General features: G+C 43.4%; 46 protein-coding genes and 1 pseudogene (1 of these 47 running past the window's edge). 20 read left to right on the forward strand and 27 right to left on the reverse strand.

All coding sequences use genetic code 11. From position 1 onward, the window contains the following. Window positions 1–383 (reverse strand): annotated as a pseudogene (locus GVN16_RS03935) (AMP nucleosidase); the annotation flags it as partial. Between the two features lie 66 nt (window positions 384–449). Here GVN16_RS03935 and GVN16_RS03940 point away from each other — a divergent pair. After that, complete coding sequence (locus tag GVN16_RS03940; RefSeq protein ID WP_166562550.1) at window positions 450–887, forward strand: type I restriction enzyme HsdR N-terminal domain-containing protein; 438 nt, start codon at window positions 450–452, stop codon at window positions 885–887. On the opposite strand, the gene GVN16_RS03945 is transcribed toward GVN16_RS03940, so the two are convergent. From GVN16_RS03945 to GVN16_RS03965, 5 genes are all read right to left on the reverse strand, one after another. Beyond that, window positions 884–1,636, reverse strand: a complete 753-nt coding sequence (locus tag GVN16_RS03945) for a LytTR family DNA-binding domain-containing protein (protein ID WP_166562551.1) — start codon at window positions 1,634–1,636, stop codon at window positions 884–886. The two genes, GVN16_RS03940 and GVN16_RS03945, sit on opposite strands and share 4 nt — an antisense overlap. A 4-nt stretch (window positions 1,637–1,640) precedes the next feature. Continuing rightward, entirely contained in the window at window positions 1,641–6,878 is a 5,238-nt protein-coding gene (locus GVN16_RS03950; RefSeq protein WP_166562552.1) for a PAS domain S-box protein, read from the reverse strand. 93 nt (window positions 6,879–6,971) lie between these two features. Next, window positions 6,972–8,147, reverse strand: a complete 1,176-nt coding sequence (locus tag GVN16_RS03955) for a sensor histidine kinase (RefSeq protein ID WP_166562553.1) — start codon at window positions 8,145–8,147, stop codon at window positions 6,972–6,974. Beyond that, window positions 8,144–9,907 carry a phospho-sugar mutase gene (locus GVN16_RS03960; protein ID WP_166562554.1) on the reverse strand — a complete coding sequence of 588 codons (1,764 nt, stop codon included), beginning with the start codon at window positions 9,905–9,907 and terminating at the stop codon, window positions 8,144–8,146. Before GVN16_RS03960 ends, GVN16_RS03955 begins: the two co-directional genes overlap by 4 nt. Before the next feature lie 56 nt (window positions 9,908–9,963). Further along, window positions 9,964–10,824, reverse strand: a complete 861-nt coding sequence (locus GVN16_RS03965) for a bestrophin family protein (RefSeq protein WP_166562555.1) — start codon at window positions 10,822–10,824, stop codon at window positions 9,964–9,966. A 316-nt stretch (window positions 10,825–11,140) separates the two neighbouring features. On the opposite strand from GVN16_RS03965, the gene GVN16_RS03970 reads away from it, so the two are divergent. Genes GVN16_RS03970 through GVN16_RS03980 form a run of 3 tightly spaced genes read left to right on the forward strand, consistent with a single transcriptional unit; the run spans window position 11,141 to window position 13,908 of the window. Next, window positions 11,141–12,343 (forward strand): hypothetical protein, encoded by a 1,203-nt coding sequence (locus GVN16_RS03970; protein ID WP_166562556.1) that lies wholly within the window; start codon window positions 11,141–11,143, stop codon window positions 12,341–12,343. Between the two features lie 9 nt (window positions 12,344–12,352). Next, entirely contained in the window at window positions 12,353–12,700 is a 348-nt protein-coding gene (locus GVN16_RS03975) for a MerC domain-containing protein (RefSeq protein ID WP_166562557.1), read from the forward strand. Then, on the forward strand, window positions 12,700–13,908 hold the full coding sequence (locus GVN16_RS03980; RefSeq protein WP_166562558.1) for a GTP-binding protein: 1,209 nt from the start codon (window positions 12,700–12,702) through the stop codon (window positions 13,906–13,908). The genes GVN16_RS03975 and GVN16_RS03980 overlap by 1 nt, the downstream gene beginning before the upstream one ends. 8 nt (window positions 13,909–13,916) lie before the next feature. Here the strand turns inward: GVN16_RS03980 and GVN16_RS03985 are convergent, their stop codons facing one another. The 3 genes from GVN16_RS03985 to GVN16_RS03995 are packed head-to-tail and all read right to left on the reverse strand — an operon-like array spanning window position 13,917 to window position 17,903. Beyond that, entirely contained in the window at window positions 13,917–16,358 is a 2,442-nt protein-coding gene (locus GVN16_RS03985) for a TonB-dependent receptor plug domain-containing protein (RefSeq protein ID WP_166562559.1), read from the reverse strand. 60 nt (window positions 16,359–16,418) lie between these two features. Beyond that, window positions 16,419–17,000 (reverse strand): DUF4126 domain-containing protein, encoded by a 582-nt coding sequence (locus GVN16_RS03990; RefSeq protein ID WP_166562560.1) that lies wholly within the window; start codon window positions 16,998–17,000, stop codon window positions 16,419–16,421. An 18-nt stretch (window positions 17,001–17,018) separates the two neighbouring features. Next, complete coding sequence (locus GVN16_RS03995) at window positions 17,019–17,903, reverse strand: YicC/YloC family endoribonuclease (RefSeq protein WP_166562561.1); 885 nt, start codon at window positions 17,901–17,903, stop codon at window positions 17,019–17,021. A 119-nt stretch (window positions 17,904–18,022) separates the two neighbouring features. Between GVN16_RS03995 and argS the strand changes: the two genes are divergently transcribed. The 3 genes from argS to GVN16_RS04010 all read left to right on the forward strand — a co-directional run bounded on the left by argS (window position 18,023) and on the right by GVN16_RS04010 (window position 22,521). Next, window positions 18,023–19,798: an arginine--tRNA ligase gene (argS, locus tag GVN16_RS04000; protein ID WP_166562562.1), complete on the forward strand. Its 1,776-nt coding sequence runs from the start codon at window positions 18,023–18,025 to the stop codon at window positions 19,796–19,798. Window positions 19,799–20,098: 300 nt separating this feature from the next. Beyond that, on the forward strand, window positions 20,099–20,872 hold the full coding sequence (locus GVN16_RS04005; RefSeq protein ID WP_166562563.1) for a hypothetical protein: 774 nt from the start codon (window positions 20,099–20,101) through the stop codon (window positions 20,870–20,872). Window positions 20,873–20,910: 38 nt separating this feature from the next. Further along, window positions 20,911–22,521: a serine hydrolase gene (locus GVN16_RS04010; protein WP_166562564.1), complete on the forward strand. Its 1,611-nt coding sequence runs from the start codon at window positions 20,911–20,913 to the stop codon at window positions 22,519–22,521. Window positions 22,522–22,555: 34 nt separating this feature from the next. Here GVN16_RS04010 and GVN16_RS04015 read toward each other — a convergent pair whose 3' ends face one another. Continuing rightward, window positions 22,556–25,000, reverse strand: coding sequence for a TonB-dependent receptor (locus GVN16_RS04015; RefSeq protein WP_166562565.1), 2,445 nt, complete (start codon window positions 24,998–25,000; stop codon window positions 22,556–22,558). 150 nt (window positions 25,001–25,150) lie between these two features. Further along, window positions 25,151–25,891, reverse strand: a complete 741-nt coding sequence (locus tag GVN16_RS04020) for an SGNH/GDSL hydrolase family protein (RefSeq protein ID WP_166562566.1) — start codon at window positions 25,889–25,891, stop codon at window positions 25,151–25,153. A 178-nt stretch (window positions 25,892–26,069) separates the two neighbouring features. Here GVN16_RS04020 and GVN16_RS04025 point away from each other — a divergent pair, with 178 nt between their 5' ends. After that, on the forward strand, window positions 26,070–26,246 hold the full coding sequence (locus GVN16_RS04025) for a hypothetical protein (RefSeq protein ID WP_166562567.1): 177 nt from the start codon (window positions 26,070–26,072) through the stop codon (window positions 26,244–26,246). Window positions 26,247–26,350: 104 nt separating this feature from the next. Here GVN16_RS04025 and GVN16_RS04030 read toward each other — a convergent pair whose 3' ends face one another. Together GVN16_RS04030 and mutS are read right to left on the reverse strand one after the other, a co-directional pair. Further along, complete coding sequence (locus GVN16_RS04030; protein WP_166562568.1) at window positions 26,351–27,253, reverse strand: histone deacetylase; 903 nt, start codon at window positions 27,251–27,253, stop codon at window positions 26,351–26,353. A 6-nt stretch (window positions 27,254–27,259) separates the two neighbouring features. Continuing rightward, entirely contained in the window at window positions 27,260–29,872 is a 2,613-nt protein-coding gene (gene mutS, locus GVN16_RS04035) for a DNA mismatch repair protein MutS (protein WP_166562569.1), read from the reverse strand. A 336-nt stretch (window positions 29,873–30,208) separates the two neighbouring features. On the opposite strand from mutS, the gene GVN16_RS04040 reads away from it, so the two are divergent. The 4 genes from GVN16_RS04040 (at window position 30,209) to mce (ending at window position 33,610) form a co-directional block, all read left to right on the forward strand. Then, window positions 30,209–31,138: a glycosyltransferase family 2 protein gene (locus GVN16_RS04040; RefSeq protein WP_166562570.1), complete on the forward strand. Its 930-nt coding sequence runs from the start codon at window positions 30,209–30,211 to the stop codon at window positions 31,136–31,138. Between the two features lie 16 nt (window positions 31,139–31,154). Next, the gene (locus GVN16_RS04045) at window positions 31,155–31,676 is read left to right on the forward strand and encodes a dTDP-4-dehydrorhamnose 3,5-epimerase family protein (protein WP_166562571.1); all 522 of its coding nucleotides are present in this window, start codon (window positions 31,155–31,157) and stop codon (window positions 31,674–31,676) included. Between the two features lie 12 nt (window positions 31,677–31,688). Then, complete coding sequence (locus GVN16_RS04050; RefSeq protein WP_166562572.1) at window positions 31,689–32,987, forward strand: lipopolysaccharide biosynthesis protein; 1,299 nt, start codon at window positions 31,689–31,691, stop codon at window positions 32,985–32,987. A gap of 212 nt (window positions 32,988–33,199) precedes the next feature. Continuing rightward, a complete protein-coding gene (mce, locus tag GVN16_RS04055; protein WP_166562573.1) occupies window positions 33,200–33,610 on the forward strand; it encodes a methylmalonyl-CoA epimerase in 411 nt (136 codons plus the stop codon). A gap of 17 nt (window positions 33,611–33,627) precedes the next feature. Here mce and GVN16_RS04060 read toward each other — a convergent pair whose 3' ends face one another. The 4 genes from GVN16_RS04060 to GVN16_RS04075 form a co-directional block, all read right to left on the reverse strand. Further along, window positions 33,628–34,917: a D-arabinono-1,4-lactone oxidase gene (locus tag GVN16_RS04060; RefSeq protein WP_166562574.1), complete on the reverse strand. Its 1,290-nt coding sequence runs from the start codon at window positions 34,915–34,917 to the stop codon at window positions 33,628–33,630. Between the two features lie 11 nt (window positions 34,918–34,928). Then, a complete protein-coding gene (locus GVN16_RS04065) occupies window positions 34,929–36,116 on the reverse strand; it encodes an alanine racemase (protein WP_166562575.1) in 1,188 nt (395 codons plus the stop codon). Window positions 36,117–36,225: 109 nt separating this feature from the next. After that, a complete protein-coding gene (murA, locus tag GVN16_RS04070) occupies window positions 36,226–37,530 on the reverse strand; it encodes a UDP-N-acetylglucosamine 1-carboxyvinyltransferase (RefSeq protein WP_166562576.1) in 1,305 nt (434 codons plus the stop codon). Window positions 37,531–37,550: 20 nt separating this feature from the next. Then, window positions 37,551–38,279, reverse strand: coding sequence for a DUF4290 domain-containing protein (locus tag GVN16_RS04075; RefSeq protein WP_166562577.1), 729 nt, complete (start codon window positions 38,277–38,279; stop codon window positions 37,551–37,553). 358 nt (window positions 38,280–38,637) lie between these two features. Here GVN16_RS04075 and GVN16_RS04080 point away from each other — a divergent pair, with 358 nt between their 5' ends. The 3 genes from GVN16_RS04080 to cysM all read left to right on the forward strand — a co-directional run bounded on the left by GVN16_RS04080 (window position 38,638) and on the right by cysM (window position 42,076). Continuing rightward, a complete protein-coding gene (locus GVN16_RS04080) occupies window positions 38,638–40,203 on the forward strand; it encodes a glycoside hydrolase family 10 protein (protein WP_166562578.1) in 1,566 nt (521 codons plus the stop codon). Between the two features lie 148 nt (window positions 40,204–40,351). Then, on the forward strand, window positions 40,352–41,164 hold the full coding sequence (gene epsC, locus GVN16_RS04085) for a serine O-acetyltransferase EpsC (protein WP_166562579.1): 813 nt from the start codon (window positions 40,352–40,354) through the stop codon (window positions 41,162–41,164). A gap of 39 nt (window positions 41,165–41,203) precedes the next feature. Beyond that, window positions 41,204–42,076: a cysteine synthase CysM gene (gene cysM / locus GVN16_RS04090; protein WP_166562580.1), complete on the forward strand. Its 873-nt coding sequence runs from the start codon at window positions 41,204–41,206 to the stop codon at window positions 42,074–42,076. 34 nt (window positions 42,077–42,110) lie between these two features. Here cysM and pyrE read toward each other — a convergent pair whose 3' ends face one another. Together pyrE and GVN16_RS04100 are read right to left on the reverse strand one after the other, a co-directional pair. Further along, a complete protein-coding gene (pyrE, locus tag GVN16_RS04095; protein ID WP_166562581.1) occupies window positions 42,111–42,740 on the reverse strand; it encodes an orotate phosphoribosyltransferase in 630 nt (209 codons plus the stop codon). Between the two features lie 39 nt (window positions 42,741–42,779). Next, window positions 42,780–44,018, reverse strand: coding sequence for a hemolysin family protein (locus tag GVN16_RS04100; protein WP_229244047.1), 1,239 nt, complete (start codon window positions 44,016–44,018; stop codon window positions 42,780–42,782). A 207-nt stretch (window positions 44,019–44,225) separates the two neighbouring features. On the opposite strand from GVN16_RS04100, the gene GVN16_RS04105 reads away from it, so the two are divergent. Further along, on the forward strand, window positions 44,226–44,906 hold the full coding sequence (locus GVN16_RS04105; protein WP_166562583.1) for an NUDIX hydrolase: 681 nt from the start codon (window positions 44,226–44,228) through the stop codon (window positions 44,904–44,906). On the opposite strand, the gene coaD is transcribed toward GVN16_RS04105, so the two are convergent. The 4 genes from coaD to hisB all read right to left on the reverse strand — a co-directional run bounded on the left by coaD (window position 44,907) and on the right by hisB (window position 47,788). Further along, window positions 44,907–45,383, reverse strand: coding sequence for a pantetheine-phosphate adenylyltransferase (gene coaD / locus GVN16_RS04110; RefSeq protein ID WP_166562584.1), 477 nt, complete (start codon window positions 45,381–45,383; stop codon window positions 44,907–44,909). It lies immediately after the preceding gene. Window positions 45,384–45,463: 80 nt separating this feature from the next. Continuing rightward, window positions 45,464–45,865 (reverse strand): biopolymer transporter ExbD, encoded by a 402-nt coding sequence (locus GVN16_RS04115; protein WP_166562585.1) that lies wholly within the window; start codon window positions 45,863–45,865, stop codon window positions 45,464–45,466. A gap of 11 nt (window positions 45,866–45,876) precedes the next feature. Continuing rightward, the gene (locus GVN16_RS04120; protein WP_205748782.1) at window positions 45,877–46,560 is read right to left on the reverse strand and encodes a MotA/TolQ/ExbB proton channel family protein; all 684 of its coding nucleotides are present in this window, start codon (window positions 46,558–46,560) and stop codon (window positions 45,877–45,879) included. Between the two features lie 106 nt (window positions 46,561–46,666). Then, a complete protein-coding gene (hisB, locus tag GVN16_RS04125) occupies window positions 46,667–47,788 on the reverse strand; it encodes a bifunctional histidinol-phosphatase/imidazoleglycerol-phosphate dehydratase HisB (protein WP_166562586.1) in 1,122 nt (373 codons plus the stop codon). A gap of 675 nt (window positions 47,789–48,463) precedes the next feature. On the opposite strand from hisB, the gene GVN16_RS04130 reads away from it, so the two are divergent. After that, window positions 48,464–50,230 carry a DEAD/DEAH box helicase gene (locus GVN16_RS04130; protein WP_166562587.1) on the forward strand — a complete coding sequence of 589 codons (1,767 nt, stop codon included), beginning with the start codon at window positions 48,464–48,466 and terminating at the stop codon, window positions 50,228–50,230. Window positions 50,231–50,369: 139 nt separating this feature from the next. Then, complete coding sequence (locus GVN16_RS04135; RefSeq protein WP_166562588.1) at window positions 50,370–50,873, forward strand: hypothetical protein; 504 nt, start codon at window positions 50,370–50,372, stop codon at window positions 50,871–50,873. 171 nt (window positions 50,874–51,044) lie between these two features. On the opposite strand, the gene GVN16_RS04140 is transcribed toward GVN16_RS04135, so the two are convergent. Continuing rightward, on the reverse strand, window positions 51,045–51,818 hold the full coding sequence (locus GVN16_RS04140; protein ID WP_166562589.1) for an endonuclease/exonuclease/phosphatase family protein: 774 nt from the start codon (window positions 51,816–51,818) through the stop codon (window positions 51,045–51,047). 248 nt (window positions 51,819–52,066) lie between these two features. On the opposite strand from GVN16_RS04140, the gene GVN16_RS04145 reads away from it, so the two are divergent. Continuing rightward, entirely contained in the window at window positions 52,067–53,149 is a 1,083-nt protein-coding gene (locus GVN16_RS04145; protein WP_166562590.1) for a Gfo/Idh/MocA family protein, read from the forward strand. Between the two features lie 44 nt (window positions 53,150–53,193). Here GVN16_RS04145 and mgrA read toward each other — a convergent pair whose 3' ends face one another. Genes mgrA through GVN16_RS04160 form a run of 3 tightly spaced genes read right to left on the reverse strand, consistent with a single transcriptional unit; the run spans window position 53,194 to window position 56,945 of the window. Next, the gene (mgrA, locus tag GVN16_RS04150) at window positions 53,194–54,183 is read right to left on the reverse strand and encodes an L-glyceraldehyde 3-phosphate reductase (RefSeq protein ID WP_166562591.1); all 990 of its coding nucleotides are present in this window, start codon (window positions 54,181–54,183) and stop codon (window positions 53,194–53,196) included. Window positions 54,184–54,211: 28 nt separating this feature from the next. Continuing rightward, window positions 54,212–55,198 (reverse strand): aldo/keto reductase, encoded by a 987-nt coding sequence (locus GVN16_RS04155; protein WP_166562592.1) that lies wholly within the window; start codon window positions 55,196–55,198, stop codon window positions 54,212–54,214. 1 nt (window position 55,199) lies between these two features. After that, a complete protein-coding gene (locus GVN16_RS04160) occupies window positions 55,200–56,945 on the reverse strand; it encodes a glycoside hydrolase family 9 protein (RefSeq protein WP_166562593.1) in 1,746 nt (581 codons plus the stop codon). 346 nt (window positions 56,946–57,291) lie between these two features. Between GVN16_RS04160 and htpG the strand changes: the two genes are divergently transcribed. Beyond that, window positions 57,292–57,671 carry the start of a molecular chaperone HtpG gene (htpG, locus tag GVN16_RS04165; RefSeq protein WP_166562594.1) on the forward strand. The gene runs 1,429 nt beyond the window's last position, so only the first 380 of its 1,809 coding nucleotides appear in the window; it begins with the start codon at window positions 57,292–57,294; its stop codon lies beyond the right edge, outside the window.

The following is a 57,671-nucleotide window of genomic DNA, read 5'->3' on the forward strand; positions in this document are numbered from 1 at the left end:
ATTTCGGGGCGGGCATAGTCATCACTCGTTCCTTCGCCCCTTATCGCGGCTATAGGCAGGATAAAATCACCCAGCTCGGTAATCTTTTTCAATCCGCCGCATTTTCCTAAAAATAAAACGGCTTTTGGCTGGATGGCCGACAACAGATCCATCACAGTAGCCGCCATCGGGCTCCCCATCCCGAAATTGATGATGGTGATGTTACCTGCAGAAGCCATCTGCATCGGTTTATTGAGTCCTTTTACCTCCACACCGAACTGATCGGCAAACATTTGAACGTAATTTGAGAAGTTGGTCAGCAGTATGTATGGGTTGAACTCATCAAGGGCCGCCCCTGTGTACCTGGGTAGCCAGTTCTTAACTATTTCTTCTTTGGTTTGCATTTGTTAATTGATTGTTTAAAATTTGAAGGTTAGAACTGTAATAAAACGAAAAAGATTCCTGAAAATATGATTTTTAATCTTGATTCATATAGTCCCAAAATTAAAGAAATCGAGGATAAGAAATATATTTTTGATGTTATCAGAAAAAAATATCTTGTGCTGACACCCGAAGAGTGGGTCCGGCAGCACTTTGTTAATTTACTGATCAACCATTACGGCTATTCCAGATCACTCATTAAAATGGAAGCGGGACTGACTTACCATCAGCTGGCCAAGAGATCGGACATCCTGGTTTACAAAAACGACGGCAGCCCTTTTCTGCTGGTAGAATGCAAATCTGAAGACGTCAAAATAGACAAATCCGTATTAGCCCAGGCATCGCGGTATAATCTCAAGATCAGGTCACCTTATTTGTGCGTTACCAATGGCTGGAAGACATTTTGCTTCGGAGTGGATTGGGAAAACGGCACCACCGTGCAACTCAATGACCTGCCGTCATTCTAAATATCATTCAGCCATTCCAGGAACTCCGACTTTCTTCTTCTCGAAACCGGGATCTCATTGTTAAGCTCTGTCAGGACCAGTCCGCCTTCTCCTTTGGTGTATTTCTTGATGCAAAGCTTGTTGACCAGGAACGAATGGTGTATCCTGAAAAAATCATATGACTCAAGCAATTCCTCAAAATCCTTGATGCTCTTGGTTACGGTTATTTTAGAGCCGTTCTTCAGAAACACATGGGTATAATCTTCATCCGCTTCGCAATATACAATGGTGTCGATCTGCACCAGCTCAAGTCCGTTCAGCACCGGCAAAGGTATTTTGCTCGACCTGTTTTTAGGCTTCCTCAGATTTTCCAGCAAAAGCTTGAAATCATTTTTGGACGACTTGTTCTCAATCCTCTTGGTAGCTTTGACAATGGCCTCTTTGAGTTCGACGATGTTAATCGGCTTTAATAAATAATCGAGAGCAGAAAACTTGATGGCTGTAATGGCATACTGATCAAATCCCGTCGTGAAGATCACCTCAAAGTTGATTTCCTCAAACCTTTCGAGCAGGTCAAAGCCCGAACCGTACGGCATTTCAATATCCAGAAAAACGATATCGGGTTTCTGCAGGTTGATCATCGGGAAAGCCTCGTCAATAGAATTGGCAAATCCTTTTATGATCAGGTCATTGTCACAATATTTTTTAATAATGGTGGTCAGAGTGTCTACACTCCGGCTTTCATCATCAACAATTACGCAGCTATACATACTTTTATGTTTGAGGGAATTTTATTTCTATTACCGTACCTACCTCTTCATCCGGATTATCCGAGCCTTTAATTCTGTCATCAATGGAGAAAATGATGTTTGTACCATTGATCTTACTGTAAGTTGTCAGCCTTTCCGCGGTGATTTTCAGACCTTGTGACTGATAGCCGTTTTTAGATCTGGACTGGATTTTATTCGCATTTTTCCGACCTACTCCATTGTCTTCTATCATGCAAATTAGGAAATCCGAACTGAAATAAAAATTAATATTTAGCTTCCCTTTTGATGATTTATATCTAAGTCCGTGATTAATAGCATTTTCCACAAACGGCTGCAGGATCATCGTCGGAATTTCCTGGTAGCGGTTCACATCCGGAGAAACAGAAATCTCAAAGTCGAATTTATTCTCAAACCTCAGTTTTTCGAGCTCCATATAAAATGTCAGCAGCCTGATTTCTTCATTCAGAGAAATGAATTTGCTTCTTGACGAATCCAGGAATAGACGGATGAGGTGGGCAAATTTCGTCAGGTAGCTGTTGGCCGTAATGATCTCATTATGGACAACGTAGCTCTGTATGGAATTGAGGGCATTGAAAATAAAGTGAGGATTCATCTGCAACTGGAGCGTCCTCAGCTCGAGCTCTACTTTTGAACGGTTAGCGGCATCTGCCTGTTCACGGGCAATCAGCAGTTCCCGCTCAGCATTTTTCTTTTGTGTAATATCCACGATGATACCCATGAGCATAAATGGCATATCGTTCTCATTTTTGACAATTTTAGATTTACACTGAACCCACCTGATCTCATTGTTTGCATCATAAATCCTCAGTATCCTGTCGGAATATCCCAGCTCACTGAAGTCTCTTCCCATGGCATCCATGATTTCCTTGTCTTCAGGATGAACTTTTGAGTTCCAGATCGTAAAATCACTGATCCAGTCCTCGGTTCTGATGCCCGAAAGATTGTAATAAGAAGGACTGATGAATAAAGGTTTGCGGTCAGGAAAACTGACAGCCCAAACCACCTCGTCCATGGCGTTAAGGATCAGCGTAAGATTTCGCTGGCTTTCTTTCAGTTCCTCTTCAGACTTTTTCCTGGTGGTAATATCGCGGGTTACGATGATCACTTTTTTGACACTGCCTTTTTCATCATAAAAATAAGTGACTGTATCTTCCCGCCAGTGATAGGAACCGTCCTTGTTCATGGCCCTGAACTGGAAATTGGTACTGGTCTGCCTGCTTTTGATGGCAATGGAATGTATCTTTTCCAGGTGTTCAATATCATCCGGATGGATGTAATCAAAAAATATCTGCTGGTCCCCCGAATTCTCTTCTTTGAAATTATAAGCCAGCAGCTTGTTAAAGGAAGGAGAGGTATATGTCACCTCCTCATTTTCAATAACAATGATCCCGTCCGATGTGTTTTCAGCAATGAATCTGAATTTTTCTTCGCTCTCACGAAGGAGCTGTTCGGATTGCTTCCGGTCGGTGATGTCCAGGCTGAGTCCCACCAGCCCGATCACTTTGCCTTCCTCATCTTTCAGCGGCAATTTGGAAACCAGGTACCAGGACTCACTCCCGTCGGGGTTCTGGTGTTTATATTCCACTCCGTTGATCTCATTGTTGGTATTGATGACGTACATATCCTGGTCATAATACATCCTTGCGGCATCGCCGGGATAAATATCGAAATCACTCTTACCAATCAGATCTTCTTCGCTTTTAACACCGCAGAACTCTACTTCGGACTTATTGGCCAGCACTTTCCTGGTGGCTATGTCTTTCACGTAAATATTCATCGGAATATTATCTATGATAGCCCTGAGCAGCCTTCTCTCTTCAGCCAGCTTCTCTTCGGCATATTTCCTCTGGGTGATGTCCGTCAATACCTTGATATGCTGTTCCACTTCTCCGTGCTCATCCAGGATAACGGTATTGGAAACCTCCACCCACTTTTTGGCTCCCATATAGGTAAACACCTCAATTTCGCTGGTGAAATCCCGGTCATACATGTCATCAAGAGAAGCTCCTGATTCTGCCGGATTAAAATTGAATAAATCTCTCGGCCTGAACTTATTCAGCTGCTCCAGGGTCACTTCAAAAAGATTCAGGTAACCGTCATTGGCATAGAGAGCAAACCCGTTTCTGTCTGTGACCAGAACACCATTTCGGGTCTGGCGGGCTACTACAGAAAGCTGTTTGATTTCGTTTTCGATCAGTTTCTTCTCCGTAATATCAGAACATATCCCGGATATTCTCACCAGCTCTCCTGCTTCATTCCTGATCGCATACGCTTTTTCATTGATCCACCTTATATTTTCTTCTGTATCGAGAATCCGGTATTCTATGTCGTAGGAATTGTTCTTCAGCAGGCCTTTGAACGACCTCTTTGCCAGATCCCGGTCCTCTTCAATGATATAGTCATAAATATAGGAGTTCCTCGAATAGAAATATTCTTCTTCAATTCCCAGAACTTTCTTACACGAAGGGCTGATAAAAATAGATTGCCTTTTGTTGACATCAAACAGCCAGAACACATCCTCAAGTGCATCATTGATCTGCCGGAAATTACTTTCACTTTCCTTGATGATCCGCTCATTGTTGATCCTTTCAATGGCATTGGCTATGTTAGAGGCCAGCGACTGCAGGAGGTTGACTTCGTCATCAGACCAGTTTCTCTCTTCATGACAGTCATCAAAACCAATGAATCCGAAAAAAATATCTTTGATAAATACAGGGAGCAGGAGCATCGATAAAACGTCTTGCCCTTCAAGCAGGGTTTTAAGGCCCGACTCCTTCAATAACCGCGTTACACAGATGAAGGGCTGGTTAAGATCAAACGGGTCTTTCAGAAAGGTCAGGATGTCAAGCGACATATTCTGCAAAGCCGGGTCATCTATCTGAGGCTCCGTACCTTCTGAAACCCACTCTACTTTCTGACTCACCAGCTGTGTTTTACGGTCATTTTCAAAATAATACGCCCTGTCGGACTTTGTGGCAATGCCTGTAAGGCACATGGTCTCTTTCAAAGTAGAGATGACGTCGCTGCTGATAAGTAACTGCTCGGTTGTTTTCCCAATAGCTGAAAGCACCTCACTTTTATAAACCAGCTGATTCTGAACGTTGATCAGCTTTTGCTCTGCCAGTTTCCTGTCGGTTATATCTGTTATGATGCCGTCAAGAAACAATAACTCCCCGTCTTCACTGAAATAACCCCTGCCCCGCTCATTTACCCAGACAATATGCTCGTCGACGCTGATCAGCCTGTACTCATGTTCATATTCTTCGTCCCTTTCAAGGTGATGATTGATGGTCTGGTTTAACACCTGCTGATCTTCAGGGTGTATAATGCTGGCAAAACTTCTTTTCGAATTATAAATAAAGTCTCCGGAATTATAACCGGTCATCCTTTCAATCGCATCACTGATGAAAATCATCGACCAATTTTCATCATTCTTGCAACGGAAAGCCACGCTGGAAATATTGGAAATCAGTGTTCTGAACTGGAACTCACTGTCCCATATTTTCTGATTGAGGGTTACTTCGTGGTCAATGTCCTGGATTGTCCCGAAAACCCTTTTGCACACCCCGTTTTCAAACTCCGCCTGCCCTATGCTTCTCACCCATTTAAGATTGCCCCTGGCTGTAAGTATTTGTGCCATTACTTCTTCTTTCCGGCCGTTGCTGATGCAATCCTGCATCTGGCGTTCTATCTTTTCTCTCGACTCCTGGTCCTTGTAAAAACTCACTGCCGAAATAAAATCGGGCTCGAAATCTTCAGGCACTTCGTGGATTTCTTTGGTAATGTCCGACCAGAATATCTTCTGACTTTCAATGATGTACTCCCAGCCTCCGATTCTGGCTACATGACTGGTTTCTTCCAGGAGTTCCTTCGTTTTCTTTAATTCTATTTCTGAGAGTTTCCTTTCGGTAATATTCCTGGCCACACAAATAAAGTCCTTTGGTTCTCCATCGTCGTCGAGGAAAACCGAAATGACCATATTATACCATTGCTTGTGACCTTTGATAGACAGCGAATACTCAAATGAGATGTTTTTCGAGGTATCCTTACTCTTTTCGATGGCATCCATCATGGCAGCCAGTGTGTCTTCCGGGAAACCGACCTCATCGATTTTCCTGCCGATAAAAAAAGAAGGTTTTACGTAAAGGTCTTCAGAGCTGTCGTTGTAATATTCTGTAAAAACCAGGTCTTTGTTCAGCACCAGAACCAGGTCACCTGATTTGGTCAGCAGGGCCTCCAGCCTGTAGTTGCTCTTATGAAGCTCCGCTTCCGTTTTCCTGCTTTGGGTTACATCCCTGCCTATTTTAATCAGGAAATTCTCATCATACGGATCTTCCTGCCATTCTATCAGTATCTGATTACCGTTTTTTGTTCTGACCCTATGAATCGCCGCGTCATTTACAGAAAGACCGACCTTATCCGTCTTGTGTTCCTCGACCGAAATGTCAGATATGATATTCGCCCATTTCTTACCCACAAACTCGTCTTTGTTATAGCCCAGAATCTCATCCAGGTTATCACTGACAAACACCACCTTGTCATTTTCGATGCCTAAGACAATCAGTTTGCCTCTGTTGACCACATTATAAGCCATAAAGAAGCTTTCCCTGTGGTTAATGTCAATAAAATACTTGGCATAATTGATTACAAAAGCAATAAGCCAAACCATAAAATAGATGGCAAAGACCCTGATCTCGAGATAATCGAAAACCTGGAGATAAATCAGGGTGGCAAGTACAAAGATCAGGTAGCCAAAAAAGTGCTTCACATTATAAAAAATGTAATACGCAAAAATCAGGGGAATGAGGAATTCACAGAAAGTAACGAGTTCTGTGGAATTATGACTGATATTGTAGAAAACAAGGATATTGAAAGCTGAATAAAAGACAATGAACAGGCGATGCAGATTGGATTTAACCAGCTTAAAGTACTCAGAAGAAAAAGCTATCAATAAGGCTATTGACCCTCCAATTAAATTGGACACCAATTCACTTTTTTCCCTCACTTTAAAAAGCTCCAGAACCAGCTCACTCACAGGCATAAAAACACCTAAAACCCAAAAAAACAATTTGTATTTTTCGTTATTTTGTCCCTGCTCTTTGTCGTAACTGATATGAGCCGCACGATTATTCGCATAATATCTCCTGATAAGTATAAAGATCGCTATTAAGGTCATTAACAACAATACAAAAACTACCCCGGACTGAACTGTAAGTTTCATTTTAGATTTCAGGCATTTCCATTTTAGGGTTCAAAACGTTATTAAAGATCCTGACAATTAAATGATAAATTTATAATCAAAATTCCCCAATAACTAATTCTTAGGAAATTTAACCTCTACTACCGTGCCAACTTCTTCGTTGGTGTCATGGGGTTCTGCATTTTTATCCGATATCGAGAAAACGATATTGGTTTCATTGATTTTGTTGTAGGTAATCAGACGCTCAGCGGTTATTTTCAAGCCCTGAGAATTGTACCCTTTGCGGGATTTGGATTGTATCTGGTCGGCATTTCTTCTGCCTACGCCGTTGTCTTCAATTTTACAGATGAGGTACTGCCCTTCATAATAAAACCTGATATGAAGAAAGCCTTTTTCTCTTTTGTAACGAAGTCCGTGGTTAATGGAATTTTCAACGAAGGGTTGAAGGATCATGGTCGGAATCTCAATGTATTTATTTACTTCAGGGTCTATGATCAGTTCAAAATCGAATTTATTGTCAAACCGCAGCTTCTCCATTTCACTGTAAAGTGTCAGCATCCTGGCTTCTTCAGAAAGGGAGATGAATTTACTCCGTGACGAATCCAGAAACAGCCGGATCAGGTGGGCAAATTTAGACAGGTAGTTATTGGCTGTCAGGGCATCGTGTGTCATCACATAGCTCTGTATGGAGTTGAGAGCGTTGAACACAAAGTGAGGGTTCATCTGCAACTGCAGGGTCCTGAGTTCTAATTCTACAATCTGGCGGTGATGACGCTGCTCTTCATCCGCCCAGAACTTAAGAAACCGCTCCCTGCCATAGAAAAGACCGAACAATGAAATGAAACAGGCTCCCCAGAACCACCAGGTCCGCCACCATGGTCTTTCTATCCTGTAATTAAATCTTATGGTGTTTGAATCCCTTCCGGAAGTAGTAACGTACTTAATTTCAAATACATACTTGCCGGGTTTGAGATCGGTATACTTTTTATAAGGGGTCTTTTCTTCCAGCCACGGGTCGTAGATCAGCCCGTTAATTGATTCGGAAATAGCCCTGAATTTGTATGATTTTATAGAATCGTAAGGAGAGGTAACCGCACATTCAATGGCCAGGATGTTTTCATAATACTGCACCTCATAAGATGGCTCGGGTGCACGGTCTTTACCGGAAGATTCTATTTTTTTGAGATAAATTTTGGGAAGTGAGGAAGGTGGTTCTGCACACACACCTTCTTCACATACGGCGAGTACCGCAATCAAAAGACAAATAAACTGAGTCCCAAAAATTTTCAATTTAGTTTTAATTCTTTTGCAATATCTGCAACTTTATCTTTTAACTGCTCAAGGGTAGCATCAAAATCTTCCTTGTTTTTCAATTTTGATTTTACGCCGATATAAAACTTGATTTTAGGCTCTGTTCCTGAAGGTCTGCAGGTAAATTTCGTTCCGTCGGCAGTAAAAAACTGTAAAACATTGGAAGATTCAATTCCCAGTTTCCCTGAAGGTATCGAAACGGTCTCTTTTGTTTTAAAGTCTGTCCTGGTCAGTTGGCCATAGTCATCCATTCTGATTACTTTGGAACCGGCCAGTGTTGCCGGTGGATTAGCCCTGAAATCGGCCATCATCTGCTGAATTTCCTCAGCCCCGGTTTTTCCTTTTCTTGTTACCGACACCAGGCCTTCGTAGTAGAAGCCGTATTGCTTGTACATGTCAGCCAGAAAATCAAACAGGCTGATACCGTTCTGTTTGGCGTAGGCAGTCAGCTCGGCAATCATCGCACAGCTGGCAATGGCATCTTTGTCTCTCACTTTATCACCGATCAGGTAGCCGTAGCTTTCCTCTCCGCCACCGATAAAGGTCTCCTGGCCTTCCAGCTCACGGATCACCTGGGCAATGTACTTAAACCCTGTCAGTGTATTATAACATTTCACGCCTGATTTCTCTGCCATAGCATCGATAAGGTCAGTCGTTACGATAGTCTTGCAAACAAATTCTTTTCCCGTCAGTTTCTTGGCTTTTTTCCATGATTTCAGCAGGTAATAGATGATCAGACTGGCGGCCTGGTTACCGTTCAGCAACTGCCATTCTCCTTTTGGGTTCTTTACCGCCATACCCACACGGTCAGCGTCAGGGTCGGTGGCAATAACAAGATCAGCATCTATTTCCTTGGCTTTGTTCATCGCCAGCGTCATGGCTTCTTTTTCTTCAGGATTTGGATATACCACCGTCGAGAAGTTTCCGTCAGGGTTAGCCTGTTCCTTTACAATGGTCACATTCGTAAACCCTAACTGGGCCAAAGCCGGAGGCACCATCGTAATACCCGTACCGTGAATAGGTGAGAATACGATTTTAAGATCAGACTGTTTTTTCAGCATTCTCGGGCTTACAGCAATACTTTTGACGGCTTTCAGGTATTTCTTGTCGAGTACCTCACCGATCATTTTGATCCTTTTCTTAACGCCTTTGAACTTGATGTTTTTGACGTTGGTAATCGCGTTGACTTCCTCCACGATGTTTTTATCGTGCGGAGCTACCACCTGCGATCCATCATTCCAGTATACTTTATAACCATTGTATTCTCTCGGATTGTGAGAAGCAGTGATTACGATACCTGAGTGACAACCCAGCTCTCTGACTGTGAACGACAACTGAGGTGTAGGTCTGAGTTCCTTATATAGATAAACGGCAATGCCATTGGCCGAAAGAATGTCTGCTGCAGTCTGGGCAAACTCAGGGGAGAAGTTCCTGGAGTCATAGGCTATTGCTACTTTGATCGGCTCGTCTGTGACCACTTTGTTAAGATAATTGGCCAGTCCCTGGGTGGCTGCTCCTACGGTGTATTTGTTCATACGGTTCGAGCCGACACCTATTTCGCCCCGCATACCCCCTGTTCCGAATTCAAGATTCCGGTAAAATGAATCTGTAAGTTGCGTACTGTTTCCCTCGTCTATTAATTTTCTGACAGCGTCTTTTGTTTCTTCGTCGTAGCGACCGTTAAGCCAGGTTTTAATATTTTTTTCTACAGTTTTTTCAAGATTTAGATTTTTCAACATTGGTTGATAGAGGTTTAGATTTGAACTGAACAAATTAAATAAAGTTATCAGAGGAATCAAAGTATTTCATTTAAATTATCTTTTATCGTTTGGGCGATGGTATCAATCGGTAAATCGTTGGCATCACGGCCAAACGGATCCTCAATTTCCTCCGCAATCAGCTCTATACTGCCGAATACATAAAAGATAAGCGACACGATCGGCATCGCCCAGTAACCGAATTCCCTGACGAAACCGATGGGCATCGTAAATACATATATGAAAATAACCTTGTTGATAAAAAGCCCGTAAGAATAAGGAATCGGTGTTTTTTTTATCCTTTCACAAGCCCCTACAATATCGGTAAATGACCTGAGTTCTTCGTTGATAAAGAGCATCTGTTCATGGCTGATTTCCTTCTTTTCGATGAGCTGCTGCACTTCCCCGTAAATGGCCTTCATGATCCTGTTCGGCACATGGATGACTTCTTTGAGTTCCTTGTGTGAATAGCTTTCGGTGGCCGTTATCTCTTCCCAGATCACCCCTGCCCTCAAATGTTCTTTAATCGCAAACACGTAGTTGATCAGGTGAATCCTGAATCTTTTCTTTACTTCTTCGCTTTTGATGATCACGCTGAGTTTTAAGGCAAGGTTCCTGGAATTATTAACCATGGCTCCCCATTGTTTGCGGCCCTCCCACCAGCGGTCATATGCCGTATTGGTCCTGAAAACCAGCAAAAGTGATAAGACAAAACCTACGAGGGAATGAATGGCGGTGGTGTTTTTGAAAGAGGCGTTGAAATAATCGTTTTCCAGGTAGGCTACAATACCGGTAAACGCCGCTACTCCTAAAATTCCCGGAAGCATCATCCGGAATGTGTCACTTTTGTGGAAGGCAAATATGAGTTTTTTCCAGTCTTTGGGGTTGTAAATGACCATCTCTTTATTTTAAAAATTAACGGATTCAAACTTACACAATTGGTTTTATTCTGCAATGAAATTCGTGTGATGTATTTGGGGTATTTGTAAGGAAAAAGGAGGTTGGAAAAAGGAAAACGCAAATATAAGGGTGCCTTTTGACTTCGAGTTAAACTCAATAGAATCTAAAAATAATGAAGGAGAGGGTCTCCTTCAAACTCCGTCCTCCTTTTTCCACACTCCTTTCTCCAGACTAAATTTTTTATTTGCAACATTGTTGCATTAAATTCATTTCTTATTATATTTGCAACATTGTTGCATTAATTAAATTCCAGAAATGAAAAAAACAATCCTTCTTTTTATCAGCACCTTTACCTTATTAGTTACCTCTTGTGACAACGAAAAGCATGAAGAAGTAGCACCCGATGATCCTTTGGAATACAAATACATCCGCGTGATGGTCAGTGATGAAATCACCAACGCCGTATCGGTCATCAATACCCGGACAGGGGAAACACAGTCTTTCGAGGCCCGTTTTCCGAAATCGGCTACTTACCAGACGGCTTCCGGAAGGTTCGGTGTATTGGTCAATACTGCCAATAACTATGTCCAGCTGTTTGACTCAGGCTTTGAAGGACACGGCGACCATGTGGATGTTAAAGGCACACCCAAGTGGGCGGCCATTATCGGGGATGGGAACAAGCCTACCCATTTTAAAAGCAAAGGCAATGAAATCATTCTTTTCAATGACGGAGACGGCACGCTGGACATCGGCAATGAATCAGATTTTCATGTGACAGGCAAAAAGCTTAGCAGGATCAATGCGGGCATCGCGGCCCACCATGGTGCCATGGCCAAGTTTGACAACGGCACTTATGCCATTACCGAAAAAGACGGTTCAGTGGCCGGGACCTTACCTGAACGTGTCAAAATAATTGACGCCAACGGAAAAACAGTGTTTGCCTCCACACTTCAGACCAAAGGCATTCATGGCAATGCGACGAATGGAAAAGTGGCCGTTTTCGGTTCTTCAAGCGGTATTCTGGTCATCGAACAAGGAGGCAACCAGAAACTGATCCCTCATCCGAACGACTTCGGCACCGCCTGGTTTTCTTCTATTCTTGAAGCAAGGGGAGCGGGTAAATTCATAGGTTATACCGCTGCTGCCGGTGCTTACCTCATTGATGCACTGGCCAATACGGTAACCCCAATACTGGCTAATACCGACATTATGCAGTGCAAAATTGACTACGCAGGAAACAACCTCGTCGTGCTTTTACACAGCGGTGAGGTCAGCATTTACGATTTAGCGACGAATAAACTAAAGAAAAGTGCCGTGATTTTACCGGCTACGCTGAAAACAGAAACCCAGAAACCTCAGCTGGAAGCTACAGCCAAATACCTGTATGTGACCCAGCCCAAAAGCGGGGAAATACTGCAGATCCCGGTTTCAGACCTCAGTTCCTCTAAAAAAATCAAAGTTTCAGCCACGCCTTACCGGCTATCAATCCTGGGTATAGAATCCAGTGAAGACCATTAATGAATGATTATGGAAACCAACACATCCAAATTTGACTGGGCAGGCATTTTAAGTGCATCACTTTGTGTGGTGCACTGCCTGCTCACTCCGGTTCTTATTCTTCTTCTGTCTAATAAAGAATGGTGGCACCAGGTATCTTACCTGTTTTTAGCCATCAGTTTTTATGCGGCTTTCAAGGCCACTCAAAATTGTACGGTCAATAAAATCGTGGTGCTGATATGGCTCAGTTTTCTTATCCTGGCCGTAAGCATTCTTTTTGAAGACACTTTCACGTGGCTGCATGAACTCAGCTACCTGGCCAGCTTCGGCCTGGTGGCAGGTCATATTCTTAATATCCGTTATTGTAAACATTGCTGATGAAAAAATTGCCTGTAACCGTATTGTCCGGATTTTTAGGAGCCGGAAAAACAACTTTGCTCAACCATCTCCTGCACAATAAAGCGGGTCTGAAAGTAGCCGTCATTGTCAACGACATGAGCGAGGTCAACATTGATGCCCGGCTGGTGGAAAAAGAGAACACACTATCAAGAACAGAAGAAAGACTGGTGGAGATGTCAAACGGATGTATCTGCTGCACACTCAGGGAAGACCTCATGATTGAAGTGGAGAAGCTGGCCCGTGAAAATCGTTTTGATTATCTGCTGATTGAATCCACGGGTATTTCCGAACCGGTGCCGGTGGCACAGACCTTCAGTTTTACGGACGAAGCCAATGGCATAGATTTATCAAAATGGTCCTACATAGACAGCATGGTAACGGTGGTGGATGCTTTTAATTTCAGTAAGGACTTCGGCTCTTCCGACACGATCCACTCAAGGGCATTGAATGAGGATGACAGCGATCAAAGACCGATCGTTAATCTTCTGACCGACCAGATTGAATTTGCAGACATCATCCTGATCAACAAAGCGGATCTTGTGAGTCATGAGCAGCTTCATGAACTCAGGACATTAATAAGTAAACTGAATCCACACGCTAAAATTATCCTTTCCACTTTCGGCAGGGTTGAGCCGTCTGCGATCTTAGGCACCGGGCTTTTTGATTTTGAAACGGCCCAGGCCTCCGCAGGCTGGATCCAAGAAATACAGAATCACGAAAATGGGAAAACACACCAACCGGAAACAGAGGAATATGGTATTTCATCCTTTGTGTTCAGGGATAAACGGCCTTTTCACCCTGAAAGATTCTGGGATTACATTTCGGAAGACTGGCATGCGGGCATTATCCGCTCCAAGGGGCTTTTCTGGCTAGCTTCCCGGCCTTATGAAGCCCTCAACTGGTCACAGTCAGGCGGCTCGCTCAGGGCTGAAAGTGCCGGAAAATGGTGGGTAAGTAAGCCTTTCAACGAAAGAATCAGGTATGCTTCGTTTGTTGAAAATCAGGCAGCCATCGAATCACGCTGGGATAAGCGTTTCGGTGACAGGCAAAATGAACTGGTGATCATCGGCCAGGACCTTAACTATAGACTGGTTACGGAAGAACTCCGGCAATGCCTGTGTACTGAAAAAGAGATCAGTGAAATGGAATCGGGAAAGCGTTTTAAAGACCCTTTCCCGGTTGTCTGATCACCTTTTCACTTTACCTGGTAGGTCTTTCTACCTGTCACGGGTGTTCCCGGAAAAACGAGACCTTCCAGGTATATTTCAAAAGTAGCCTCATTGTCGGTATTAAAATACTCAAACTTTCCTTTGCCTGTGGCATCGGTCCTGACCACAGGATTCCAGTAAACCGTAGACCTGAAATCCGGGCGTTCATTTCCCGGAATCTCCTGGTCATAGGGCGGCAAATAGAACTCGGCAGGCACCGAATACCCCTTCCAGCCAAATCTTTTTATCCCCGGAGTATTGTCATTTTTCCAGTCGTAGTCCGGATTGCCTCTTTTCGTTAAAACGGAAATCACACCGTTGCCCCCTCTTGATCCGTAAATGGCCGCAGACGGGCCTTTCAATACATCAATATACTCGACATCCGTTGCCGGTATCGAAAGAATAAGACTCTTGTCCACAATGGTGCCGTCCAGGATATAAGTCGGTTCCGAACTACCCGATAAAGTACCGATGCCCCGGATCACCACGCTCGGGTTAAACATATCCCCCGAAACCTGCACCCCGGCTACCCGGCCTCTCAGTATCTCCAGCACATTGCTGTATCCGGTCATGTTATCCGTGACTTTGATGCTGGCATCAGGCTGACCGTAAAGTACCCGCCTGTCTTTCAGCCGCTGGTCCACTTTTTTTGCCTTTACGACAAATTCGTCCAGGAAAATAACCTTGTTCAGTCTTAATTTTCTTTCCAGCTCCAGTATCTCCTTACTGAGTTTGAGATAAGCAGCCAGGTCATGGGCAGCAAAAGTAACCGGCCGGTAAGGGATTCTGATCAAATCAATCTGCCTGAAGTCATTATTACCGATGATGATGGCAGTGTTCCGGTTGTTTTTACCGGCAATGGCCTGAAGCAGCACCCTCACAGAGTCTTGCACATCCAGTCCGTAGAATTCGAAACGCCCGTCTAATTCAGCTTCGGTGAAGTACAACTGGGTTGAGCTGTCCGGTTTGGTTATCATCATGGTCAGGTTGACCGCTTTTTCAAAGTTTTTACCGTTGGGTTTGGTAATTTCCCCGGAAATGGTCAGCCCTCTTTCCAAAGGGTACAGATAGGGTTTTTCCTGGTAATTAAGCACCTGTTCCCAACCGTATCTTCTCCATCCCTGGGTCATGAGCAGCAGGTCAAGAAGCACAGACGCTTTGGGATCGCCGGCGACAAAATAGGCCGCAGGATTCTCCACATAGCCTTTTACCTCAGACTCAAGCATCAGGTAGGACCGGATATGCCGCTCATCATCGTGGTCTTTGATCTGGTTTTTATCCAGCACGGCTACAGAAAACTCCCCGGCCAGGGGCTCCCCTTTGGAACCCGAAACCTGGATTTCGACCGTCGTTTTACTTCTTTTCGCGTAAGTACTCTGAGTAAGATTAAAAGTCACTTCCGGCGACCGGCCCAGGTTGTTATAAATAAGTCTCTCACAAACCGGCCGCGACTGTATGTTGAGTAACGTGATTTTTATCAGGCCTGCAGGCAGTTCTTCTTTAGGGATAAGGATCGCAGAAGCAGGTTTTGTGAGCTGAACGCGGGCAGAGTAAACCACCTTTCCACGGCATTGTGCTACCAGGATCATGTCTTCAGGCTCCGTAACTGTGTTTCTGAAAACAAAGGTTTTCAGATTTTTAGGATTTGAAAAATTATCCGTCATGAGGATATATCCTTTTTCTGCAATGTCCGGAAAAGCGATGTCTTTTTCTTCAATAGCATTAAAACTCACCCTGGCCCTGTATTTCTGTCCTTTTTCGGGAGTAAAATTGAAGATTCCCATGCCCAGGTGCTGGCTTTCAAATTTAATAACGGTATCTCCCGCACTGTTAAAAACAGCCCCGGTTACATTTACGCCCTTTCCCAGTTTATCGGAGGCTTTAAAAGCAATCCTGGACTGGAGTCCGCTGACGAGCTGCCCGCCCTCCGGGAAAAAGTTAAAATCGTGCTCCGGCATTTTCTCTGTTTTCCGGACTTCTTTTTCTTCAAATTCAAAGAGATAGAAATCTTTATGGAAGAATTCGCTTTCAGGAAAATTCTTCATCCAGCTGGTATAAGCCCGGATCCTGTAAGCTCCTCCGGCCAAGGTGTCTGCCAACTTAAATTCCCCGTTTCCAAAACCTTTTGTGAGTTGAATAGTCTTTGAATCCACTACCCTGCCTTTGGCTGCATCAATGAGATCAACATATAATGGAATACTTACCGTGTCAGGATGGTTGGTCATGCCTTCGACCAGGCAGGCTTTGAACCATAATGTTTCTCCTGCGGTATAATAAGCCCGGTCGGTATGGAGATACGCCTTTTCCTGGGGGTTATCAAAATTATATTTATCGATCTTCTGCAGAAGCGTCTCAAGTACATCATCAAAAGCAGCAAAAGAAAACAGAACGGCCAGGAAAGGGAGAATTATAAATAGCTTTTTTCGCATAATAAGTTTGAATTGGATTTACAGCAAATGTAAACATTGCCTTTAAAACATCAAAAATATTTAATGATCTGCAGGCTGTTTCTGTTTTTTGCCGGTAAGTGCCCTTATTACCCTGTAAACAAGATAAAGCACCAAAACGCCCATGAAAACAGGAAGCCATATAGCCATAAACGAAATAAAAAACGAAATGATATTTTCGATCGTGCTGAAAATACCATTGCCGAAACCGGCGGTAAATTTGGTAGAAGCCAGGCGAAGCAGGCCTGTTCCGGCCTGGATGGTTCCGGCCACGCCACCTCCGGCTACGATGCCGAGTCCCCATTGTAAAACGGGGTCGTCAATTTTAATAAATGAAGTCGTAATTAAAGCTCCGGCCGCAAAAGAAACCGGCAGAGCTACCGTATCAAGCAGGTTGTCAATAAAAGGGACATAATAAGCCCCGATTTCCAGCAAACAGGCCAGGCCGAGAATCCATGTGAGTGTGTCGCTGGTCATCCAGGAAAAGTTTCCGGCGACTTCCACGACGCCAAACTTACCTGCCAGATTGGAGACCAAAGCAGGAATAAACACCCTGAAGCCGCTGCCGGCACTCAGTGCAATCCCTAAAAACAGGCCCGGAATCCACTCTGAAAGGTTTTCCATCGGAATATCACTTAGATATTACAAAATATTCATGGTTTGCTCCTTGATCTTTTCGAGTTCATCTTTCATCTGTACCACCAGACGCTGAATACCCGAATCATTGGCTTTTGAACCGATAGTATTGATCTCACGGCCGATTTCCTGGGCTATGAAGTTCAGTTTTTTTCCGTTTGAAGCAATCTCAAGCTCTTTTCTGAAGTAATCCAGGTGGTTTTTAAGTCTCACCTTTTCTTCAGAGATGTCAAACTTCTCCACGTAAAAAATCAGCTCCTGTTCAAAGCGGTTTTTATCAAAATTGTCGCTTTGCATCCAGTCGCCCATTGACTTTTCCAGCTTCTCACGAATGGCCGGGATTCTCTTCGGATCAAGCTCAATCACCTGTTCCAGCAGGTTTTCTATGATGTTCGTATATTCTTCAAATTTTTTCTTGGTCACATCACCTTCCTGTCTTCTGAACTCCTTGCATTTCAGAATAGCCTGATTGATCACCGAAAGAATCAGTTTCCATTCTTCTTCCGATTCATCCTGGCTCAGGGCGTTGGTATTATAAGAATTAGGCATCATTGTGGCCATTCTCAATACTTCTGTCGGGGTGGCAACAATGCCCAGTTCTCCGGCAGTAGCCATCAGATCTCTAAAATAAGCCTTAACCAATGGTCTGTTGACCGTCGTTCCCGCACTTTCCTCGTCTTTCGGAACCACATTAAGGTTGAGCTCCATTTTACCTCTTTCCAATTCTTTAGTCAGCAGATTACGAATATCAATTTCCCGGTTAGAAAAGCTGCGTGGCATCCTGCAATAAATATCTGAAAACTTGGAATTTAGTGTTTTTACTTCTACAGAGATCGATAACTTAGTCGTATCCAAAACTGCTGAACCAAAACCGGTCATTGATTGAAGCATAATTCTGTTTTTAAATTTGTTTTTTCGTAAAACTAAGTAAATGATTCGAATGATTAAGCCTTCTCAACTAAAATTGTGTAATTTTGCAGGAAATTACTATAAAAAAGCAAAGGTATTTGATGGATTTAGAATTGAATATAAAATCGACGATTAAAAAGGCTATTCAGGAATTATACGGACTTGAAGAAGAAATACAGCTGCAACCCACCCGGAAAGACTTTGAAGGCACTTATACCTTCGTAATTTTCCCTTTGGTAAAACAACTTAAAAAAAGTCCGGCAGACATCGGAACAGCCATCGGCGATTACCTGATCAGCAACAGTCCGGACATCAAAAAATACAATATTGTTCAGGGTTTTCTCAACCTGGTTCCGGATGATTCGGTGTGGTTCGGGATTTTCAATGCCTTGTTACAAAACCCTGATCATGGAAAGCTGACCGCCAAAAACGAATCAGTGATGGTGGAATATTCTTCGCCGAATACCAACAAACCTTTACACCTCGGTCACTTAAGAAATAACTTTCTGGGCTATTCGGTAGCCAATATTCTTGAAGCTAGTGGCTATGAAGTGATCAAATCATGCCTGATAAACGACCGCGGTATCCACATCTGCAAGTCCATGCTGGCTTATCAGAAATTCGGAAACGGTGAAACCCCGGAATCGTCAGGACTCAAAGGTGACCACCTGGCCGGAAAATATTATGTGGCTTTCGACAGGGCCTACAAAACTGAAGTGGACGTACTTGTACAACAGGGAATCCCTGAAGATGAAGCCAAGAAAACCGCTCCTATCATGAAAGAAGCCCAGGAAATGCTTCTGAAATGGGAAAGCGGCGACGACGAAGTCATCGCCCTGTGGAAGAAAATGAATGCCTGGGTTTTTGCGGGATTCAACGAAACCTACAAAACAATAGGCGTAAGTTTCGACAAAACTTATTATGAATCAAACACTTACCTGTTAGGAAAAGATATAGTGGAAGAAGGACTGTCCAGCGGTGTCTTTTATCAGAAAGATGATAAAAGCGTCTGGATTGACCTGACCCATGAGGGCCTTGACCAGAAACTGGTGCTGAGAGGCGACGGTACTTCGGTGTACATTACACAAGACCTGGGCACTACCGATCTCAAATTCAAGGACTTCTCCAACAACCGCTCCATCTGGGTGGTGGGTAATGAGCAGGATTATCACTTCCAAGTGTTGTTTGCCATCATGAAACGCCTGGGCAGGTCTTATGCTGACGGCTGTTATCACCTTTCCTACGGAATGGTCGACTTGCCGTCCGGTAAAATGAAGTCCAGGGAAGGAACGGTAGTGGATGCAGACGAACTGGTAGCCGAGATGATCGCTACGGCTGAGCAAACCACCCGTGAACGTGGCAAAATAGATGATTTTGAAGAAGAAGAGGCCCAGAAACTCTTCAAAATGCTGGCTTTAGGAGCTTTGAAGTATTTCCTGCTTAAAGTAGAACCTAAAAAGAGGATGCTCTTCAACCCGGCAGAATCCATTGATTTCCAGGGAAATACAGGACCTTTCATTCAATATACTCACGCCAGGATCAAGTCTATCCTGAGAAAAGCGGAGTCACAGGGAGCTCAACTGAAGAGTGAATTCGCCCTTCACGAACTGGCCCAGGTGGAAATCGACCTGATCTATCTTGTGAATGAGTATCATAACATTCTTGAAAAAGCAGGCAATGATTATGCTCCGTCGGTTGTGGCCAATTACTGTTATGACCTTGCCAAAACATTCAATTCATTCTACGCTGAATTAAGTGTGATGAACGAAGAAGATACTGCCAAAAAAGAACTGAGATTGTCACTGATCAGACTCGTGGCCGATACCCTGAAAAAAGGGATGGGCTTGCTGGGCATCGAGGTGCCTGAGAGGATGTAAGTTAATCCAATAAAAACATATCAAACCCACAGGTGTAACATAGCTCACCTGTGGGTTTCTTTTATTTCATCCATGCCCCACTTCTTGTTTTTCAGCAATACTAAAAAAATATCAGCCCGGACTGCCTCCTTTTACCGAAACTGCATCAATTAAGAAAATGGCCGGGTAGAAGGTAGCTATTCCTTCATCGCCGGCAAAAGAACTCTTTCTGTGATCATATTTCATTTTGTATCAACTTGTAAAACCCCTGTATTGGCAGACAAATCAGGATTTGGTGAGATTTACAGAAAAAAAACAATTATGAAAAAAACTAACATTGTCATTCTTCTGTGCCTTGGATTATTGACCTTCATGACCCAGGCCCAGTCACCGGGCATGATGAGTCCGAAAAAAAACCAAGACAAACCAGCTACCATTTTAATGGACATTTCCCACGGTCAACGTTTCTGGAATGACCCTTCAAAAATGGAAGCGTCAAATGATCAGTTGCCCAGAGTGAAAGCCATGACAGAAGAGTTGTCAAAAACCGGGAAGTCGGTCAACGCGAAATTAGCTTATACCCAGGGGCCGATTGATGATGCACAGCTAAAAAATGCCGATGTGCTGTTTATCCATATCCCCACGCTTCAATATGCACCGGGGGAAGTTAAAGCTATTCGGAATTACCTGGAAAAAGGCGGGTCTTTATTTATCGTTACGGAAGTGGATTACTGGGCCACATTGCAACAGACCAATGTCAACGACTTACTCGAACCATTTGGCATTCAATACAAAGGAACCATTCCTGATTCGCTGATCGGAGGATATACCAAAGCCGGTGTCATCACGCCCAAACCTTTAAAAATATCTTACCATGAAGGCCGGATTGTGGAAGGTGGCACACCCTTTTGTTTTGGTGTTCAATCAGAGAAATACCCTTTCGGAGTTTACAAGGAACTGAAAGGCGGAGGCAGGATCATCGCCATGGGCGAAGGGATGGTTTCACTTTACATGACCTCCTGGCAGGGCGTCAATGATTATCAATGCAGTGAATTTATGCATGATGTTTTCCGGTGGCTTTTAACCAAAAAGTAGCCGGGGCAGATCAGCAGGTAATTTTAAAACAATACCATATGTTAAAATACTGGTTTTTCTTCCTGACTTCTTTTTCGGCTTGTGCCCAGTCGTTTGACTCGGATATCGAATATTTCGTCAGAAAATTAAAATTACCTGCCGCTGCCATCGCTGTAGCCAAAGGAGACAACCTCATTTATTTTAAAGGAATCGGCTATGGAAATGAACAGACCAGAGAAAAAATTACAGCGGATCATATTTTCAGCATAGCTTCACTTACCAAAACCTTTACCGCCCTGACTTTGGAGGAGGCGGTAAAGGAGGGGAAGCTTTCCTGGAACGACACCATTGGCAAATTCCCGAACAGGTTTTTCACTCCGGGCCGGTGGACCCGTGAAACCACGCTGGCCCATATCGTCAGTCATACCTCTGAAAGTGCCCCCCTCGGCAGCAACTTTGTGTACAATGGCAGTAAATACAATATCGCTTTTAATGCTTTTGAGATATTAAACAATGCTGATAACACCAATGAAATTACCCGGAGATTTACGACGGAACTTGAAAACAGAATTCTCCGGCCGCTAAAAATGGATCACACGATTGTAAGATACGACTCTGTCCAATCCCGGAACCTGGAAAACCTGGTGGTAAATCCCCGGAATTTTACAGACTCGTCAGGAGAGTACACCACTGAAAAGATCAATATGCAAGGCATCCAATGCGGGCCTGGTTTTGGGATGATGAGTTCTGCAAGTGATTTAATCAGGTATTCATCTGCTCTGAACAGACAGTTCGAAGAAAGTTTCCGGGAGATTTCAAAGCCGTTTTATCCCTGGAGTCCTTATGGCCTGGGGTGGTTTACCACTACATTTGAAGGCCTGAAAATAAACTGGGTGTATGGGTACGGCAACAATGATTCGGCCATCCTGTTAACCATACCGGAGAAAGACCTGACATTCATATTTCTTTGTGCAACCAGTGTTTCTTCAGCTTCCATGCGGCTGGGCTATGGGAATCCTCTGAATTCGCCGCTTGTCGTTTCTTTTCTGAAGAACTATGTCCTGCATATTCCTTCCGGAGAGACCGTTGATTATCAGAAATCTGAGGCTGAAATTCTATCAAAAATCAAAGATCTGGAGAAAAAATATCACTCAGAAATTTTCAGGGAAGAGCTCTACGCCAAAGCTTCGCTGAGGATATATCTGCCGGAATCTCTTGAAAAAGACAAAGCGGCTGCAGAAAAGTTACTGGTCTTATACCTGAACAATCCCTCCACTTATTTTGACCTTAAAAATCCGGCGGTATTTGAATTAATTGAAAAATGTACAAAAGAGAGGACCTGGCGTCTCGGGGAAAAACTGACAAAAAAATACCAGAAAGCCGGTTATTTTCACCCTTCCGTTGCTGTTTCTTCCGGCAAAATATTCGAAAAACTGGATAAAAAACCTGAGGCCCTGGCTTGTTATAAAACCTTAGCCGATTCTGATTTTTACAGGGAAAACTCTGACAAATTCTTTGCGGTCATGAAGCTGGCCCGGTTTTATTATGCCTCCAACCCGGCTCTGTCCAAAACATACCTGGAAAGGCTGATCCGCGACAAGGACTTCATCAGCTCTACCGACAGTCAATACCTGGAAGCAAAAGAAATGCTTAAAAAGATCAAAAACTGATGTTTTTAGCGTAAAAAAGGAAACATCTCCGGTTTTATTTCACCCTTTCTTTTTCTTCATCTGTATCCTGTTGTTTTGCTTTCTTTACGTTGGCGTTGCCGAAACTCCTGGAATAAGTCAGTTTAACGACCCTGTAAAAAGCCGTTTCATCCCTGTAATTTGACACTGTATTGATGTTAAAAACAATGGGCGTCATACCGCTGATGTGCGTATGAATGCTGAAAGACTGAAGCAGATCCGGCAATGCCAGTTGAATCGTCCCTTTATTGTCCTTCAGTTTTTTGGCAATCCCCAGGTTCAGGATACCAAATCCTTTGATCTTATTACTTCCGTCATAGAAAGCAAAATTTCTCCAGCCTGACAATTCCACCTCAAAATTTTCCGGCAACCTGATACTCTGTGTAAAATTGACATTCTGGAACAGGTAGGTCTTTGAAGCGGGCGACAGACTATAGGATATTTTATAGTTCCTGAGTGAAGTCGTATTCCCCAGTGATATTTTCCACCAATCCGTGAGTTCGACCGGGAAATTCAGATTCAGATTGATGCTTTTCTGATAATCCATATTTTGCGGGGATATGATCAGTATGTCATTGGCGGCATTGGAAGTAAGCTGATAGCGGATGATGGAGTTGGTCTCATATTGAAATGTAAGCCCTGCATTGAAACCCTTCCGGGTAAACTCAGCTTTCAAAGCGTCTGTAATGCCGGGTTTCAGCAGGGGATTTCCGCCAAAAACAGCCGTAGGGTCATTGTAAAACAAATTCGAAATCAGATCGGCGTAAGCAGGCCGGCTGATCCGCCGGTTGTAATTGAAACTTATACTGTTATTGTCATTAAAACTGTGCGTGTAGAGAACCGAAGGGAATAATTTAGCGATGGTAAAAGGCTCTTTGTAAATATTGATGCTTCTTTCCCAGTACTCATACCTCAAACCTGCCTCCAGGTTCGATTTCCGGTTAAGCAAGAATTTAAACTGGGCATAAGCTGCCATGATCTTTTCCCCGCTGTTGATCAGGCTTTGTGAGCGAGGATCTGTTTCCCAGGCATCATCTACTTTTCTCTCAATTCTGCTGTTATTCGTATTATAAGCGTAGCTTCCTTTGGCTCCGAATTCAGCGTTGATCTTCTCATTGATCTGAGTGGTATAATCAGCTTTTAAAACACCCACCTGAATTTTCGAAACACTTTCACCCCTGTTCCCAAAGGTAAAAACGGGGTTCAGCGGAATGATCTCATTGCCTTCCCGGTCAAAATAACGCGAATTGATTAAAGTCGGACTGTCGTTAAAATAATTGATGTAGCTGACATCCACGTTGAACTGGGAACGGGGAGAAATATTATTTTTGAAATAAACAGACGATATCATATTCCTCCTGGTATTTGTTCCGTCAGAGATAGATTTCATCCCGACAAACTCAGCGTTTCTGATATCCCAGGAGCCTCCAATTCTCACCAGGTTATCGTTATTGACAAACGACAGGGCAAGCTCACTCCCCAAAACAGTTCTGGAACCCAGCCTGATCTCTCCTGCCAAAGCGGCATTATGAACATTCTGAACCCTTTCTGTGTACCCTGAAAACTCATTATAACCTTCTCCACCGATATTTGGGTTTGTTCCTGTACCACGGCCTTCGTAGCCCGACCTGCTCCCGTCATGTAAAAATGAATAGGAAGCATTTAAAAAGGACCTTTTGAAACCCCTCGAAAGACTGAGCGAGGTAACTCCCTTTTCCCGGAAACCGTAACCTGCAGTGGCTGAAAAATTAACCCTCGTACCTTCATCTTCATTCTTTTTGAATATGATATTAATGATCCCTCCTCCTCCGTCAGCATCATACCGGGCAGAAGGGGAAGTGATGAGTTCTATTTTTTCGATATTATCCGCCACCGTATTTTCAAGCAAAGCCATCACCTCCTCCACCGGCATAGCTACTTTTCTACCGTTGAATAATATGGTTACTCCTGACTGTCCCCTGAGGCTGAATTGATTGTTCCTCCGGTCTGTAATGACTCCCGGGAGTTTTTCCAGCACCTGCAAGGCATTACTGCCTTTGGTCATCAGGCTGCTCTGTACATTAATTACCTGCCCGGTTTCGGTGTTTTGTATCCAGCCCTTTTTAGCGGTTATCGTGACTGCATCCAGGTCATTCGCACTCTCCTCCAAAATAAAAGTGCCAGAATCGACGCTTCTTATCACCGCACTTAATGATACAGGTTTTGAATACAAGGTTTTGTAGCCAATACTGCTTATGCTCAGCAGATATTCCCCTTCTGTAGCAATGGATATGGAAAATACCCCACTGGTATCTGTGCTGTTGCCGGTGACAAAAGTAGAGTCCCCGGCCTTTAACACGGTAACATTAACAAAAGGCATAGACACACCCGACCTGTCGGTTACCTTGCCTGTAATTTGTCCGTAACTATTCAGGTGAATGAAGAGCAACAGAGCTGCTGTTTTATAAATAATGTTTTTCATTTGTTTTGCTTATATGCCAGCAAAACAACATCCAGGTTCTCTGAAATGAAAATGTGATTGACATCAGGAGGTTTTGCATTGATGAAATGCAATTATTCTCAAAAATGAGCAGCTCGGGGTTTATTTAACGTACGTCAGGAGCATTCCGGTTTATCTTATAAATTTTAGCTTTCTACCCACCGCCCTGATCCATTCCCTGGCCATCAGTTCATGTCCCGCAGGCATGGGATGAATGCCGTCCCAGATCCAATACTCTGCCGGAGCTTTTTTAAGAGCCTGGTCAAAGACTTGCTGAAAACCCAAGAAAACGGCATTAAACTCAGCCGCCAGTTTTCTGACCACAGCTTGTCTTTTTTGGGTTTCAGAGAGATAGGCTTCCCATTTTTCTGCTACCCCGCCCACTTTCAGGATAAAGGGTTCACATAAAACCAGCTGAACACCCGGCAGGGCATCAACTGTCCTTTTCAACAACTCACGGTAATCTTTTTCATAGTTTTCTGCACTCATGGCTTCATTACCTTTCAGATACGCCGATATATCATTAATCCCCACCAGAATACTGACCAGGTCAGGTTTCAGGTCAAGGGCTTCCTTCTGCCACCTCCCGGCCAGGTCCACCACTTTGTTTCCGCTGATGCCCCTGTTGAAAAAATGAAATCCCCTGTCAGGATGATCCGCCCATAAACGGCTTGAAATAGAAAAAGCAAAACCATGCCCCATCACATGGTTCCAGTCGTTATTGCGGGTTCTGTTGCCGTCTGTGATAGAATCTCCCTGAAACAGGATGGTGTAGCTCCCTTCCGGAGCAGATTCATCGTCTAATTTAACAAATACAGGCAATAAGCCCATCGGAAGGGTTTTGCTTAAAAATGCTCTTCTGTTTTCCTTCATGGTTACGGTTTCATTCTGTTGTCAAATAGTGAATAAAATTGCCGAAATGCAAGTTCATCAATGCAGTTTTTCCAGGCTTTTTATGAGTTAAAAGCGTATTTACCCTTCAGACTTCCATTTAACAATTTGATAATAAGCTTTAACCTGTTTTAAAATCAGGAGTTTTTAACTTTGTGATATGAAAACACAAAATAGAATCTACCGCAGCCACTGGAGCAACTACGGCCCCAAATTTGGCTTACTAGAAGAATCAGAAATCGAAAATTCTGATTGGGAGCATGTTTTAAGCCCTTATGACCTTGACTTTACAGAGGTCGAAGAGGACGATGATTTTACCTCTATTAATGAGAAGTGATCATTCAAAAGTGAAGAGGAGTACCTCCTCTGTTTAATCGAAAATATTTCCTTATTTATATATAACTACCACACCACTTACCTTCATTCCGCTCATTTTCCCGATCAGAAATACAAATCATTCGCCACCCGGTAGGTATTACAATGGGCTTCGACAATATCGGCGATTTTCGGAGAATAACCTCCTCCCATCACTGTAACAATGGGTAATCTGAAGTCCTTAGCCATCTTAAACACAAACTCATCCCTTTTCCGGCAGCCTTCCGGCGACACACTCAGTTTTCCGAGCTTATCTGTTTTCAGGATGTCCACTCCGGAAACGAAAAACAGGAAATCAGGTTGTTGCCCGGTGAGAATCCGTGGCAGATGATCATATAAGAGCGACAGATAAGCTTCATCTTCACAATGCGTCGGTAGTTCAATGTCCAGATCAGACTTTTCTTTGTGCAGCGGGTAATTGTCTTTACCATGCATGGAAAAGGTAAAAACACGGGAGTCGTTTTCAAAGATCCTGGCCGTTCCGTTGCCCTGATGAACATCCAGGTCTATCACCAGGATTTTAGCGGCCAGTTTGTTTTCAAGAAGATAATGTGAGGCCACCGCCACATCATTGAGCAGACAAAAACCCTCTCCGCTGTCAGCATAAGCATGATGCGTGCCACCGGCCACATTGAAAGCCACGCCATGTTCAAAAGCGTAATGGCAACATGTTATGGTACCCTGGGTAATGGTCAGCTCTCTTTTTACCAGTGTTTCGTTCAGGGCGAAACCGATTTTCCGTTGTGCTTTGGGGCTCAGTCTCAGATGAAGAAGATCATCCAGGTATTCGGCCGTATGAACTCCCAAAATCCACTGATGATCCACTAAACCGGGAGAAAAGAAATTGTCTTTCGTGCAGGTGCCTTCATAAATCAGTTGCTCCGGAATAAGCTCGTATTTTAACATCGGGAACCTGTGTCCTTCAGGAAGCGGATGAACATACACCGGATCAAAAGCAATTTTCAGCACAGTAATTTATTCAATCAGTCGTTTCAGTTCATTTAACTTCAGCAAGGCCTCAATAGGCGACATGGTGTTAACATCCAAAGCTTTCAGTTTGTTTTTCACTTCTTCAGCTTTAGGGTCAACAGGGTCAAAAAAGCTCAGCTGGATATTGTTTTTCGGAGCTTCCCTTATTTTTTCCTTATTGGTTTCCTTAATATGGTCTTTTTCAAGATGATGAAGGATCTCGTTAGCCCTCAGGACCACAGTTTGCGGCATACCGGCAATCTGGGCCACATGAATACCAAAACTGTGCTCACTGCCCCCTTCTTTTAGTTTTCTCAGGAAAACCACCTTACCATTCAGCTCTTTCACCGAAACATTGAAATTCCTGATCCGCTTAAAGTCTTCTGTCAGCTGGTTCAGTTCATGATAGTGGGTAGCAAAAAGTGTCCATGGCTTAAACTTAGGGTGGTTATGCAGATACTCGGCGATACTCCAGGCAATGCTGACTCCGTCATAAGTACTGGTTCCCCGGCCGATTTCGTCCATAATGACCAGACTTCTGTCGCTGAGGTTATTCAGGATTGAAGCTGTTTCGGTCATTTCCACCATAAATGTACTTTCTCCTCTCGACAGGTTATCGCTGGCTCCGACCCTGGTAAATATTTTATCGACCAGGCCGATTTCCGCCGCCGTAGCCGGCACATAGCAGCCTATCTGGGCCATGAGTACAATCAGGGCTGTCTGGCGTAGCAAAGCCGACTTACCGGCCATGTTGGGCCCGGTAATGATGATGATCTGTTGCTGCCCGTCGTCGAGGAAGAGGTCGTTAGGTACATACGTTTCACCCAGCGGCAATTGCTGCTCAATCACCGGGTGTCTGCCTTCGCTGATGTTGATGACTTTGGTTTCAGAAACAACCGGCTTGCAGTACTTGTGTTTTTTGGCCACCCTCGCAAATGATAACAGGGCATCCAGCGTGGAAATCACTCGGGCGTTCTGCTGTATCTGGGGCACAAATTCTCCGGCGGTGATCACCAGGTCATTGAAAATCCGGTATTCTATTTCAAAAATCTTGCTTTCGGCAGTAAGGATTTTCTCTTCATATATCTTCAGTTCTTCCGTAATGTATCTTTCTGCATTGACAAGCGTCTGCTTCCTGATCCACTCTACCGGCACTTTGTTCTTATGGGCATTAGATACCTCCAGGTAGTATCCGAAGACTTTATTATAGGCAATTTTCAAAGAAGGGATTCCTGTACGGTCCGCCTCCCGCTGCTGCAGGTCTATGAGATAATCTTTCCCGGAAAAAGCAATTTTATGCAATTCATCCAGGTCAGTATCTACCCCTGTGCAGATCATTCCTCCCTGGTTACTCAGGGCCGGAGCATCTTCACGAAGCTCTGCTACGATTTTCTCTGTCAGGAACTTACAATCATTCAGTTGATTGATGTATTTCTCAAAAACCCTGGCATTCAGTCCCATCTCAGCCAGCTGGGCTTTGATCGGTTCTATCTGGACCAGGGCACGTTTCAGTTGCACCAGCTCCCGTGGACTGATCCTCCTTACTGCCACTTTTGAAATAAGCCTTTCCAGGTCACCGATCGGCTTTAACAACTGCGTCAGATTCGGAATCAGGTCCTCATCACTCAGAAAAACCTCCACGGTATCCAACCGCTCCTGTATCGGGGCTTTTTCTTTCAACGGAAGCACCATCCATTTACGAAGCAGCCTCGCCCCCATTGGCGTGCTGGTAAAATCAAGAATGTCGATCAGCGGCACCCCACCTTCGTGCTGTGCAAAGACCAGTTCGAGGTTCCTGATGGTAAAACGGTCGAGCCAGACATATTTTTCTTCGTCCAGTCTGGTAATGCTTGATATGTGTCCGATCTCTTTGTGTTCGGTATCCGACAAATATTGAAGGATCACCCCGGCAGCTATTATGCCTTCACGCAGGTTTTCAACCCCAAAACCCTTCAAAGAGTTGGTTTTGAAGTGATTGATCAGCATCGGGTAGGCAAAGTCGTAGGTAAATGCCCAGTCTTCGAAAGTGAACGTATTGTATTTGTCTCCGAAAAGCTGTTCGAATTTTTGTCTGTGTCTTTTACAGAAAAGTATCTCGGCAGGGCCAAATCCCTGTATCAGTTTATCGATGTAGGCTATATTACCTTCAGTAGTCAGAAATTCTCCGGTAGAAATATCCAGAAAAGAGACCCCGATCAGGTCGTCCGAAGCAAAATGAACGGAAGCCAGGTAATTATTATGCTTGACATCCAGCACGTTATCGTTATAGGAAACGCCCGGTGTTACAAGTTCCGTTACACCTCTTTTTACAATGCCTTTGGCTTGAGAAGGATCTTCTAGCTGGTCACAAATGGCTACCCTTTGTCCGGCACGCACCAGTTTAGGCAGGTAGTTATCCAGCGAGTGATGCGGAAATCCCGCTAACTCTTCATTGGCTCCGCCATTATTTCGTTTGGTCAGTACAATTCCGAGGATTTTGGAGGCTTTGATGGCATCTTCTCCAAAGGTTTCGTAAAAGTCACCGACCCTGAACAACAACATTGCCCCCGGATATTTTATTTTGATCTGATTATATTGCTTGCTTAAAGGAGTTTCTTTCGGAGTTCCGGGTTTTGCCATGCCTGTTGCAGATAATTCTGTATGAGTATAGATTAATTAATTTTCAAAAATAGAGAAATTTGTCCTATTTTGCCTTACTCAATTTGAATATTGTTTCATTTTCATCCGTTTTAATCCGGCAATGCTAAAGAATCAGCAGGTCATCATTTTAAATCTTCCTTTAAATTCCGGATCATCAGGAAAAATCAAAATCACAGGTTCAGAAAACCGTATTCTCCAACCAGGTTCATAAATCCTGAAGAAAAGCTTAATTATGCCAAATCAATGCTGCGGACTTGATCAGGTGCCTTTTTTTTGTTATTTTCGTGACGTATTTTATATAAAAACTTTTGATTAATGACTCTTACTCCGCTTGTCTCTATCGTTATTTCAACATTTAATCGAAGTAATATTCTAAAATACACCATTGCAACCGTTCTAAAACAAACTTATCAGCATTTCGAGATCATCGTAATAGGTGATCACTGCACTGACGACACGGAAGAAGTGGTTAATTCTTTTGCAGATGACAGGATAAGTTTTTATAATCTTGAAGAAAATTTCGGTGAACAGTCTTATCCGAACAATATCGGATTTCAAAGAAGTAAAGGAGAATTGCTGGCCTGGCTAAATCACGATGATCTATGGTATCCTGAACACCTCCAGGTACTTGTGGATGAGATATCCAGGACTGATTCCGACCTGGTATATTCATGGTATTTACCGTACAATTTTCAGCAATTTAACCGGTTTTACAATCTCCCGGTGTTCAATGAGGAAAATAAACATTACCCGTTTCTGACGATACCGGCTTCAACCTGGCTTCTGAAAAGTAAATTGGTTACTGAAATCGGGCTATGGAAAAGTGCGTGGGAAATTTATAATGTCCCCTCTCAGAACTGGCTCGGCAGGGTATACAAAGCAGGTAAAAAAATAACTATTGTTAATAGGTTAACCACGATAGCGATACACTCAGGATGCCGTAAAGACTCATATTTAAACAGAGAAGAGAGTGAACATGAAGAGGTTTTTAATCAGATGTATACTGCAGAGTTCAGAGAGAGTATTTTAACAGAATTATGTACTCATATGGCTTACCGTTTTAACAGAATTTCCCTGAAACAGTATATTAAAAACATTTTCAAAATACCCCTTAATTTTCTGATCATCAAATATCAACTGAATCCGAACGCATGGTTTTCAGTATTTATTTTTAAGAAAAAAGGAGGGGCTGTTAATCATTACCGTTCAGTACGTGGGTTGCCGCATTTAAACAGAAATAACTAACTCAGAATATAGTCATATGATAAAAGATTTTAAGAGAGACCCTCAGAGCATTACTGCGGATTGGGAACCCTATAATTTTTCACCCATCAATGGTGTAGTACACAGAGAAGTGAGAAATGTAATTAAGGACAACGGCTATCTGACAGAGATGTTCAGACCTGAATGGTTTGAAAACACTGCTATCGGCCAGGTATTCAGGGTCAGCTTACAACCGGGTGCTATATCCGCCTGGCATGTTCATGAAGAGACAACAGACCGCCTTTCTATTATCCTGGGAGTTGTCAAAGTGGTTCTGTATGATGCCCGCCCAGATTCTCCTACCGCCGGGATGATAAATGAGTTCAAATTAAGTGAAAACAGACCAGGAACAATCTTTATTCCTCCGGGAGTTTGGCATGGCGTACAAAACATTCATTATCAGGGCAGTGCTATCATAAACATGGTTGACAAAGCATATAAATATGAAAATCCGGATCATTTACGTATCCCTTTCAATGACCCTCAAATACCATATACCTTTGAAAAAAGGAGCATCTAATCTCTCTGTTTATTGATCAGGCAAAGAGTATATCAGTACGGATTTTCCCTGGTAATGATCCGGGGAATTTCCTTTTTGTTCAGTCTGCTGATTATCCGGTCATTAGCACTGTCCGATATCGGTAATTATTCCTATCTGATTGGCATAGCCTCTTTTCTTGAGGTTTTGACTACTTTAGGCAGCCCCGTTTCCATCCAGACACAAAGCGGAAAAAGCAAAAACAGCAACCTGGCGGTTTCAGCCTCTGTATTGGGCATTGGCTTTTGCCTTGTCATGCTCGCAATTTTCTTTACTATCCCCCTGCGATGGATACCGGATCCGTTAAGGCAAAACACAGCTGCTTTTTTTGTACTGACTACTGTTTTAAGTAATACCGTTATAGCCGTCGCTGTGGCTTATTACCGCAGCATGCTGAACGTAAAAAATGATCACTATATATTGCTCGGCAGAGAGCTTTTGAAGTTCATTATCATTCTTTTAATCAAAATCATATTTTCACTCGACCTGAACAACATTCTGTTCATAATGAGTGCGGTAAATATCCTGACTGTTATGTTTGTTTTGTCAGATCTCGTTACAAGATCAGATAAAACCTATTTTCAGCTAAAAGAGAATATTCTGTTCCTGATCAAAAATGGCGTTCAATTAATGCTCACTTTCTTTACTTACGCTTTTCCGTTAATTTTCGTACGTTTATTTAGCTACACGCACTTTGGCAAAGAAGCAGCAGGCCTTTTAAACATCTGCATGGTTACCAACGCCGGATTCCAGCTGTATGCCGTGAGCTGGGGCATGGCCATAAAACCAGTCATAGGTAAATTAAACAACGAACAGAACTTCCCTGCCATCTCAAAATTGTGGAAAGATTACGGTAATGTTTATTTAGCCGGATGCCTTGTGTTATACATTACCTGCCTTGTTTTTTACGGCCCTGTCCTGAGCCTTTTCAAATTAGACCCAAATAATACCACGACAAAGCATTTGTACTTTATAGTTCTTTTATTTAATCTGGTCTACAGCATCGGATCTATAAATAATAGTTTTCTCCAAATGCTGAAATTAACCCGGTTTGAATTAAAAGGTCTTGCCTGGGGTCTGCTACTCTATCCTCTGGTCGTATGGTATTGTCGTGACAAAGACATCCTGACCCTTGCCTGGGCCATTGTATTACTCGAATTATTCAAACTGATTGTTCAGGAATTTGTATTTTACACAAATAATCGGTTAAAACCTCCGTATAGGCTCTTATTCCCGGCACTCATTATAATCGCGGCATCATTTTTTACATGGAAGTTTTCTATGTTATTTTAAGTTTTACATAAGAGTAAGCAACTTACAGCATGTTTAAGCACATTTTGTGGCCCTGTAATTTCACAACAAAGAATTTTACCTTATTTTGTTTTCTTATCCGCTGAATAGAATATTATATCAAATATTAAGTTTATAAACAGCGGGAACATTTTTTTATATATAAGTACCTTGAAAACCTTAAAATAAAATATTATCTCTAAATTCTCAGAGCTATGTTAAATATTGAACACATTGGTATTGCTGTAAAAGATCTGATGGCGTCTAATACGCTGTTTTCCAAACTGCTGGATTCGTTCCCTTATAAAGAGGAATATGTGGAATCGGAGGGAGTCAAAACCTTATTCTTCAAAACCGGTCAGACGAAGATCGAGCTGCTGGAATCAACCCGCTCCGACAGCCCCGTGGCCAGTTTTATCGAAAAAAGAGGCGAGGGCATACACCATATAGCTTTTGAAGTGGCTGACATCTGGGCTGAAATGGCCCGGCTGAAATCCGAAGGTTTTGTTCTACTCAGCGACGAACCCAAAAAGGGAGCAGATAATAAGCTTATTTGCTTTGTTCATCCCAAATCTGCCAACGGGGTCCTGATTGAATTATGCCAGGAGATCCAGACTCCCGAATAATTCGTTCCGAAAGGATTTCACGAGACCAGCACTTCCCGGAGATAGTCACTCAAGAAAATCCCTTCAGGATCCTGGGTTTTTCTGACTGCCTGAAAATCCTCCCATTTCGGATAAATTTTCTGAAAATCAGCAGCTTGAAGGGTATGCATTTTACCCCAATGTGGTCTACCATCATAACTTCTGCAAATGTCTTCCATCACTTTAAAGTAATGCTGATGCGGATTTCCTTTGTAAACATGGAAGGCTATATAGGCCGATTGCCGCTGATATGCCGGACTCAGCCAGATATCATCTCCTTTCACAAACCTGTTCTCGGTCGGAAAATGGACATCGAATTTCCTGTCTTTAAATACCCTGACTACTTCCTTTTTCACGTCGGCAAAAGCTTCGTAGGGTACATTGTACTCCATCTCATTAAATAACACCGTACGGGGCAAAGCATACACCTTATGGCTCCAGTTGACCTTGCTACTCGTTCCTGACAAGGCCGCGGAAAGCTTAGCCACCGAAGAACTCAGGGAAGGAATATACCGGGTAGGAAACGACACGGCATTGAATAAATGATTTTCCATCACATTATCAAACCACAAACCCAGCTTATTGTCTTTTGCCTCCTTTTCTGAAACATTGCTGTACTTGGTCTGTACGGTTTCAGTATGCGGAAACCAGTAGAACTCAAAATTCCGGGTTGTTTTATTGATCTCATCGTACCGTCCCAGTACGTCAAATAAATTTTCTTTTCCGCTCGTAAATTCGAGTTTATAAGACTCAGTCAAACGAAAAGTAAGTTCCAGAATAATCCCGAAGCTCCCCAGAGAAATCTGGGTTGCCTTGAAAATATCATGATTATCCGTTTCGCTGCAATTGACAACCTCTCCTTTTCCATTAACAAACCGTATGGCTGTGACCTGGGTGGATATATTCCCGAAGCCGATTCCTGTGCCGTGTGTGCCTGTACTGATACTCCCGGCCATCGACTGCCGGTCGATATCCCCGAGGTTTTCCTGGGCAAGTCCAAGCTGATGAGAAAGATCTCCGAATTCATAAATTTTAGTACCGGCTTTCACGGTTATTTCTCTGGCTTCTTTATTGACTGAGACAATGCCCTTATAATGATCCAGGCTGATCAGCACCTGGTCTGTCTCACATAATCTCGTAAAAGAATGCCCGCTGCCGATGATCCTTATTTTCTTTTTAAGGTCAATACAATTCCGGACAATTTTCACCAGTTCATCTTCCGAAGAAGGACTAAAAATCTGAGAGGGAGTGTACCTGACTGAGCCACTCCAGTTGCTCATCGTATGCATCTGATTATTGTTTACATAAAACTTTTACCTTCTCCGCGATAGGTTTTAAAACGATCAATGACCTTCCCTTCAGAAACGACATATAACTCATTAAACCGCTCGCATATTTCACCCGCCTTGCTGTGTCGCATGATCACAGGATCTCCCACACTTAATTTCTGCTGACCTGAATATACAAACGGAGTCTGAACTTCCCCCGCCCCTTCATTAGGAATGAGATTTACCCCTTCAGGCAGATAAGGCAAAGGCAGTTTATTAACGCCAACAGCTCCCGAGGCTACATACCCCCCACCTGCACAGGTAAAAATACCGGGCTGAGGATTCCTGGTAATATCCAGCATAAAAGCCACGGCAGGGCGGTGCTTAAACTGACGATAGGAATCAAAAAGATGGGAACTGTAAAATCCGGAGCCTACTGTCACTTCCGTCACCCAGGGCTCTTCACGGGTTGACTCCAGCGAACCTGTTCCACCACCATTGACCACTTCAATAGTAAAACCCTGCTGAGTCAGGTACTCTAAACACTCCTGACGGCGTTGCCGGACCTGCCCTACAGATATTTTTTTCAAAAACCTAATGACGCTGTTCTTCAACACTTCTCCCTGCACTTTGTCTCCCAAACCGGCAATTTGTGACTCATAACCCATGATGGCACTCAACCGGACATCTGGACAGGACTGAATATATTCTGCTATCCGTTTCAGACTTTCGAGGTTTTTCACGGAACTGCGGTATACCCCGAAATACAGAAAAGGGAACCTGCTGCTCATATCGATATCGAGGCAGATTTCGGCTGTTACATGACGTTTTGATGCTGCTTCCTGTATCAACCTTACATGGTCAACCAGATCAGCCATAAAGTAAATTTTCTTCCCTGCAGCCACATACCTGCACAGATCGTCCAGCTGACGGGTATCTACCACCGGGTAACCCAGCATAATATTATCAAAACCATGCTCCAGCAAATGAATGGTTTCGTCGCCCGTAAAAGACATCAGCCCTATAAAATGATCCTTATCCTGAAGGAGATATTTCAGCACGGCAATACTCCGCACAGACTTGGAAGCCACCCTGATCTTTTTTGAGGATGATCTTAGTAAAATATCCTTAATATTCTGATCCAGCATATCGCGGTCAAGAAATGCCAGCGGCTTGCTTTCTTTTTCAAAAATCTGCTTGTAATAAGCATATACATCCATGCAGTCAAAAAGATTGAATAGCTAAATATAGAAAATATCCTGAACGCCACAAACAAAAAAACGGGTGAAGTTTCAGCTTCACCCGTTTCATTTAAAATCTATGGAGCAGTTAAACCCTAACAATCTCCGCACCTATGGCATTAAGCCTGCCGTCGATGTTCTGGTAACCACGATCAATCTGTTCAATGTTGTCAATAATACTGGTACCGTCAGCTGATAAAGCGGCGATCAGCAACGCTACCCCCGCACGGATATCCGGCGAAGTCATGCGGATACCTCTCAGGTTATACTCACGGTTCAAACCAATCACGGTAGCCCTGTGCGGATCACAAAGAATGATCTGGGCTCCCATGTCAATCAGTTTATCAGTAAAGAACAATCTCGATTCAAACATTTTCTGATGGATCAGAACGGTTCCTTTGGCTTGTATGGCCGTCACGAGAATGATCGAGATCAAGTCAGGTGTGAAGCCGGGCCAAGGAGCATCGTAGATAGTCAGGATAGAACCGTCAATCAGTGTACTGATCTTATAATTCTCCTGGGCAGGGATGAAAATATCATCGCCCCTGAACTCCATTTCAATGCCTAATTTCCTGAATGTATCCGGTATGATACCCAATTCTCTGATCTGACAATTTTTGATCGTGATTTCCGATTTGGTCATTGCTGCCAGGCCGATAAAACTGCCGATCTCAATCATATCAGGAAGCATGGTGTGCTCACATCCGTGTAATTCCTTCACGCCTTTGATCACCAGCAGGTTTGAACCTACACCGGAGATTTTAGCCCCCATGCTGTTAAGCATTTTGCACAACTGCTGAAGATATGGCTCACAGGCCGCGTTATAAATAGTAGTTGTTCCTTCAGTAAGAACAGCGGCCATTAAAACGTTGGCGGTTCCCGTCACTGAAATCTCATCCATCCAGACATAAGTGCCTTTCATGTTTTTACCTTCGATGGTATAGAAAGCATCTTCGGGATCATACAGAAATTCGGCCCCAAGCTTCTGAAAACCCACAAAGTGAGTATCCAGCGGTCTTCTTCCGATCTTATCTCCTCCCGGACGCGGGGCTTTTCCTTTGCCGAAACGACCCAGCATCGGCCCAAGCAGCATGATGGAGCCTCTCAGCTCTGCCGCTTGTCTTTTATATCCGTCTGTTTCAAAATAGTCAAAATTGACCTGGTCTGCTTCAAAACGGTAAGAACCCTCTCCTACTTTGGTTCTTCTCACACCCATGTCCTCCAGCAGTTCCATTAACTTGTTCACATCCCTGATGTTCGGAATGTTGTTAATGGTGACAGATTCCTTAGTAAGCAATACCGCACATAATATTTGCAAGGCTTCGTTTTTAGCCCCTTGTGGAATGATCTCCCCCTGTAATTTCTTTCCTCCTGTTATTTTAAATGACGACATACTGTTCTGATGTATTTTGCTTAAGGCCTCCTGCGGTTATTATCTCTGAAACGGTTTTTATTGTTGTTGTTGCTTCCATTGCGGTTATTCCCGTTACCGTTCCTTTCCATCGGAGGTCTGCTGTTTCTTTCATTACCTCTCTCAGCCGGACGGCGTTCATTGTTCCGCTCAGGACGGGCAAAATTCTGAAACTGCTGTCTTCCGCGGTTACCGCTGCCGTCTCTCGGGCTGGCATCTTCCACCAATCCGTTGACTCTCAGATCATCAATTTCAGCCTGCAGTTTGTATCCCGAAAGCTCCAGGATCTGCTGAAGACATGAATTTGTTTCGATGGTGTCTTTGTTCCAGTTCAGGAAAAAGCTCTTCATCAGCCTTACCAGGTAGGAAACAAAAGCCTTACGCTCATCGAAGGTGTCGGCCAGCATGGCTTTCAAAACCAGCAATTCCACATTACGTCCATAAAACCTGTGTTTCAGTTTTTGCTGGTTGTAAGGAATCTGCATAGGTTTTCTACCCAAAATCTCTTTCGGAGGCGGAGGAAAGGGGCTGTCTACGATCAGGTCAAAATTGGCCATGATGTAAAGGTCGTCCCACAGTTTTTTATTATAATCCATACCATCCCTCATCTGCGGATGGATCTGACGCATAAGTTCTATTAAAATATGAGCGTGCTTTGTACGGGTCTCAATATCAGGTATACTGATAATGTGCTCGACAAGTTTTTGAACGTTACTTCCGTATTCTTTCATAAAGTACTTTCCGTTAACAGGGAAATTTTTCCGGGCGAAGAATAATTATCTAAATCAATTAAAGATTGCGAAGCTAAAATCTGCCACAATTGAATGGACCAAGGATTTTCAATTCGGATAACAAAAGTAATAAAAAATACGATTCACATAAATTTTTATATTCTTTTTTAGCAATTAAGAACGGCTTTGTTATCCGCTGCTTTCAGCTGGGTAGTAAAAACCGGGATGTGAATAAAAATAAATCCCTGCTTAAACACCTTCTTAACGCTCCGGCCCGTTTATAATTATCAATATCAACAGTATAATCTCACGGAATTATGCTTAACTTTAAATATCAATCGGCTTTTAAATCCTGTTTATGTTCTCAAAAAATACCATTTACCTTCTTTTGCTGGCCGTTCTTTTCGGGCAATGTTCTCCCAAATCATCCAAAAACAAACGCATTCAACATGCTGAAATAACCTCTCCGAAACGCGAGTTCAGGGCTGCCTGGATAGCCACCGTGGCCAACATCGACTGGCCCTCCAAAAAAGGTTTGAGTTCAGACATTCAGAAAAGGGAATTTACACAGATCATCAATACATTGAACAGAACAGGCATCAATGCCGTCCTGGTCCAGGTAAGGGCCGCCTCAGACGCCCTTTATGCCAAAAGCAACGAACCCTGGTCGGAATGGCTGACCGGGAAACAGGGCCAGCCCCCGGTCCCGTTTTACGACCCCATGGAATTCATGATTGAAGAGACCCACAGCCGCGACATGGAGTTTCATGCCTGGCTCAATCTTAACCGGGGCACACACAAGGCTTCAGACGGGGTAATCGCCAAAAATCATATTACCAAAACAAAACCGGAATGGTTTCTGACCTATGACGGCCAGCAACTCTTTAATTTCGGGCTGCCCGAAGTACGGGAATACATCCTGGATATCGTGATGAACATCGTCAGAAATTATGACGTAGACGGGATCCATTTTGATGATTACTTTTATCCCTATACCGTCACCGGTCAAACCCTCAAAGACGGTGAAGCTTATCGGAGATATGGCAAAGGCTTCAACTCCATTGAAGACTGGCGTAGGAACAACCTCGACCTGCTCATTCATGACATCGGGAAAGCCATCGAAAAAGAAAAAAGATGGGTAAAATTCGGTGTCAGCCCGTTTGCTGTATGGCGAAACAAATCTGCTGATTCCGCCGGGTCAGACACCGATGGCGGGCAGCCTTCTTATGATAATTTATATGCCGATACCCGGAAATGGGCCAGGGCGGGCTGGATTGACTATATCGCTCCTCAGAACTACTTTTCTTTTGAACACGATAAAGTCCCTTATCAGCCCGCGGCAGAATGGTGGAGTCGCAATCACGGACCTCATCATCTTTATATCGGACACAGCACCTACCGTGCAGATATTCAGAGTCCGGACAGAAACTGGGCCAACCCCAACCAGATTCCCCGACAGATACAATATAACCGGAAGAACCCGGAAATCAGCGGAAGTATTTTTTACAATACTTCGTCTCTCCTCAAAAACAACCTGGGTGTGAGAGACTCCCTCGCCAGTTATTTCAGACTTCCGGCATTACTCCCGGTCATGCCATGGAAAGACAACACGCCTCCGAATGCCCCGGAAAAGCTCAGGTTAAAGAAAATATCAGATTCGGAATCTGAAATCAGTTGGAGCCTGCCTGAAAAACCGGCCCGGGACAAGGAAGATATCCGGAGGTTTATCATCTACAGGTTTGACCACGATGAAACCGCGAACCTCAGTAATCCGGCCAGGATTCTGGCCATTGTGAAAAACAACGGAGCTCTGAAATATAACGACAAAACGATCGTCAGAAAAAAGAGATATTACTATGCCATTACGGCCCTTGACCGCCTTCAGAATGAAAGTCAAAGGTCTGATTTTATTATCCTTAAGTAATATTCTGATTCAGTTAAAGAAATAAAACCGGATATTGCAGGTTATTATCTTTAGACCGGCTGCGGATTTGAAACATAATTTGCAAAACAAAGGGAACGTGGCCCGGTTTATGATTGTTAAGGACTTAATAATTTAGGGAATATACACTATGGACAGAGCATTTTTACAACATATCTTCGTGAAACACCAGGATACGGAGGCAGTGCCGCCGACCAAGGAAATTGCGGGTTGGGCATTGAAGGTCATTCGCCTTTTATATCCTCAGCAATCCAAAGATTTCTTCCCCAGCATCGATGAAATCGAAGGGGAATTCTGGAATCTGGGAAATGAATTGAAATTTATTCTCAATTCGACAGACGGTTGTAAAGATTGTGACAATGAACAGAAAATAAAGAAGTTCCAGGCGGCTATCCCTGAATTGTACCGTGTGCTCAACACCGATGTTCAGGCCATTTTATCCGGCGACCCCGCCGCTAAAAATGAATATGAAGTCATCAGGGCTTATCCGGGATTCTATGCCATCAGTTTTTACAGGCTGGCACACCTCCTGAATGACCTTGAAATATCAATCATCCCAAGGATTCTTACGGAATATGCCCACTCCAGAACAGGCATCGACATACATCCCAGTGCAGAAATCGACGAATATTTCTTCATTGATCACGGCACAGGCCTCGTGATTGGTGAGACCTCGGTCATCGGAAAACACGTCAAGCTCTACCAGGGAGTTACGCTCGGAGCCCTGAGTGTTAAAAAGTCGCTGGCCAATACCAAACGACACCCTACTGTGGAAGACAACGTGGTGATCTATTCAGGAGCCACTATTCTGGGTGGTGATACCATCATCGGGGCCAACAGTGTTATAGGCGGTAACGTCTGGCTAACCAAAAGTGTGCCTCCGGGATCAGTGGTATACCATAAGCCTGAAATAAAAGTAGTAGAAAAAGAAAGTCTGGTGTAAACTTCAGGCCAACACCTCCTCATAAGCAAAAAACATAGCATGGCAACCATTTTAGATCTGGTGGGAAATACCCCCCTTGTAGAAATCCGTAAACTGAATCCCAACCCCAAAGTTAAAATTTTCGGCAAACTCGAAGGAAACAATCCCGGCGGGAGCGTCAAAGACCGCCCTGCCCTGAATATGATCCGCAGTGCCGTTGAAAGAGGAGACATCAAACCCGGCATGAAGCTCATAGAAGCCACCAGCGGCAATACGGGCATAGCCCTGGCGATGATTGCCAGGCTATATGACCTGGAAATAGAATTGGTCATGCCATCCAACTCCACTAAGGAAAGAACGCTTACGATGGAAGCTTACGGAGCGAAGGTTACTTTACTGGACAACATCGAGGTCTGCCGCGATTACGCAGAAGAAAAATCACAATCGGATGAATTCCTGATGCTGGATCAGTTTGCCAATCCTGACAATTACATGGCCCATTACAAGACCACCGGGCCTGAAATCTGGAGAGATACAAATCAGCAGATCACGCACTTTGTATCTTCCATGGGCACCACCGGCACCATCATGGGCACATCGAAATATCTGAAAGAAGTTAATCCGGAGATACAGATCATCGGTTGTCAGCCGACAGAAGGTTCGTCTATTCCCGGCATCAGAAGATGGCCGGAAGAATACCTGCCCAAGATTTTTGATCCTTCAAGAGTAGACAGGGTGATGGACATCTCCCAGGCAGAGTCTGTTGAAATGTCGAGACAACTCGCCAGAGTTGAAGCGATATTCTGCGGGATGAGTTCAGGAGGAGCAGCCACAGCGGCCATCAGGCTGGCCAGGGAGCTTGAGAGCGGCACGATAGTCTTTATTTGCTGCGACAGAGGCGACCGCTACCTCAGCAGCGACCTCTTCGGCTAAAAGGCTCATGCCCCAAGGCATGAGCCTACGATGATCAGATCCCCCATTTGGCAGGATTCCTTCTCCATTTCTTTAAAGATTCCACATCATTGGCAGAGATGTATTCCTGCTGCAATGCTTCATCTATCAGGTAATTATAATGACTCAGGGTTACAAGCTTAACCCCTTTTTCTTCAAAATTAACGTCGGCGACTTTAAAACCATAGGTAAAAATGGCGATCATACCTACCACTTCAATACCCTGCTCTCTCAAAGCATCAACCGCCTTTAAAGAGCTCCCCCCTGTAGAGATCAGGTCTTCCAATACCACTACTTTCTGACCTTTTTCAATCTTTCCTTCTATCTGGTTCCCCATACCATGCTCTTTCGGTTTCGGGCGGACATAGGCAAAAGGAAGATTAAGAACATCAGCCACCAGAGCACCCTGGGCGATGCCGGCAGTAGCTACCCCGGCAATCAGATCTGCTTCAGGAAACTGCTTTTTAATGGCCTTAGCCAAAGCTTTCTTAATGAATGTTCTGGCCTCAGTATCAGATAAGGTGATCCTGTTGTCACAATAAATCGGCGAATTCCAGCCGGAGCTCCATTTGAAAGGCTTGTCCGGGCTTAATTTTACAGCTTTCGTTTTCAAAAGAAACGAAGCGATCTTACGTGCAGTAGTCATACAAATTTAATATAAAAGTAGTCCGTCCCGGACCGTTGGTCAATCTTCTCCCTCAGTCTTTTTGGTGACCAGGATTTTATCAATCCGGTTTTTGTCCATATCCACAATCTCGAAAAGATACTCTCCCCATTCAAAGGTATCACCGGTGTCAGGAATTTCTTTAAGTATTTCCAGTGAAAAGCCACCCATGGTGTCAAAACCACTGTACTCTTTTCGGTTTGGCAGGTCTATTTCAAACTCATTCAGGAAGTCATCAAAAGGCAAGGCTGCATCGATCAGGAAGCTTCCGTCTTCACGTTCTGTAATTTCAAATTCAAATTCATTTGTTTCAGATATATCCCCAACCAATGCATCAAGGATGTCATTCATCGTCACGATACCCTGAACGTTCCCATATTCGTCAACGATAATTCCGAAGTGAATTCTCTCTTTCTGGAATTTCTCAAGCAATTGGTACGCATGATTATTCTCAGGAACATAAAGAGGTTCTCTCAGCAACTTATCAAGGTTTTTGATCTCTTCCTCAAATGATTTACCCAGCAAATCCTTGATATAAAGCAGTCCTACCATGTCGTTGATACCGTCTTTACAAACAGGGTAAACCGAATGCTTCTTCTGGATGATCTTCTCCATGTTTTCAGACGGATCATCATCAATGTCCAGGTAAGTCACTTCGTTGATATTGGTCATCAGTGAGGTAATTCTCCTGTCTCCCAGATGAAAGACGTTCTGAACTATTTCATGCTCGATCTCCTCAATTGTACCGCCTGTGGCTCCTTCCTGCATCAGTGTTTTGATCTCTTCTTCCGTCACAGAAGTGTCGTTTTCGACCAATCCGCTTATTTTAAAGAGGATATCGGACGATTTACTCAGTAACCAGATAAATGGTGCGGTGATCTTGGAAAGCACATTCATAGGCTTCACCACAAACATGGCAATCTCTTCAGACTTCGCCATACCTATCCTTTTCGGAACAAGTTCTCCGAAAATCAATGTGAAGTAGGTAACACAAATGGTAATCACACCGACAGACAATGAGCTGGCATAAGGTTGCAGTACCGGGATTCTTTCAAAAAACGGCATGACATATTCCTTCAGCTGATCGCCTGAGTAAATACCGGTAAGAATGCTGATGAGAGTTATTCCGATTTGGACAGTTGATAAGAATCTTGCGGGAGAATTTGCTAAATCCAGAGCAGCCTGGGCTCTTTTATTTCCATTTTTGGAAGCTATTTCTAATTTGGTCTTTCGAGAGGATATCAGGGCTATTTCAGCCATTGAAAACATCCCATTCAAAATAATTAGAAAAAGAATAATTATTATTTCCATTAAGTTTGTCGGAAACTGACTTCAGTTTCCTAATGAGTTTACGGTGCAAAGAAACGAAATTAAAAAAAAAGTTTAGTCGTTTGATATAAAAAAATTATTACTTTCTAAAATATATCATACTTATTGATTTAATTTTACGCCTCAAAATTTATTTTCATGGTAATATTCGTCAACAACAAGCCCATCCACCTCGTTCAAAGTGATAAAATAAAGGTACTGAATATAAATCAATATGACGTAATTATAGACGGCAAAAATTCGGTTTTTAAGCCTTCTGTATGGTCTGGAGAGGTTTTGGTTCAAAATACGATGACTGAGAATATCACCTCGTTCTTCAAATTCGCTAAAAAGAACAGCCTTGATCACCTTTCCTCTGTTACCTTCCTGGTGAAAGACAAAGCAACGGCCAAATCTGAGATCAAACAACTTTTTAGTGTTGTCAAAGCCGCCGGAGGGATGGTTTTTAACGCCGAAGGTAAGGTCCTGATGATGAAAAGGCTCGGTTTCTGGGACTTGCCAAAAGGAAAAGCCGAGAGCGATGAAAATTCAAGACTTACGGCGATCAGGGAAGTGGAAGAAGAATGCGGCGTAAAAGTAAAGATTGATAAAAAACTATGCACTACCTGGCATACCTACCTGCTTAAAGGTAAACCCGTCATCAAACGCACCAAGTGGTATGCAATGACCCTCCTGGATGACCGCAAAATGAAGCCTCAGGCCGAGGAAGGGATTGAAGAACTGAGATGGATGACCCCGGAAGAAATGGAAGAAGCCTTAAAAATTTCTTACGCTTCTATTATCCATGTCGTTAAGTCTTCTCATCAGGCAACAGAATAATCAATCCTGTTTCTGGATGAGTTTTTCCATATTGTAAGGAATATAACCGGAAATATCAGCCCCGTATTTGTGCAGTTCTCTTACGATGGTAGAACTGATCGGGGCAAGCTCAGGTGACGTAATTAAAAATACGGTTTCCAATTCAGGAGAAAGCTGCCTGTTTACCTGGGAAATCGTATTTTCATATTCAAAATCCGTGGTATTTCTTAGCCCCCGTAGAATGAAATTCGCTCCGAAATCATCTGCCACTTTGGCCGTCAGATCATCATAATGGACGACTTTGACCCTGGGTTCATCTTTAAACGCCCCCTTGATCACCGCATCAATGACTTCTATATCAAAGTATCTCTTTTTGGTTGTATTGGTACCTATGCCGATGATGATCTCGTCAAAAACCCTGAGGCCTCGCTCAACGATATCTGCATGTCCTTTCGTAAAAGGGTCAAAAGAGCCGGGAAAAAAAGCAGTCCTTTTCATTCTTAAAGTTATTTAGTCTTAATTTACCAGAATCTGGAACAAAGAAAATAACAATTTTCAACAAACAGTAAAGAATTCGGCTATTTGCTCAATTCAGTCGCTAAAACCATCCTGATCTTCAGTCTTGCCCCCATGGCCATTACGTCCACAAGGTCCTGGATCGTCAGCGTTTGTTCAGCTCTCAGAATGACAGTAGGCTCTTCCATCTTCGCGGTAGCTTCTGCCAGACGGGCCTCCAGCTCAGGAAAAGGAATAGGCGTTTTATCTATGAAGTACTCCTTGTCTTTGGTCACGGATAAAGTAACCGGCTGCTTGCTTACGTCATGAGCCGAGTTATCAGACTTGGGTAAAAGGAGTTTAATTACATTCGGACTGCCTAAGGTAGATACAATAAGGAAAAACAACAACAGGAAGAACATGATGTCATTTAACGATGCTGTCTGTACCTCGGCTTCAAACCGGCGTTGTCTTTTGAATTTCATCTGTGTTCAGTTTAACGTACCGGTTCGTTCAATGTATCAAGAAAATCCATCACAGTAGCCTGAAGGTTAATGCTGAATTTATCGACCATCATGTTGATGGCATGATAAGCAGAGTAAGCAATCAAACCTACTACCAGTCCGGAAAAACTTGAGATCATTTTTTCGTAAAGACCGTTTGAAATGGATTCGATGGAGAAATTACCGGTAACCGATATCTCATAAAAAATCCTGATGATACCCGAAATCGTACCTACGAATCCTAAAGTAGGAGCTACACCGGCAATAAGACCCAGGTAACCCATGTTCTTTTCCATTTTCGATATCTCGAGGTTGGACTGGATTTCCATGGCACTTTCGATGTCTTTTACGGGTCTGCCGATCCTGGTAATTCCTTTTTCAAGGATCCTTGAAATCGGACGGTTGGTACCCTTGCAAAGAGAGCTCGCCGTACGGATATCACCTCTGAGGATATTATCTTTCAATGATCTCAGGAAACCGAAATCAATGGTTGAAGCATTTTTAATAAACAGGTAACGCTCAGTCATCAGGAAGAATGTGGCAAAAAGCAAAATGAGAATGGGATAAATGACCACCCCGCCTTTGAGCAACAATTCGAAATAATTAATACTTTGTGGGCTGGCTATAAGCGTCGAATCGGTCGCAGCGGGTACCTGAAGCAATATATTATTTAACATACAGAAAAGGGTATTGTTGTTTTTATGGTAATTAACTTTTATTAACTTCTAATTATTATGCAAATTAAGGATTTTTTAAAGTGATATGCATTTAAAGTCTTTTTTTTCAGAGCACTCCCTTGGTACTCGGCAAAGAATTCAGGTCACGGATATCCCTTTTTACAGCCATCTTTATCGCTTTCGCCCAGGCCTTGAAAATCGACTCGATTTTGTGATGTTCATTATCTCCTTCACACTCGATATTCAGGTTACTCTTCGAAGTATCACTGAATGATTTGAAGAAATGCATGAACATTTCAGTAGGCATCTCTCCTATTTTTTCTCTTTTAAATGAGGCGTCCCAAACCAGCCACGGGCGACCTGAGAAGTCAATAGCTACCTGTGCCAGGGCTTCATCCATCGGCAACAAAAATCCGTACCTGCTGATGCCTTTTTTGTCTCCCAGGGCTTTCAGATAAGCCTCGCCTAGAGCCAGTGCGGTGTCTTCAATTGTATGGTGTTCATCAATGTGAAGGTCGCCTTCCACTTTAATAGTCAGATCGGCACCTGAGTGCTTGGCCAGCTGATCCAGCATGTGATCAAAAAAGCCCAGGCCTGTACTGATATCGGCGTGTCCCTTACCATCAAGGTTTACTTCTACAAAAATATTGGTCTCTTTCGTTACCCGGTTAACAGAAGCCACCCTGGCCGGAAGTTTCAAAAACTCATAAATAGCGTCCCAGTCATTGGAGATCAGAGCTGTAGCTGCCTTCTGCTCATCGGTAGCGTTTTCAGATTCACTTTCGCCGATAAATATACCTTTTGCTCCCAGGTTAAGGGCTAACTGAATGTCTGTCAGACGGTCTCCGATAACATAAGAATTGGCAAGGTCATATTCTCCGTTAAAAAACTCCGTCAGAAGCCCTGTCCGCGGCTTACGCGTCGGAGCATTTTCATGTTCAAAAGTCCTGTCGATAAACACCTGGCTGAAACGGATATTTTCACCTTCAAGGGTTTTCATCATTTTCTGCTGAGCCGGCCAGAAGGTATCTTCCGGAAAAGAATCTGTTCCGAGACCATCCTGATTAGTCACCATGACCAACTGATAATCAGTCTCTTCTGCAATTTTGCGAAGATTGGAAAGTACTTTTGGAAGGAATTCCAGTTTTTCAAGAGAATCTACCTGGAAATCCAGAGGGGGCTCAACGATAATGGTGCCGTCACGATCAATGAATAAGACTTTTTGCATGCTTTGGTTTATATTTCCCTAATTATTTTTTTGCAAAACTAAAATTTTAAAAGCGATTTCGGGAAATTAAATCCGAATAAGTTTTAGTAAACAGGGGAAAACGAAAAAAGGGAAAACGAAAATGCGGGAGTTTCCGGCAGTAAGTCTGAAAAACGGGAAGGTGAGATTTAACCGGTAAACCGGCACTGTTTCTTATCGATTTTCCAGTGGGTTCGCCCCTGTAAATCACTGCTTTACGCCCACATTCATTCAAAAAATCAGTCCTTTACCGTCTCGTTATTCTTCATTTTCATCAAACACCCGGAATCTGACGGCCGAAATCTGCCCAGAAAAAGAACCCTAGCAAAACATCATTTGGATTTTTTTTATGAAAAATGTAAAATAACAATTAATTTTAAAGATTTGGGATATTTCACACCACTATTTTCAGAATATTATTTTGTATTAGAAAATAAAGAGGTATCTTTGCAAAGTTTTTAATCGAACGCATCCGTTCGAGACTCTGCAAATGGTAAATCGTCTTAAAAGATAAGGCCCTTTTATCCCCATTTTCCCTTCAGAGCAGGCAGCGGATGAATCCGTGATGTTCACGTAAGGGCGTATCGCAATCGCCTCAATTTATTTATTATTTAAGCAATTTTGGACGAAAGCGAAGCGTCCAATCCAAGATTTTTTATGCAAACTTTAAAGTTTAATGAACTTCCTGTGTCTGAATTTATTCTTAACGCAGTAGAAGAAATGGGTTTTGATGAAACCACGCCGATTCAAGCCGCCGCTATTCCTTTGATTTTAACCGGAAGAGACGTCATCGGACAAGCTCAGACCGGTACCGGTAAAACTGCCGCTTTTGGTATTCCCGCTATTGAGCACGTAGAAGTTGAAAATCGCAGCACCCAGGTATTGATCATGTGTCCTACCCGTGAACTTGCACTTCAGGTAAAAGAGCAGATCCAGAAATTAGCCAAATTCAAAAAAGGACTTCTTGTAACAGCTATTTATGGTGGAGAGTCTTACGAAAAACAATTCCTTGCCCTTAAAAGAGGTTCGCAGATTGTTGTAGGTACTCCCGGCCGTATCATGGACCACATCGACCGTAAGACCCTGAAACTGGAAGACATTTCAATGGTAGTATTGGATGAGGCAGATGAAATGCTGAACATGGGCTTCAGAGAAGATATTGAAAAAATCCTTTCTTATGCTCCGGACGAAAGACAAACAGTGTTGTTTTCGGCAACGATGTCAAAAGAAATCCTGAACATTACCAAGAAATTCCAGAAAAACCCTGAAATCATCAAAGTGACCCGCAAGGAGATCACCAACGATAATATTGAGCAGGCTTATTTCTCTGTAAGAAGAGAAGCTAAGTTTGAAGTGATGACCCGTCTGATAGATGTACATGATCTTAAGCAGATCATTGTATTCTGTAATACCAAGTCAAAAGTGGACGAGGTCGTTGAAGAGCTTCAGGTGAAAGGTTACGCAGCAGAAGGATTGCACGGTGACTTGCGTCAGACTGCCAGAAACCAGGTCATGAGCAAATTCCGTAGCGGAAACACCACTATCCTTGTAGCCACTGACGTTGCCGCCAGAGGTATTGACGTGAGCGGTATTGATGCCGTATTCAACTTTGACCTTCCGATGGACCTTGAATATTATGTACACCGTATCGGTCGTACAGGTCGTGCAGGTAAATTGGGTAAAGCCTTCTTATTTGTATCAGGAAGAGACAGATCAAGACTGAGAGAACTGGAAAACTACACTAAAGTTGCCATCACTCAGGGTAAGATCCCTACTTTCAAAGATATGATGGAAGTACGTCAGACCAGGTTTATGGAAAAAATCAAAGCGAACATTTCTGAAGAAGGAAATGAAGTTTTCGAAGATATCGTTGACAAACTGAAAGGTGAAGGATATTACACTCACCACATTCTTTCAGCTCTTTTGAGAATGCAGATCGGTAACCAAACCGAGCCTGCAATGAGAGATGAAGATCTTTCAGACGAAAGAAGAGGTGACAGAAGACCAGCCGGAAGAGATTCAAGAGATGGCAGAAACAGCGGCGGAAGAAGCAGAGGTTTCGAAAGCCGTGGTGAGTTCCGTCCTGAAGGTCGTGGCGGCGAACGTGGTTTTGACCGTGGCGGCGACAGAGCAGGTTTTGCTCCGAGACGCAACGCCGGTGGTGCTCCGGGAGCTGGTTCAGGCGAGCCGGGTATGGTGAGATTGTTCATCAGCTTGGGTCGTAAAGACAACGTATCTCCAAATCACATCGTTGGAGCCATCGCTTCAGAAGCCAGAATCCCTGGCCGTGTGATCGGACAAATTGATATGTATGACAAATTCAGCTTTGTTGAAGTACCACAAAAAGATGTAGATAAAGTGATCCAGGGCATGAGAGGTAAAACAATCAACGCCAGAGAAGCCAGCATCGAAGTAGCGAAATAATACTGAAGATAGTATGATATGGAAAGCGTGTAACCTGGAGGTTGCACGCTTTTTTGTTTTTTTAATTACTTAAAATTTTGCAAACATTAAATTCTTCCGGCAGTATTGCTTAAATTGTAGTAAAATACACCCTTTTACTATGAAAAAATTATTCTTACTCCTGTTTATCTTATTCCATTTTGATTCAATAGCCAGTGATTCACTGACTGTAAAGAAAAATGTTCTTTCAGTAGATCTGATAGCTCCTCCCTTATTTTCAATCAATTACTACAGGACATTGAGCAACAAGAATTTTAAAAGCTCGGCCAGATTCGGGATATCCTTGCATGATGCCCTTATTTTGGGTTATTCTGCTGAATTTGGGAAACGTCAGAATCGCTTTCAGACCGAAATTATACTTGTTAATCAATACTCCTTTGGAAAATTTTACAAAGAGATGGGCCCTGGTTACAAAAGGCTGACTACTATCGGCATTCCTCTCTTTTCCTATAAAAGATTGAATAAAAGGCAAAATTTATTTATTAAGGCTACATTCCAGCCCCTTACTTTGTATTTGAGAGGTAATGATTCAGATACTCCACTTATTCAACCGATTGATTCTCCGCTTTTTCTATTCGGGGTTGGTGCAGGTTTCGAATTTTAATCATGAAAGTAGTTTTATTGTAACCGATCTTTTTGCACTCCTGTATTTCCATACGGGAGCTTCCCATCCAACAGCTTAATCATACTCAGAAGGTTTTACCATCTGCCGAATCGTTTCTACCGGAAAAAGCAAAGATGTGCTCAACGAAAAACTGGGTGGCGGATACCGACTTTAATATTTCATTACCCCGTAAACAGGTACGTGGTCAGACGCCAGCGACTGCAGGGTTTTGATTTCCTTTACTTTCCAGCGATGATTTTTGGACAAAAAGATATAATCGATCCTGTTTTTCGGAGCTTCTGACGGATAAGTATTTTCCGGATGTCCGGCTATCACCGCCATATCATAAAAATGTTTTGTAATAAACTGATATTCTTCCGAATCAGGGCGGAAATTAAAGTCTCCCGCCAGCACCATGGGTAATTTCTCTTTCTCATAGTAGGCCACAATGGCCCCGAGCTGTGCCAGGCGGTTAGCTACATGCTGATGACAAAGGTGCGTTCCGGCCAGAATCAGTTTCTTTTTACCCGATTCATCCTTTACTCCGATAAGTGCTCTCCCCTCTCCCCCGCTCGGAACAGGCAATGATAAGCGGATGATCTCAGACGGATTCTTAGTCAAAATGCCTTCTCCATAACCTCCGTCACTGAAGTCGATGGCCTTGGCAAAGTAACCGTTCCGGTTGGTTACCCCACCCAGTGCCCTGGCAATATCCACTTTCTTTCCGTTACTAAAAGTGGCCGTCCGGTTGGTCATGCTGTCCACTTCCTGGAGAAAAACCACGTCAGGATCAAGATTTTTTATCAGGGTTGAGACTTCCTCCTGGTTGCTCTGTCCCTTTTTATATGGACTTTCCCCATGATAAATATTATAAGTCAGTACAGAAAGTGATGAAGAACAGGAGCAAGCCATTATGGCGAGAGCTAAGAACACTAAATATCTCATAGTATTTCGATGTTTGTTTAATCAGGTTGACATAAGTGATGAAAAATAAAGAAACAAAGTGAGAATCCGTCTTTCGGGCTGATTTTATTTTTTCAATGGTTCATAAGTTTTGAGATTCGCACAAGTTGTGACGGTCTACCTGCTCTTCTCGTCCGGGTATTATTAAAATAATTTAAAAACCTTCTTCAGAATTCTTGACAAAAATCGTATCTTTGAGAAATAATCATAATTTTTCAGCCTGAAATTATATGTCAAATACTCATTCTCCAGTACGTGTTTTAGTAGTTGGTTGTGGCAATATGGGAGCGTCCCATGCTACGGCTTATCATACATCAGAGGGTTTTACCATCTGCGGAATTGTCTCTACCGGAAAAAGCAAAGAAGTGCTCAACGAAAAACTGGGTGGCGGATACCCGCTTTTCTCTGATTATACAGAAGCCCTGGCTGCTACAAAGCCGGATGCCGTTTGTATTTCTACCTACCCGGACACCCACGAGGAATTTGCCATCAAAGCCCTGGAAGCAGGAGCTCACGTATTTATAGAAAAACCCCTTGCCGATACCGTTGAGGGATCGATAAGAGTAGTGGAAGCAGCCAAAAAAGCCAATAAAAAAGTAGTGGTCGGATATATACTCAGACACCATCCTTCATGGGAGAAGTTCGTTGAACTGTCGCACCAGCTTGGCAAACCTTTGGTGATGAGAATGAACCTCAACCAGCAAAGTCACGGCGTGATGTGGGATGTGCACCGTAACCTCATGAAAAGCCTCAGCCCTATCGTCGATTGTGGTGTTCACTACATAGATATTATGTGTATGATGACCCGCTCCAAGCCGCTGCAGGTGACTGCGATCGGTGCCAGGATGACCGACGATATCCCTGAAGACAATTACAACTATGGTCAGCTGCAAATCCGTTTTGAAGACGGCTCAGTGGGCTGGTATGAAGCCGGATGGGGCCCGATGATGAGCGAGACCGCTTTCTTTGTGAAGGATGTGATCGGACCGAAAGGTTGTGTATCCATTGTGGCTAAAGAAGCCGGAGCTTCCGGAAAATCAGATAATGTGGATTCCCACACCAAGACCGAATCGCTGAGGTTCCACCATGCGGATATCAACGAGAAAAATGAGTTTATCAAACAAGACGAATGGATCAATCTGACCGATGAACCGGATCACCAGGAGTTGTGTAACAGAGAACAAAAATATTTCCTGAAAGCCATTACCGAAGACATCGACCTGACAGACCACCTGGCGGATGCGGTCAACAGTCTTAAAATTGCTTTTGCCTGTGATGAATCGGTGAGAACCGGACAGGTAGTTAAGGTTTGATTTTTTGTAGGCCCGTGCCTCGAAGCTCGGGCCTACAAAAAAAATTATGCTAAAATATCTTCGATATTTTTCAATTCCGAGTCATCAAAAGCCAGATTATTCAGACTCTTAAGCGAATCCTGCAGCTGCGTTACCCTGCTGGCACCAATCAAAACAGAAGTCACCCTGCTGTCTTTCAATAACCACGCTAAGGCCATCTGAGCAAGCGTCTGTCCTCTTCCAACCGCAAGGTCATTCAACTTCCTGATTTTGGCAACTACCTCATCACTTACCTGGTCTTTTTGAAGGAATCCATGGTCTTTGGCAGCTCTTGAATCGGCCGGAATGCCTTTCAGGTATTTGTCGGTCAATAAACCTTGTGCCAACGGAGAGAACGGAATACATCCCACACCATTTTCACCCAGAACATCCATCAAACCACCCTCAACCCATCTCTCAAACATAGAATATTTAGGCTGGTGAATCAGACAGGGAGTTCCCAGGCCTTTCAAAATACTGATGGCTTTGGCTGTATCTTCCGCACTGTAATTGGATACGCCTACATAAAGAGCCTTACCTTGTCTTACCATCAGGTCCAGGGCACCCATCGTTTCTTCAAGAGGAGTGTCAGGATCAGGACGGTGCGAATAGAAAATATCGAAATAATCAAGTCCCGTACGCTTGAGGCTCTGGTCAAGACTGGCAATCAGGTATTTTTTAGAACCCCATTCGCCGTAAGGCCCGGGCCACATATGATACCCTGCCTTGCTTGAGATAATCAGCTCGTCACGGTAAGGCAAAAAGTCTTTTTTCAGAATGGAGCCGAAGTTCTCTTCTGCCGAGCCCGGAGGGGGGCCATAATTATTGGCCAGGTCAAAATGCGTAATGCCCGCATCAAAGGCTACTTTTAATATATCGCGGTAATTTTCATAGACGTCTACTCCGCCGAAATTATGCCAAAGGCCTAAAGAAATAGCCGGTAATTGTATTCCGCTTTTTCCGCAGCGACGGTAAGTCATGGAAGAATACCTTTCCGGATTTGCTAAATAAGTCATTGTTTATCAGTTTAATTTAAATGTTGAATTACCACCAGTGATGTATCGTTGCCTTGAAATACTTGTCGTATATCTTCTTCACCCCATCCATTTCTGCTTCTGACAAAGGTGCCAGCTCCAGGGCATCAAAATTGGTTTTTACCTGGACTTCTCCTGACGCTCCCGGAATTACGCAGGAAACATCGGTAAACATCAGGATCCATTTAAGAGCGAGGGCCGCCAGCGGGGCATTCTCTCCAAAAAGCTCTTTTAGTTCTCCTACCGCTTGTAGTCCTGTTTCATAATCAATACCTGAAAAAGTCTCTCCTTTATCAAATTTCTCCCCATTACGGTTGAACTGGCGGTGATCTCCTGCAGTAAAAACAGAACCGGTCGAAAATTTACCGGTAAGCAAGCCGCTGGCCAAAGGCACCCGGGCAATCACCCCGACATTCTTTTTGCGGGCCTGCTCAAAAAACAAGCCGGACGGCCGCTGCCTGAACATGTTAAAAATGATCTGGACAGAGGTCACATTATCAAATTCAATGCCTTTTAATCCCTCTTCCACTTTTTCAACACTGATTCCCAGGTTCTTTATCTTCCCTTCTTCTTTAAGCCTGTCAAACAACTCAAATATCTCAGGGCGGTAATACACCTGTGTCGGCGGACAGTGGAGCTGAATCAGGTCAATCGTTTCCAGGCCCATATTCTTCAGGCTACCTTCCACAAACTTTCTCAATACATCCGGCTGATAGGCCTCACTGATATGCGGGCTCAGTTGCCGGCCGCACTTGGTAGCCACAAAAATCTCCTCCGATCTTGATTTTACAAATTTACCGACCGCTTTTTCACTTTCACCATCTCCGTAAACATCCGCCGTGTCTATAAAATTAACTCCGCCGTCTACGGCTTCGTTTAATATCCTTTCAGCCAGGTGGTGGTCGAATGGCTCTCCCCACTTTCCTCCTACCTGCCAGGTACCAAGGCTGATTTCTGATATTTTAAGTCCAGTTTTTCCTAAAAATCTGTAGTTCATATTATTTTTTATTAAGTGCCTCTATCGCAGCGGCTAAATAGGCCATAGGAGCATTCCAGTTGATCGCAATTTCATTTGAGGCATAGGAACAGTCATCGTCCGTAAAACACTCGTCCGGTACATCAGAAGTATAAGTGGTACACTTGTCCTGTTTACCGGGATTAGGCCCGCCGGAAAGCAAACCCGGAACGGGATCATTCACCCCGTCAGCAATAGAAGGTCTGTGATGGGGATGCATGACTTTTTTAGAACCAAATCCGGTCAGGAAATTATACGCGGTACCGTTCCGGCCCATCAGGTAATCCAGGTTATCAATGGCCTGATTGAGGTACAGCTCATTTTTTGTCAGCTGATAAGCCTGAATCAGGGCGACTCCCTGGTTGGCGGCTACAGAGCTGCTCCCCCAGCTGAAATCCCTGGCTATTTTACCCATGGGTGTATTAAGATAATGTTTTTCGGTATCCTTGGTCAGCCTGTCGGCCAGTTCGGTCACTTTTTTGATCACCACCGGTATATCATTTTTTGCCGGCCCTTTACTCAGCTGGTCTTTAAACCTGGACATGGAATAGTAAGCCAAAGTCTGCACATTCGGCCAGGAGGGCACATTCAGAAATACGTTGGGCGAAACTTTAATATCTTCATAATAAGTCTTGTCTCCGGTAGTAATCAATAACTCCGCCGCAGCCCAGCTCCATTCATCCAGGAAATTCTTATCACCATATCCCCCCGTCACAATTTTCGGGGCAAAGGTCTTATTCATTTCATCCTGGTTATATTCCAGGGCAGGGTTCTGTTTTGCCCATTTCCAGGCCAGCTGAGAGGCTTTCAGACAGGAATCAGAAAGGCCGGGCAAAGCAGTTTCATAAGCCTTAAAAACCCTTGAGGCCTGTGCTGTAACCGCCGCAAAATCAAGAGCTGCGGCCGTTCCTTTCTGCACCACATATCTTTTATTCAGGGTTTCGTGGGGCATGATCATCCCGTCAAAACCCGGATTTGTCAGTTTGTTGTACACTCCCCCGTCTTCCGGGTCCTGCATGGTAAGCATCCAGCGTAAATTCCATAAAACCTCGTCCAGCAAATCAGGAATTTTATTGCCGCTCTCAGGGATATTCAAATCCAGGGTTTTCGAAAAAGCAGGAAAATCTTCGTACAAGGAGAGCAATGTCCCCATCGTAATACCCGAATTGACAATGTATTTGTTGTAATCACCGGCATCCAGCCAGCCTCCCGGACTGGAGATTTTCGTCCCCTCAGGCCGTTTTTCTGTAGCAGCAGAGCCGTGAATATAGACTTTGGTATCAGGATTCCCGGCGGGTCTGGCCCACTGTCCGGCATATTTGGCTTCCAGGGGTATGCCCAGTCTTTGGAAATAAAAGCCTTTTATGGAAGCTTTAGCTACTTCTTTATGGACTTCAGTCCTGATCTCAAAACTATAGGATTTACCCAGGGCAGGCACTTCGACATAGTAGGTACCCGCCTTTTTGACAGCGGAGAAATCAGCAATTTTGGTGTACTTATCTGAAAACGGCGACTTTCTCTTTTCGCTCAGCTTACCTCTGAAAACCGTCTTGTTGTCTTTTTTTGATTTCACCGCAAAATTCATGGCGTCCGAATTTACGATCACGGCCATTTTAGGTTTATCAGGATAAAAACCTACCTGGTTTATCAAAATTCTTTCTTGCGGAGACTGAGCAAAAACAGATGAAAAACATAGAAAAAGCAGAACCGGACCTAGTACTTTTCGCATGTAATTAATTATTTTCAAAACAAACTCCTGACTTTTGTACTCAAAATAAAATCCAAAAGAAAACCTCAGGATTCATCTGTGCCCGGTCAGAATAAGTATGTTTTAAGGATGAATAAATGTTTAACTGACAAATATAGCGAAGTAATCACAAAATGGCCGGAATATACGACACAGAATTCACTGAAAATATCAGAAAAATAATTATACCCTGCCGGAAAAAACTATTGTCATTTCAAGAGGCTTGAATTCTTCCGGATTATGACAATCTGTCAGCAATCTGCCGTTTGGAATGCCGTTTGATAGTATCCGTCTGTTGAAGTTTCACAGTTTTAAAAAAATATATAAAATGGTTACAGAAAAAGGTACGATTTCGATTAACACGGAGAACATTTTTCCTATAATTAAAAAATTCCTTTATTCAGACAATGAGATTTTTCTTCGCGAATTAGTCTCAAACGCAGTTGACGCCACTCAAAAACTTAAAAAATTGTCTTCATTAGGACAATTTGACGGAGAACTGGGCGACCTTAAGATCAAGGTTTCTGTAGATAAAGAAAACAAAACCATCACTATCTCCGACAAAGGCCTCGGTATGACGGCTGACGAGATCAAAAAATACATCAACCAGATTGCTTTTTCTGGAGCCAAGGAGTTTTTGGAAAAATACAAAGACGAAAGTGACAAAACGCAGATCATCGGACAGTTTGGTCTGGGCTTCTATTCAGC

The organism is Emticicia sp. CRIBPO (assembly GCF_009905725.1).
In the GTDB taxonomy this organism is placed as follows: Bacteria; Bacteroidota; Bacteroidia; order Cytophagales; family Spirosomataceae; genus Leadbetterella.

Bases quoted from the DNA above. Each gene is read 5' to 3' on its own strand.
- GVN16_RS03940 (WP_166562550.1), top strand. From the start codon at position 450: ATGATTTTTAATCTTGATTCATATAGTCCCAAAATTAAAGAAATCGAG.
- GVN16_RS03945 (WP_166562551.1), bottom strand. From the start codon at position 1,636: ATGTATAGCTGCGTAATTGTTGATGATGAAAGCCGGAGTGTAGACACT.
- GVN16_RS03950 (WP_166562552.1), bottom strand. From the start codon at position 6,878: ATGAAACTTACAGTTCAGTCCGGGGTAGTTTTTGTATTGTTGTTAATG.
- GVN16_RS03960 (WP_166562554.1), bottom strand. From the start codon at position 9,907: ATGTTGAAAAATCTAAATCTTGAAAAAACTGTAGAAAAAAATATTAAA.
- GVN16_RS03965 (WP_166562555.1), bottom strand. From the start codon at position 10,824: ATGGTCATTTACAACCCCAAAGACTGGAAAAAACTCATATTTGCCTTC.
- GVN16_RS03970 (WP_166562556.1), top strand. From the start codon at position 11,141: ATGAAAAAAACAATCCTTCTTTTTATCAGCACCTTTACCTTATTAGTT.
- GVN16_RS03975 (WP_166562557.1), top strand. From the start codon at position 12,353: ATGGAAACCAACACATCCAAATTTGACTGGGCAGGCATTTTAAGTGCA.
- GVN16_RS03980 (WP_166562558.1), top strand. From the start codon at position 12,700: ATGAAAAAATTGCCTGTAACCGTATTGTCCGGATTTTTAGGAGCCGGA.
- GVN16_RS03985 (WP_166562559.1), bottom strand. From the start codon at position 16,358: ATGCGAAAAAAGCTATTTATAATTCTCCCTTTCCTGGCCGTTCTGTTT.
- GVN16_RS03990 (WP_166562560.1), bottom strand. From the start codon at position 17,000: ATGGAAAACCTTTCAGAGTGGATTCCGGGCCTGTTTTTAGGGATTGCA.
- GVN16_RS03995 (WP_166562561.1), bottom strand. From the start codon at position 17,903: ATGCTTCAATCAATGACCGGTTTTGGTTCAGCAGTTTTGGATACGACT.
- argS (WP_166562562.1), top strand. From the start codon at position 18,023: ATGGATTTAGAATTGAATATAAAATCGACGATTAAAAAGGCTATTCAG.
- GVN16_RS04005 (WP_166562563.1), top strand. From the start codon at position 20,099: ATGAAAAAAACTAACATTGTCATTCTTCTGTGCCTTGGATTATTGACC.
- GVN16_RS04010 (WP_166562564.1), top strand. From the start codon at position 20,911: ATGTTAAAATACTGGTTTTTCTTCCTGACTTCTTTTTCGGCTTGTGCC.
- GVN16_RS04015 (WP_166562565.1), bottom strand. From the start codon at position 25,000: ATGAAAAACATTATTTATAAAACAGCAGCTCTGTTGCTCTTCATTCAC.
- GVN16_RS04020 (WP_166562566.1), bottom strand. From the start codon at position 25,891: ATGAAGGAAAACAGAAGAGCATTTTTAAGCAAAACCCTTCCGATGGGC.
- GVN16_RS04025 (WP_166562567.1), top strand. From the start codon at position 26,070: ATGAAAACACAAAATAGAATCTACCGCAGCCACTGGAGCAACTACGGC.
- mutS (WP_166562569.1), bottom strand. From the start codon at position 29,872: ATGGCAAAACCCGGAACTCCGAAAGAAACTCCTTTAAGCAAGCAATAT.
- GVN16_RS04040 (WP_166562570.1), top strand. From the start codon at position 30,209: ATGACTCTTACTCCGCTTGTCTCTATCGTTATTTCAACATTTAATCGA.
- GVN16_RS04045 (WP_166562571.1), top strand. From the start codon at position 31,155: ATGATAAAAGATTTTAAGAGAGACCCTCAGAGCATTACTGCGGATTGG.
- mce (WP_166562573.1), top strand. From the start codon at position 33,200: ATGTTAAATATTGAACACATTGGTATTGCTGTAAAAGATCTGATGGCG.
- GVN16_RS04060 (WP_166562574.1), bottom strand. From the start codon at position 34,917: ATGCATACGATGAGCAACTGGAGTGGCTCAGTCAGGTACACTCCCTCT.
- GVN16_RS04065 (WP_166562575.1), bottom strand. From the start codon at position 36,116: ATGGATGTATATGCTTATTACAAGCAGATTTTTGAAAAAGAAAGCAAG.
- murA (WP_166562576.1), bottom strand. From the start codon at position 37,530: ATGTCGTCATTTAAAATAACAGGAGGAAAGAAATTACAGGGGGAGATC.
- GVN16_RS04075 (WP_166562577.1), bottom strand. From the start codon at position 38,279: ATGAAAGAATACGGAAGTAACGTTCAAAAACTTGTCGAGCACATTATC.
- GVN16_RS04080 (WP_166562578.1), top strand. From the start codon at position 38,638: ATGTTCTCAAAAAATACCATTTACCTTCTTTTGCTGGCCGTTCTTTTC.
- epsC (WP_166562579.1), top strand. From the start codon at position 40,352: ATGGACAGAGCATTTTTACAACATATCTTCGTGAAACACCAGGATACG.
- cysM (WP_166562580.1), top strand. From the start codon at position 41,204: ATGGCAACCATTTTAGATCTGGTGGGAAATACCCCCCTTGTAGAAATC.
- pyrE (WP_166562581.1), bottom strand. From the start codon at position 42,740: ATGACTACTGCACGTAAGATCGCTTCGTTTCTTTTGAAAACGAAAGCT.
- GVN16_RS04100 (WP_229244047.1), bottom strand. From the start codon at position 44,018: ATGGCTGAAATAGCCCTGATATCCTCTCGAAAGACCAAATTAGAAATA.
- GVN16_RS04105 (WP_166562583.1), top strand. From the start codon at position 44,226: ATGGTAATATTCGTCAACAACAAGCCCATCCACCTCGTTCAAAGTGAT.
- coaD (WP_166562584.1), bottom strand. From the start codon at position 45,383: ATGAAAAGGACTGCTTTTTTTCCCGGCTCTTTTGACCCTTTTACGAAA.
- GVN16_RS04115 (WP_166562585.1), bottom strand. From the start codon at position 45,865: ATGAAATTCAAAAGACAACGCCGGTTTGAAGCCGAGGTACAGACAGCA.
- GVN16_RS04120 (WP_205748782.1), bottom strand. From the start codon at position 46,560: ATGTTAAATAATATATTGCTTCAGGTACCCGCTGCGACCGATTCGACG.
- hisB (WP_166562586.1), bottom strand. From the start codon at position 47,788: ATGCAAAAAGTCTTATTCATTGATCGTGACGGCACCATTATCGTTGAG.
- GVN16_RS04130 (WP_166562587.1), top strand. From the start codon at position 48,464: ATGCAAACTTTAAAGTTTAATGAACTTCCTGTGTCTGAATTTATTCTT.
- GVN16_RS04135 (WP_166562588.1), top strand. From the start codon at position 50,370: ATGAAAAAATTATTCTTACTCCTGTTTATCTTATTCCATTTTGATTCA.
- GVN16_RS04140 (WP_166562589.1), bottom strand. From the start codon at position 51,818: ATGAGATATTTAGTGTTCTTAGCTCTCGCCATAATGGCTTGCTCCTGT.
- GVN16_RS04145 (WP_166562590.1), top strand. From the start codon at position 52,067: ATGTCAAATACTCATTCTCCAGTACGTGTTTTAGTAGTTGGTTGTGGC.
- mgrA (WP_166562591.1), bottom strand. From the start codon at position 54,183: ATGACTTATTTAGCAAATCCGGAAAGGTATTCTTCCATGACTTACCGT.
- GVN16_RS04155 (WP_166562592.1), bottom strand. From the start codon at position 55,198: ATGAACTACAGATTTTTAGGAAAAACTGGACTTAAAATATCAGAAATC.
- GVN16_RS04160 (WP_166562593.1), bottom strand. From the start codon at position 56,945: ATGCGAAAAGTACTAGGTCCGGTTCTGCTTTTTCTATGTTTTTCATCT.